The sequence below is a fragment of the Undibacterium sp. Ji42W genome, assembly GCF_049340405.1.
GTDB lineage: Bacteria > Pseudomonadota > Gammaproteobacteria > Burkholderiales > Burkholderiaceae_D > Undibacterium.
The window spans coordinates 568,362-624,626 of sequence record NZ_JBMPOV010000003.1; the positions used below are offsets into that span (position 1 = coordinate 568,362).

General features: G+C 50.9%; 62 protein-coding genes (2 of these 62 running past the window's edge). 26 read left to right on the plus strand and 36 right to left on the minus strand.

Going from position 1 to position 56,265, the window contains the following annotated elements; genetic code table 11:
• The 16 genes from ACO0LG_RS08965 to ACO0LG_RS09040 form a co-directional block, all read right to left on the minus strand.
• Positions 1-32, minus strand: partial view of a hypothetical protein gene (locus ACO0LG_RS08965; protein WP_423025431.1) — the 5' portion only. 748 nt of this gene lie to the left of the window's left edge; 32 of the gene's 780 nt are visible here — the first part of the coding sequence; the start codon lies at positions 30-32; its stop codon lies beyond the left edge, outside the window.
• Between the two features lie 110 nt (positions 33-142).
• The gene (locus tag ACO0LG_RS08970) at positions 143-565 is read right to left on the minus strand and encodes a hypothetical protein (protein WP_423025433.1); all 423 of its coding nucleotides are present in this window, start codon (positions 563-565) and stop codon (positions 143-145) included.
• On the minus strand, positions 562-975 hold the full coding sequence (locus tag ACO0LG_RS08975) for a hypothetical protein (protein WP_423025435.1): 414 nt from the start codon (positions 973-975) through the stop codon (positions 562-564). The genes ACO0LG_RS08970 and ACO0LG_RS08975 overlap by 4 nt, the downstream gene beginning before the upstream one ends.
• Positions 956-2,581 (minus strand): hypothetical protein, encoded by a 1,626-nt coding sequence (locus tag ACO0LG_RS08980; RefSeq protein WP_423025437.1) that lies wholly within the window; start codon positions 2,579-2,581, stop codon positions 956-958. The genes ACO0LG_RS08975 and ACO0LG_RS08980 overlap by 20 nt, the downstream gene beginning before the upstream one ends.
• 302 nt (positions 2,582-2,883) lie before the next feature.
• Complete coding sequence (locus ACO0LG_RS08985; RefSeq protein ID WP_423025439.1) at positions 2,884-3,195, minus strand: hypothetical protein; 312 nt, start codon at positions 3,193-3,195, stop codon at positions 2,884-2,886.
• Complete coding sequence (locus tag ACO0LG_RS08990; RefSeq protein ID WP_423025441.1) at positions 3,192-3,344, minus strand: hypothetical protein; 153 nt, start codon at positions 3,342-3,344, stop codon at positions 3,192-3,194. Before ACO0LG_RS08990 ends, ACO0LG_RS08985 begins: the two co-directional genes overlap by 4 nt.
• Positions 3,345-3,450: 106 nt before the next feature.
• A complete protein-coding gene (gene ssb / locus ACO0LG_RS08995) occupies positions 3,451-3,888 on the minus strand; it encodes a single-stranded DNA-binding protein (protein WP_423025443.1) in 438 nt (145 codons plus the stop codon).
• A gap of 70 nt (positions 3,889-3,958) precedes the next feature.
• Complete coding sequence (locus tag ACO0LG_RS09000; RefSeq protein ID WP_423025445.1) at positions 3,959-4,087, minus strand: hypothetical protein; 129 nt, start codon at positions 4,085-4,087, stop codon at positions 3,959-3,961.
• Positions 4,084-4,398, minus strand: coding sequence for a hypothetical protein (locus ACO0LG_RS09005; protein ID WP_423025447.1), 315 nt, complete (start codon positions 4,396-4,398; stop codon positions 4,084-4,086). Before ACO0LG_RS09005 ends, ACO0LG_RS09000 begins: the two co-directional genes overlap by 4 nt.
• Positions 4,395-4,718, minus strand: coding sequence for a hypothetical protein (locus ACO0LG_RS09010; RefSeq protein ID WP_423025449.1), 324 nt, complete (start codon positions 4,716-4,718; stop codon positions 4,395-4,397). Before ACO0LG_RS09010 ends, ACO0LG_RS09005 begins: the two co-directional genes overlap by 4 nt.
• Before the next feature lie 114 nt (positions 4,719-4,832).
• The gene (locus ACO0LG_RS09015; protein ID WP_423025451.1) at positions 4,833-5,018 is read right to left on the minus strand and encodes a hypothetical protein; all 186 of its coding nucleotides are present in this window, start codon (positions 5,016-5,018) and stop codon (positions 4,833-4,835) included.
• Between the two features lie 274 nt (positions 5,019-5,292).
• On the minus strand, positions 5,293-5,508 hold the full coding sequence (locus ACO0LG_RS09020; protein WP_423025453.1) for a hypothetical protein: 216 nt from the start codon (positions 5,506-5,508) through the stop codon (positions 5,293-5,295).
• A 193-nt stretch (positions 5,509-5,701) separates the two neighbouring features.
• A complete protein-coding gene (locus ACO0LG_RS09025; protein ID WP_423025455.1) occupies positions 5,702-6,457 on the minus strand; it encodes a hypothetical protein in 756 nt (251 codons plus the stop codon).
• A complete protein-coding gene (locus tag ACO0LG_RS09030; RefSeq protein WP_423025457.1) occupies positions 6,445-6,933 on the minus strand; it encodes a hypothetical protein in 489 nt (162 codons plus the stop codon). The genes ACO0LG_RS09025 and ACO0LG_RS09030 overlap by 13 nt, the downstream gene beginning before the upstream one ends.
• 465 nt (positions 6,934-7,398) lie before the next feature.
• Entirely contained in the window at positions 7,399-7,965 is a 567-nt protein-coding gene (locus ACO0LG_RS09035) for a GNAT family N-acetyltransferase (RefSeq protein WP_423025459.1), read from the minus strand.
• 171 nt (positions 7,966-8,136) lie between these two features.
• Positions 8,137-8,829: a S24 family peptidase gene (locus tag ACO0LG_RS09040; RefSeq protein WP_423025461.1), complete on the minus strand. Its 693-nt coding sequence runs from the start codon at positions 8,827-8,829 to the stop codon at positions 8,137-8,139.
• 1,261 nt (positions 8,830-10,090) lie between these two features.
• Between ACO0LG_RS09040 and ACO0LG_RS09045 the strand changes: the two genes are divergently transcribed.
• The 9 genes from ACO0LG_RS09045 to ACO0LG_RS09085 all read left to right on the plus strand — a co-directional run bounded on the left by ACO0LG_RS09045 (position 10,091) and on the right by ACO0LG_RS09085 (position 17,974).
• Entirely contained in the window at positions 10,091-10,945 is an 855-nt protein-coding gene (locus tag ACO0LG_RS09045) for a hypothetical protein (RefSeq protein ID WP_423025463.1), read from the plus strand.
• Entirely contained in the window at positions 10,932-11,891 is a 960-nt protein-coding gene (locus ACO0LG_RS09050) for an ATP-binding protein (protein WP_423025465.1), read from the plus strand. Before ACO0LG_RS09045 ends, ACO0LG_RS09050 begins: the two co-directional genes overlap by 14 nt.
• Before the next feature lie 252 nt (positions 11,892-12,143).
• Positions 12,144-12,569: a hypothetical protein gene (locus ACO0LG_RS09055; RefSeq protein ID WP_423025467.1), complete on the plus strand. Its 426-nt coding sequence runs from the start codon at positions 12,144-12,146 to the stop codon at positions 12,567-12,569.
• 309 nt (positions 12,570-12,878) lie between these two features.
• Positions 12,879-14,426 carry a hypothetical protein gene (locus ACO0LG_RS09060; RefSeq protein ID WP_423025469.1) on the plus strand — a complete coding sequence of 516 codons (1,548 nt, stop codon included), beginning with the start codon at positions 12,879-12,881 and terminating at the stop codon, positions 14,424-14,426.
• 179 nt (positions 14,427-14,605) lie between these two features.
• Complete coding sequence (locus ACO0LG_RS09065) at positions 14,606-15,037, plus strand: hypothetical protein (RefSeq protein WP_423025471.1); 432 nt, start codon at positions 14,606-14,608, stop codon at positions 15,035-15,037.
• 98 nt (positions 15,038-15,135) lie between these two features.
• Positions 15,136-15,567, plus strand: coding sequence for a hypothetical protein (locus ACO0LG_RS09070; protein WP_423025473.1), 432 nt, complete (start codon positions 15,136-15,138; stop codon positions 15,565-15,567).
• A gap of 353 nt (positions 15,568-15,920) precedes the next feature.
• A complete protein-coding gene (locus tag ACO0LG_RS09075) occupies positions 15,921-16,352 on the plus strand; it encodes a hypothetical protein (protein ID WP_423025475.1) in 432 nt (143 codons plus the stop codon).
• 157 nt (positions 16,353-16,509) lie between these two features.
• Positions 16,510-17,016, plus strand: a complete 507-nt coding sequence (locus ACO0LG_RS09080) for a hypothetical protein (protein WP_423025477.1) — start codon at positions 16,510-16,512, stop codon at positions 17,014-17,016.
• 742 nt (positions 17,017-17,758) lie between these two features.
• Positions 17,759-17,974: a hypothetical protein gene (locus tag ACO0LG_RS09085; RefSeq protein ID WP_423025479.1), complete on the plus strand. Its 216-nt coding sequence runs from the start codon at positions 17,759-17,761 to the stop codon at positions 17,972-17,974.
• Positions 17,975-17,990: 16 nt separating this feature from the next.
• Here ACO0LG_RS09085 and ACO0LG_RS09090 read toward each other — a convergent pair whose 3' ends face one another.
• Both ACO0LG_RS09090 and ACO0LG_RS09095 read right to left on the minus strand, forming a co-directional pair.
• Positions 17,991-18,641 carry a DUF6624 domain-containing protein gene (locus ACO0LG_RS09090; protein ID WP_423025481.1) on the minus strand — a complete coding sequence of 217 codons (651 nt, stop codon included), beginning with the start codon at positions 18,639-18,641 and terminating at the stop codon, positions 17,991-17,993.
• Between the two features lie 11 nt (positions 18,642-18,652).
• On the minus strand, positions 18,653-19,165 hold the full coding sequence (locus ACO0LG_RS09095; RefSeq protein ID WP_423025483.1) for a hypothetical protein: 513 nt from the start codon (positions 19,163-19,165) through the stop codon (positions 18,653-18,655).
• 247 nt (positions 19,166-19,412) lie between these two features.
• Between ACO0LG_RS09095 and ACO0LG_RS09100 the strand changes: the two genes are divergently transcribed.
• A complete protein-coding gene (locus ACO0LG_RS09100; RefSeq protein ID WP_423025485.1) occupies positions 19,413-19,676 on the plus strand; it encodes a hypothetical protein in 264 nt (87 codons plus the stop codon).
• 258 nt (positions 19,677-19,934) lie between these two features.
• Here ACO0LG_RS09100 and ACO0LG_RS09105 read toward each other — a convergent pair whose 3' ends face one another.
• Entirely contained in the window at positions 19,935-20,648 is a 714-nt protein-coding gene (locus ACO0LG_RS09105) for a GNAT family N-acetyltransferase (RefSeq protein WP_423025487.1), read from the minus strand.
• A gap of 663 nt (positions 20,649-21,311) precedes the next feature.
• Here ACO0LG_RS09105 and ACO0LG_RS09110 point away from each other — a divergent pair.
• Entirely contained in the window at positions 21,312-21,623 is a 312-nt protein-coding gene (locus ACO0LG_RS09110; protein WP_423025489.1) for a hypothetical protein, read from the plus strand.
• A 129-nt stretch (positions 21,624-21,752) separates the two neighbouring features.
• Complete coding sequence (locus ACO0LG_RS09115; protein ID WP_423025491.1) at positions 21,753-22,049, plus strand: hypothetical protein; 297 nt, start codon at positions 21,753-21,755, stop codon at positions 22,047-22,049.
• A 148-nt stretch (positions 22,050-22,197) separates the two neighbouring features.
• Here the strand turns inward: ACO0LG_RS09115 and ACO0LG_RS09120 are convergent, their stop codons facing one another.
• On the minus strand, positions 22,198-22,737 hold the full coding sequence (locus ACO0LG_RS09120; protein ID WP_423025493.1) for a DUF4399 domain-containing protein: 540 nt from the start codon (positions 22,735-22,737) through the stop codon (positions 22,198-22,200).
• A gap of 451 nt (positions 22,738-23,188) precedes the next feature.
• Between ACO0LG_RS09120 and ACO0LG_RS09125 the strand changes: the two genes are divergently transcribed.
• The 3 genes from ACO0LG_RS09125 to ACO0LG_RS09135 all read left to right on the plus strand — a co-directional run bounded on the left by ACO0LG_RS09125 (position 23,189) and on the right by ACO0LG_RS09135 (position 25,047).
• The gene (locus ACO0LG_RS09125) at positions 23,189-23,791 is read left to right on the plus strand and encodes a hypothetical protein (RefSeq protein WP_423025495.1); all 603 of its coding nucleotides are present in this window, start codon (positions 23,189-23,191) and stop codon (positions 23,789-23,791) included.
• A 104-nt stretch (positions 23,792-23,895) separates the two neighbouring features.
• On the plus strand, positions 23,896-24,435 hold the full coding sequence (locus ACO0LG_RS09130) for a MolR family transcriptional regulator (RefSeq protein WP_423025497.1): 540 nt from the start codon (positions 23,896-23,898) through the stop codon (positions 24,433-24,435).
• Positions 24,436-24,570: 135 nt separating this feature from the next.
• On the plus strand, positions 24,571-25,047 hold the full coding sequence (locus ACO0LG_RS09135; RefSeq protein WP_423025499.1) for a hypothetical protein: 477 nt from the start codon (positions 24,571-24,573) through the stop codon (positions 25,045-25,047).
• A gap of 584 nt (positions 25,048-25,631) precedes the next feature.
• Here ACO0LG_RS09135 and ACO0LG_RS09140 read toward each other — a convergent pair.
• From ACO0LG_RS09140 to ACO0LG_RS09190, 11 genes are all read right to left on the minus strand, one after another.
• Positions 25,632-26,240 carry a PqiC family protein gene (locus tag ACO0LG_RS09140; protein WP_423025501.1) on the minus strand — a complete coding sequence of 203 codons (609 nt, stop codon included), beginning with the start codon at positions 26,238-26,240 and terminating at the stop codon, positions 25,632-25,634.
• Positions 26,237-27,979, minus strand: coding sequence for an intermembrane transport protein PqiB (locus tag ACO0LG_RS09145; RefSeq protein WP_423025503.1), 1,743 nt, complete (start codon positions 27,977-27,979; stop codon positions 26,237-26,239). Before ACO0LG_RS09145 ends, ACO0LG_RS09140 begins: the two co-directional genes overlap by 4 nt.
• Complete coding sequence (locus ACO0LG_RS09150; RefSeq protein WP_423025505.1) at positions 27,972-28,628, minus strand: paraquat-inducible protein A; 657 nt, start codon at positions 28,626-28,628, stop codon at positions 27,972-27,974. The genes ACO0LG_RS09145 and ACO0LG_RS09150 overlap by 8 nt, the downstream gene beginning before the upstream one ends.
• Positions 28,621-29,289, minus strand: a complete 669-nt coding sequence (locus ACO0LG_RS09155) for a paraquat-inducible protein A (protein ID WP_423025507.1) — start codon at positions 29,287-29,289, stop codon at positions 28,621-28,623. Before ACO0LG_RS09155 ends, ACO0LG_RS09150 begins: the two co-directional genes overlap by 8 nt.
• 445 nt (positions 29,290-29,734) lie before the next feature.
• The gene (locus ACO0LG_RS09160; RefSeq protein ID WP_423025509.1) at positions 29,735-30,466 is read right to left on the minus strand and encodes a hypothetical protein; all 732 of its coding nucleotides are present in this window, start codon (positions 30,464-30,466) and stop codon (positions 29,735-29,737) included.
• Positions 30,467-30,619: 153 nt separating this feature from the next.
• The gene (locus ACO0LG_RS09165) at positions 30,620-32,086 is read right to left on the minus strand and encodes an SEL1-like repeat protein (RefSeq protein ID WP_423025511.1); all 1,467 of its coding nucleotides are present in this window, start codon (positions 32,084-32,086) and stop codon (positions 30,620-30,622) included.
• Positions 32,087-32,505: 419 nt separating this feature from the next.
• A complete protein-coding gene (locus ACO0LG_RS09170) occupies positions 32,506-34,791 on the minus strand; it encodes a protease pro-enzyme activation domain-containing protein (protein WP_423025513.1) in 2,286 nt (761 codons plus the stop codon).
• 1,086 nt (positions 34,792-35,877) lie between these two features.
• Positions 35,878-36,477, minus strand: a complete 600-nt coding sequence (locus ACO0LG_RS09175; RefSeq protein WP_423025515.1) for a hypothetical protein — start codon at positions 36,475-36,477, stop codon at positions 35,878-35,880.
• 277 nt (positions 36,478-36,754) lie between these two features.
• Positions 36,755-38,014, minus strand: a complete 1,260-nt coding sequence (locus ACO0LG_RS09180; protein ID WP_423025517.1) for a diguanylate cyclase domain-containing protein — start codon at positions 38,012-38,014, stop codon at positions 36,755-36,757.
• A gap of 166 nt (positions 38,015-38,180) precedes the next feature.
• Positions 38,181-39,326 carry a sensor histidine kinase gene (locus ACO0LG_RS09185; RefSeq protein ID WP_423025519.1) on the minus strand — a complete coding sequence of 382 codons (1,146 nt, stop codon included), beginning with the start codon at positions 39,324-39,326 and terminating at the stop codon, positions 38,181-38,183.
• A gap of 369 nt (positions 39,327-39,695) precedes the next feature.
• On the minus strand, positions 39,696-39,899 hold the full coding sequence (locus ACO0LG_RS09190; RefSeq protein ID WP_423025521.1) for a hypothetical protein: 204 nt from the start codon (positions 39,897-39,899) through the stop codon (positions 39,696-39,698).
• Positions 39,900-40,021: 122 nt separating this feature from the next.
• On the opposite strand from ACO0LG_RS09190, the gene ACO0LG_RS09195 reads away from it, so the two are divergent.
• From ACO0LG_RS09195 to ACO0LG_RS09205, 3 genes are all read left to right on the plus strand, one after another.
• Positions 40,022-40,915, plus strand: coding sequence for a LysR family transcriptional regulator (locus ACO0LG_RS09195; RefSeq protein WP_423025523.1), 894 nt, complete (start codon positions 40,022-40,024; stop codon positions 40,913-40,915).
• 380 nt (positions 40,916-41,295) lie between these two features.
• On the plus strand, positions 41,296-41,958 hold the full coding sequence (locus ACO0LG_RS09200; protein ID WP_423025525.1) for an ester cyclase: 663 nt from the start codon (positions 41,296-41,298) through the stop codon (positions 41,956-41,958).
• A gap of 547 nt (positions 41,959-42,505) precedes the next feature.
• Positions 42,506-43,501 (plus strand): hypothetical protein, encoded by a 996-nt coding sequence (locus tag ACO0LG_RS09205; RefSeq protein WP_423025527.1) that lies wholly within the window; start codon positions 42,506-42,508, stop codon positions 43,499-43,501.
• 522 nt (positions 43,502-44,023) lie between these two features.
• On the opposite strand, the gene ACO0LG_RS09210 is transcribed toward ACO0LG_RS09205, so the two are convergent.
• Entirely contained in the window at positions 44,024-44,929 is a 906-nt protein-coding gene (locus tag ACO0LG_RS09210) for a LysR family transcriptional regulator (RefSeq protein ID WP_423025529.1), read from the minus strand.
• A gap of 125 nt (positions 44,930-45,054) precedes the next feature.
• Between ACO0LG_RS09210 and ACO0LG_RS09215 the strand changes: the two genes are divergently transcribed.
• A complete protein-coding gene (locus ACO0LG_RS09215) occupies positions 45,055-45,672 on the plus strand; it encodes an FMN-dependent NADH-azoreductase (protein WP_423025531.1) in 618 nt (205 codons plus the stop codon).
• Positions 45,673-45,797: 125 nt separating this feature from the next.
• On the opposite strand, the gene ACO0LG_RS09220 is transcribed toward ACO0LG_RS09215, so the two are convergent.
• Positions 45,798-46,724, minus strand: coding sequence for a LysR family transcriptional regulator (locus ACO0LG_RS09220; protein ID WP_423025533.1), 927 nt, complete (start codon positions 46,722-46,724; stop codon positions 45,798-45,800).
• A gap of 122 nt (positions 46,725-46,846) precedes the next feature.
• Here ACO0LG_RS09220 and ACO0LG_RS09225 point away from each other — a divergent pair, with 122 nt between their 5' ends.
• The 3 genes from ACO0LG_RS09225 (at position 46,847) to ACO0LG_RS09235 (ending at position 49,168) form a co-directional block, all read left to right on the plus strand.
• The gene (locus ACO0LG_RS09225) at positions 46,847-47,128 is read left to right on the plus strand and encodes a hypothetical protein (RefSeq protein ID WP_423025535.1); all 282 of its coding nucleotides are present in this window, start codon (positions 46,847-46,849) and stop codon (positions 47,126-47,128) included.
• Positions 47,129-47,195: 67 nt separating this feature from the next.
• Entirely contained in the window at positions 47,196-47,546 is a 351-nt protein-coding gene (locus tag ACO0LG_RS09230; protein ID WP_423025581.1) for a hypothetical protein, read from the plus strand.
• Between the two features lie 458 nt (positions 47,547-48,004).
• Positions 48,005-49,168: a serine hydrolase domain-containing protein gene (locus ACO0LG_RS09235; RefSeq protein ID WP_423025537.1), complete on the plus strand. Its 1,164-nt coding sequence runs from the start codon at positions 48,005-48,007 to the stop codon at positions 49,166-49,168.
• Positions 49,169-49,274: 106 nt separating this feature from the next.
• Here ACO0LG_RS09235 and ACO0LG_RS09240 read toward each other — a convergent pair whose 3' ends face one another.
• On the minus strand, positions 49,275-50,390 hold the full coding sequence (locus ACO0LG_RS09240; RefSeq protein WP_423025539.1) for a metallophosphoesterase family protein: 1,116 nt from the start codon (positions 50,388-50,390) through the stop codon (positions 49,275-49,277).
• 452 nt (positions 50,391-50,842) lie between these two features.
• Here ACO0LG_RS09240 and ACO0LG_RS09245 point away from each other — a divergent pair, with 452 nt between their 5' ends.
• Positions 50,843-52,090 (plus strand): amino acid--tRNA ligase-related protein, encoded by a 1,248-nt coding sequence (locus tag ACO0LG_RS09245; RefSeq protein ID WP_423025541.1) that lies wholly within the window; start codon positions 50,843-50,845, stop codon positions 52,088-52,090.
• A gap of 79 nt (positions 52,091-52,169) precedes the next feature.
• On the opposite strand, the gene ACO0LG_RS09250 is transcribed toward ACO0LG_RS09245, so the two are convergent.
• The gene (locus ACO0LG_RS09250; RefSeq protein ID WP_423025543.1) at positions 52,170-52,709 is read right to left on the minus strand and encodes a hypothetical protein; all 540 of its coding nucleotides are present in this window, start codon (positions 52,707-52,709) and stop codon (positions 52,170-52,172) included.
• A gap of 543 nt (positions 52,710-53,252) precedes the next feature.
• Positions 53,253-53,705, minus strand: a complete 453-nt coding sequence (locus ACO0LG_RS09255; protein WP_423025545.1) for a MarR family winged helix-turn-helix transcriptional regulator — start codon at positions 53,703-53,705, stop codon at positions 53,253-53,255.
• Positions 53,706-53,805: 100 nt separating this feature from the next.
• Between ACO0LG_RS09255 and ACO0LG_RS09260 the strand changes: the two genes are divergently transcribed.
• The 3 genes from ACO0LG_RS09260 to ACO0LG_RS09270 all read left to right on the plus strand — a co-directional run.
• Positions 53,806-54,762 carry a quinone oxidoreductase family protein gene (locus ACO0LG_RS09260; protein WP_423025547.1) on the plus strand — a complete coding sequence of 319 codons (957 nt, stop codon included), beginning with the start codon at positions 53,806-53,808 and terminating at the stop codon, positions 54,760-54,762.
• A gap of 131 nt (positions 54,763-54,893) precedes the next feature.
• A complete protein-coding gene (locus tag ACO0LG_RS09265) occupies positions 54,894-55,307 on the plus strand; it encodes a hypothetical protein (protein ID WP_423025549.1) in 414 nt (137 codons plus the stop codon).
• Positions 55,308-55,739: 432 nt separating this feature from the next.
• On the plus strand, positions 55,740-56,265 hold the 5' portion of the coding sequence (locus tag ACO0LG_RS09270; RefSeq protein ID WP_423025551.1) for an ATP-binding cassette domain-containing protein. 353 nt of this gene lie beyond the right edge of the window; only the first 526 of its 879 coding nucleotides appear in the window; the start codon lies at positions 55,740-55,742; its stop codon lies beyond the right edge, outside the window.

Genomic DNA, 56,265 nt, shown 5'->3' on the forward strand with positions numbered 1-56,265 from the left:
TTGTTCTTGCCAGTGCGGGAATTATTTGCCATATCTTTGATTATCTACACTGGAATATCTGCAGTCGGTCGTCAAATCAATGTCAGCATTCTTGTATATGGAAGTCCCGATGGGGGAAGTTCGCTCAACAAATATGGCCTGTTCAGGGATGTTTGCCTGCTCGTTTTTTTTCATCGCTACATACGCGCTGATAGCCTTCATCATTGATTGCCATTCTATAATAGATCATACTTCGACCATTATTTTCCTGTACAGGAGGCGTGCCAATCCTGCTCAGGGGCACTTTTTTTCCACAAATCTCGATGGTAGTACCATATAACCAGCGGTAAAAATTGGGAACTTGTTCCCCGTTTGTGATGTACCCATTTTGATAGGTATCTCCCGGGATTATTTTTTTGCATTCTGTCGGATTATGGTCGCATATCTCGACTACCTGGGCAGTGGAGTTGACTACAGTGAAGAGAAGATCGAATTTTTGCTCCAAAGCTTGCGCTTCCGGCGTGGTGAGCAGCAGATTACTTGCGGCGGCCAGCAAGATGAATGAGTGTCTTAACGTCGTTTTCAATGCCGATACTCCAAATTCAAAGGGGGCTTTCCTGTAGTCTGCCTGGTATCCCGGCATAATTGCTGAGTGCTTTCTTCAGTGATGCTCATTCTGTAAAAGACAATGTCGCTGTCGTTTTTTTTCGGCACGGGTGTCGTGACCACCCTGCTTAGCGGCACAATTTTTCCACAGATTTTGATGGTCGTGCCATATAACCAATAATAAAAATAGTGAATTTGCTTTCCGTTTGTGATTTGTCCATCTTCATAGGTATCTCCCGCAGCGACAGTTTTGCAATCTGATGAATGAGTGTCGCAAAAATCAATGGTGTGTTTTGTTGAGTTGAGTACTCTGAATTCTAGATCGAACTTTTGCTCCCACGCTTGTGCTTCCGGCGCGATGAATAGCAGCTTACTTGCGGCGGCCAGCAATATGTATAAGTGTCTTAACGTCGTTTTCACTGGCGATACTCCTATTTATATATTGGCCTAGTTTTACTTGTGGATGATCATTGTAGTACTGCATGAGATTGATTTCTCCCGTTGCCGGATACATGGGCGCTTTTTCGTAGGTGTCACCATAGAAAGTTGATGTGCCTTCATGACCCCATGAATAATCTTTGCTGAGTGCATCTGTTAATACAGCATGCCCAAATTCATGTCCCGCAGTTCTCTTGAGTATGGCATCAGCATCTTTACCATAATCTGTGTCGTAATACAATTTTCCTGATCCGGTCGGATACGGATTGCTTGAGCGCTTGCTCAAATCACCATAGATCGTCTTGCTTCCAGGATTGGCCAGGGTGAAAGGCATGCCATCTTTTGATCTTTCAGGCCTGACATTGACTGTCCAGTCTTCTCCATTGAGATTGACTTTCCTGCTCCAGTGGTTTGCTATGCCTTCATCGGCCAGTTTCGCATATTTTTCAAACTCCTGGTCATTGACCTGTTTGTTCAAACCAATAAAGCGACTGAATAAGGATGGCTTTTGATAATCCGTGAGGACCTTGACGTTGATGATTTTATTTTTTTCGTCAATCTCTGCGTTGGAGTAACTGACGGGTCTGTCTCTTCCCTTGAGTATTTGATGCCCATTGTATGGCGTGATCGGATGTGCATTCCCACCAAATGGCAAAGTCCATGAGCCATCTGAATTCTGTACTTCCGGTATAGACGGATCATTACCCGGAATTTGTTCCATAGGATTGCGGAACCGGGAATCCTGTCCTTTGGCGCTAAATCCATTACCCTCTTTTCTCGCAAGAGTATCGGTAAACTGACTTAACAGACCTGTTTTCTTTGCCTGATTTTTCTCACCAGTTGATTGCCCCGAATAAGCACTGGTCTGATAGCCTTGAGTCGCTGGCGACTCAGCAGCGTCGTCAATGCCGCGGTCCGGCGAATCTTCCCATCCCTCGTCGTCTTCTCTGTCAGAGTAGGTATCGCCTTCATTGTCAACTTGCGGGGATTGTTCAGTATCGTCACCTGCATCATCGCCAGCCGCCATGGTACGCAATAGCAAACCCCTGACCGGTGTGGCCGCTTGCATGCCACCCCCACTGCCCTCTAGCGCGGCCAGCTTTTGCTCATAATCCGGGTTTGGCTTTCTGTAAAATTGTAGGCCGGAAAATGGATCTGCGTCTGCGCCAATAGTGCCTGGTAACAAGCGTATATATTTGCCTTTCTCTTCGGGACTTAGCCCTCTGCGAAGATAAGGGAGTAACTCAGACGGTGCCAGATTTTGCATGTCAGAAGGGAACTTGTCCACCAAGTGGTCAATAAACTGTTCATTGTCTTCGCTGCTTGCGGCCCTGTTCGTGGCCCTGTCTATGGCCCCGTCCATTGCAACCGGAAAGTATCTCATGAGATTGTCGAGCTTCGCGCTGCTACGGGGTATGCCAGAAAATGCGGGCAAGCTGCCTGTATCCTCCATGGCTGGCTGAAAACCGGGAGCCCCCAAGTTATTCGATTGCTCGTCGTCTTGTGTATCGATGAGGTAGGGCAGGCCGTCCGGGCCGGTGATGCGTTTCATTGGCATGATGTTCCTGTGGTGACTTTTATTGTTTGGTATTTTTGCTGCATCTTCCAGGCAGGTTTGGGCATGCAGAAGGGGGTGCCGTGCGCACCGCATTTTTTCAGAAATGATTGCAAAGTTAGCGATGAGAAATGCTACGCATGGCGCACCCTACTTGCTGATGCAGCCTGTAGGGTGCGTTGTAACGCACCGCATGCAAGTGTCGATGATGACGATGCATATGGTCCTGAGAACACAGAAATTACATGCCGCGCATGACAACGTGCCCTGCATTCCCGCCTTGAGCAAAGCGCACGAGGTGATCGTCAGGCTTCACCATACAAGGCGATCATCAGCGGATCGGTGCGGCGGATTTTGTCGGCGGTAGGCCTGATCTGGCGGGTGTAGATGGTGGGCGCGGGCTTGCCGCTATGCCAGCCAAACTGCAGCTTGCTGCGGCCACGGTTATTGGGGATGGCGCGTTGTACGACGTGACCAGAAAAGCACAGGTCACCAATCAGCTTGCGCGCATAATTTTCCGACGTGCGCAGCTCGCGCATGATGTCTTCGATGAACAGGAATTTGTCACTCAGGATTTGCGCCACTTGGGCATAGCGTACGGCGATGTCGTTTCTCATATTGTGTCCTTTCGGCGGTTGTTTGGCTTGTTACTTCTTTCCCTGGCAAGGGAGATTGTTGCGGTTTCGCAAAGCATGCTTTGCACTATCCATTTCCAGGCCGCCTGCTGGCAGCGCGTTGAAATGGCGGGGATGGCGATGGTTTCCATTTGATTGACTCATCATCACATTGCACAAGAAACCCATCCTCACCCTGGCCCTCTCCTCGAAGAGAGGGAATTACTACATTATTATCCAGGCGGTTTTTACTGCTGATTAAAACGGCAAATCATCATCCATGTTGTCCCAGGTCTCAGGCGCGCGGGCTGGCTGGCGGGGTTTTGCCGGTGTGCCATCCGTGCCGTCTGCCTGGGCTGCTGATCTGCTGCTGAGCATCTGCATGGTGTCGCCGCGCACTTCGGTGATGGATTTTTCCTGGCCATCCTTGTCTGTGTATTTGCGGGTGCGCAGGCTGCCTTCTACATAGACGGACGCGCCCTTCTTGAGGTGCATGGCGACCGCTTCGGCCAGGCGGCCGAGGAAGCTGATGCGGTGCCACTCTGTGCGTTCCTTGCGTTCACCGGTTGTACGGTCTTTCCAGTTGTCGGTGGTGGCAATGGTGATGTTGCTGACGGCTTCGCCACTGGGGGCGTAGCGGGTTTCAGGGTCGCGGCCCAGGTTGCCGACGAGGATCACTTTATTGACGGATGCCATTCTTGTTATCGCCTTGTGTGAAAAATTTCAAAAATTTCAAAAATTTCAAGAGCTTCAGAAATCTCAAGAATTAATGTTGCAGCGCTGTCTTGCATGCCGCCAGGCGGCTGTAACCGAGGTTGCGTATCATGCGATACACGGCGCACTTGATGCGCACTCGCATATGCAGATGGTTGATGAGAGCATGTGTATCGTTCATGTCGTGGCTTTCTCTAAAGACTGGCAAAGTTCGCGCAAGGCTTGTGCTTCGTGGGCAGCAAACCAGTGATCATCTTGTGGCAGCTTGGCGGCCAGGGCCTTCGCCTTGTCCAGCAGCTCGGGTGCTTTTGCCCAAAGGCGGGCATTGGCAATGGCTTCGTCAGATGGTTGCAGGGCATCCGGGTTGCAGATTTTGCCGCTGGCATCGTAATGCGCCTCGGCCTGCCAGCCATAGGCTATTGCCATGCACTGGCTGCTGCGGGTATCGAACAGGGCATTGCCCACGGCATGTAACTGGCGGCTATGCTTCATTGCACCCTCGCGCCAAAGCCGGTCATGCGTTCTGCTTCTTGCGCCAGCTGGCTCAACTCGCTACGCGCAGTGCCTTGCTCAGGTATTTTTTTTGCGGGCTGTGTATTCATAGATGTATTTATTGATGCATTCGCAGATGCGGTCACTGAGGCATGCAGTCTCGCCGCCGCCCGGCTGGCGGGAGCTGCCTGTTTTTCAGGCTGCTCAAGCTGTTCAGCACCTGGTATTTTGTCTTCTTCATTATTGATGATGCTGAGCACAGCGCAGATGACGATATACGCCAGGGCAGTGACCAGCCAGTCTGTCAGGGATGTTTTCATACTAGTCCTCACAAAATTTTGGGCGAGCGCGTACGCACAGAAAAACGCACTCGTTCTCGTGTTAATCAATGTAGTTTTTGGGTGATACTGTAAGAGTGATGCTCGAGGGTGATGCTAGGTGACACCTGGTGATGCCGGGTGATACTTTGTTGTTGATGCCGTACTGCTGGTACTGTGTTGCTCATGCTGTGCTGCTTTAGCTGGCCATTGCGGCTGACTGTTGATGCCGGAAAAAAACAGGTGACAATGTGATGCGCTGGCCTTGCCCGCCGCGGGTGAACGCGGCAGCAGAAAGTGCAAGGCCAGCGCAGACAAGGTGCCGGACGCTACTCCGGCAAGTGTGAAATGGGCCGCGAACCGATTTCACCAGCGTATTCTTCTTTGCGTGCTATGCGCTCAGATGCAGAGCGCTTCGGTGTTATAGTCAATATCGACATTCAGTGTTGAACTTAGTGTTCAACTCAGTGCCGCACTCGGTGTTGAAACTCAGTGCTGAAACGCAGTGTTGAAACTCAGTAATTAGATTTCAAAACCCAGATTTCATCGTCCAGCTTTCAAGGCACAGTACAGCGATTTATTGCTGCCAGTCCTGCATGACCTTCGCCATCATCCTGCCAAAGTTTTCATACCGCCCCTGGTCCAGCAGGCTGGCCATTTTGTTGCATTGTTCCATGTTGCATTCAGCAAAGGCGTCGATCAGGTTTTGCCCGTTGATCAGCACCGCAGTAGATGCAGTGGCCGGTTGCGCGTAATAGGTTTTGGGTAATCCAAAATAAGTTTGCGTGCTCATGTGTCGCTTTCTTTGTTTGTCTGACCATGAGTAGAACTATACGCTTCTGTATTAATCGAGTCAATACGAAAATGCATTAAAAAGTATGATTTCGTATGGAATTGTTGGTTATATGTAAACGTGGAAAGTGCTGGAATTGGTATAAAGGACGTAAAAAAACCCGCGTTTGCGGGTTTTTTTGAGGCAAAGAAAGCTAATGAACCAAAGATTTGATTAATGGCCCCAGATCGTTGGGACTAAAACTAACAGTTTTACCAGTGTAATAGTTCGCTCGTTCAAACTGTTTCTTACCAACACTAGCCTGACTTTCCGTTACTGCAAGTACAAACCCTCCAGTGTGCTCCATTTGATATTGCATATGTATTAGCTCAGCTTCCAACAGTCGTGTAGCTGACGTCGCGGTAACAATAATAAGAGGAACTTTCGCGCTTATATAATGATCGGCAACCAATCCACCCGCAATTGGTAGGGTAAAATCGGTTTCATATGGGAGCTGCAGTTTAGACGCGGTCTGAGCGACAACATTTTTGACTCGCTCTTTGAAATCATTGCTATGTCTTTCCGTGCGTGAAGTTGCAATGGAAAATAATTGTTGTGCCGCTTCCGCGACTCGAAATATATAGGGTGCTATAAGTCGTTGATCAACTGTATTTGCAGAAATGAGTTGATCTTCGCTGTTATATCTTGCCGGAGAGTACAAACTTAGGTCTGTTGCCCAGCGATCTACGACATCAGATTCGCAATCTCCACCTGCCATGCTCGCATACAAGGCTGCTTCACCATTTTCATCTAATTGAAAACCATTTTGAGTTGGTCTAATTCGAATAACGATTCGATCACCGCTGCCAGGATATTCAATAGGCGTGACAATCCTTTGCACTCCGCTTTTCTCAGAGTGCACCTCAAATAAAGAACAAATCATACTTTTGAGATCGGCTATGAGTTCCATAAGCTATTTTCGTCACCTATTTCAATGCCGCATCTTTTGCAAAAATCAGCAATTAATATTTCGCGGTCTTTTTCTGACCTTGGATCAAGCATTCTCTGGAACTTTAAGTCAAATTCAGGCGCTCCAGGTAGCTGGCGACTAGTATAGTCCAAATCAGTTTTGCAAGGCATCTTCACATGTAAACCCTTATGACTTGGATGTAAATGCATTTCAAAAAGCGGAGATAATTCCCCCGAGCGCAATTTGCACATTAGCCACCCCAGGAATAATGAATCAATGAGTTCGTCACCATCTCGCCAAATAAAGATTACGCAATGCGTATCAGAAACGTCAATCAAATCTGTAGAGTGAAGTCTCATTCCGCCCATTGTCTTAAATGGTTTTGGAAATTTACCCTTTTTCATGGGTTTAAATTGCGGCTGGCTCGCTAAGCGCTTATGAGAATGCTTATGTTCAAGGAGATCACTTGGCTCCATTATTGTTAGTTCTCCAAAACCATGAAATTGCTATTGGATTCTCAGTTTGAAAAATAGAAATCTGAGTCGTAGATACTTAATCACCAATAAATAAATTGTGTCAGATGAATGATCTAAATGCAATTAAAATCATCTTCATATAGTCGGCCCATTAATGTCTCAATAAATCTAACTTATTGTTTCACTACCTACACCGTCAGTCTATCCAGATTCTGCTCATTCGTCGGTACTACGATATGCATAATTTGGCTGGCAGTTTTTACTCTCTCAAAAGCCTGCGACTAGGACACCGTTAAGTGATGCACCGCGCTTCTCAAGCAACATCGCAATCTATGCTGCGCACGGCGCACCCTGCTTGCCTGGTATTGCTTACTGCCGGTAAATTAAATTGTCGCGTGCACTCTTGCCATACGGCGCATCGCAATGTGCCCCGCAATCCGGAAATGACATTCCGTAGCAGCGGCTTCAGCCTGGCCGGTTCGCCGCCTGCCATTCATCGCGCAAGAGGCTAAACATCCAGGTGTCCTTGATCTCGCCCTTCATTTTCCAGCGCTGGCGCAGCAAGCCTTCCTGGGTAAAGCCCAGTTTGCGCAAGAGCTGGGCAGAGGCGGGGTTGCGGGGATCGACTTCTGCCTCGATGCGATTGATGCCCATCTCGCCAAAGGCGTGCGTTAGCAGGGCGCGCAGGGCTTCGGCCATGTAACCGCCACCCCAGTGCGATTGCGCCAGGGCATAGCCCAGCTCGCAGCGTTCACTGTCAGTATCAAAGCGAAACAGCAGGCAAGAACCAATGACCTGGCTGCTTTCTTTATCGACCATCACGCATTGCACGGCGGATGCCTGCGCCGCCATTTCCTTGACGCGCGCATACCAGCTATGGGCAGCGAGGGTGTCTGCCCAGGTGATATACGGTAAAAAGCGGGTGACGGTGTCGTCAGAAAACACCTTGAACAAGTCAGGCAGGTCATCTTCTTGTATGGTGCGCACGATCAGGCGCGGGGTGTGGAGTGCTTGCGAGAGTACAGTTTGCATGAAGCTTGATCATCCAGTCATGGTGGAGAGCAGGGCACATGTCCCTGCAAATCATTGATCATAGCAAATTAACATGATGGTGGGGGGCCGGAGTAGTGTGGGTAGCGTGGGTAGCGTATAGGGCGTTGACTTTGCGTTGACCATATATATAGGCAATCCCCTGCCCTCTGATCAACCACCTTGCCTGTAAACAAAACGCCCGATAATCTTCAACAAGCCCACATTCTCAGGCGTGATGCGCTCATCAGGGTAAGTGCGCTTATCAGGGTTGCGGCTTTCCAGCACCCAGGTACCGTCGATTTCGCGGCGCAATTGCTTGATGCGCAGGCCATCAGGATGCTGGATGGCAAAGATCTTGCCGCTTTGTGGCTCGGTCTTGGTCTGGTCAATGATGACCATGTCGCCATCGACGATAAAGTCAGCCATCGAGCTGCCATCGGCATAGATGGCCGCCAGGTTGTCAGGCTTGACGCCATATTTCTTGAAAAAGCCCAGCTCTTTAATCAGTTGGCCTTTGGGTTCGGCATCTTCATTGTGCGCGCCGCCGCCGCAAGAGCCCTTGGCAGCATAGTAATTAATAGCAGCGATGCTGATCTGTTCATCGTTGGCCGCAGCGGGCTGGCTGCTCTCATGCCCGCGCAAATCCTTGCTGCGCAAGTCAGACAGGCTGACATTAAAGAACTTGGCAATCGGCGCCAACGACGACGTGCGCGGGTCCTTGGTGATGCCTTCGACGATACGGAATATCGTCGCCTGCGGCACCCTGACTTCATCAGGGAACATTTTTTCCAGGGCAGTTGCCAACGAAGTCGGGTTCATGCCCGACTTATCCATAAGGTATTTGATATTAGTTTTAGCGTCCATGACTGCATTATGCGTTATCGCATAAAAAATGCCAAGAACAATACGAAAAAAACTTGGATCACAATACGAAAGTGTATATAATTGAGTTTGTGGGGATAAGCTCGTTTACGTTAATCCGGGATTCATCCGGTAATGAAGCGAGGGCATCAACCCACATATCCTGCAACCTTAAACATACTAGCCGTTCGCCTGCCTTGATCCATTACCGCGCGAATACTGTTTAACATCTACTTACCCGCCGGGATTCCCCGGCCACCATCAGCCGCCTTTTGTTTTGGCGATCCGGCTGATTATTTTTGTCGTTCTGTTTGGCGACCGAGGCCCCTCATGCAAGGGGCATACAAATTTGACGATGAAGACCTCTCAACACAGAGAAAGGAAAGACTGCTTGCAAGCAGTCTTCGTTACGCAGGCGAGGAGCATGCTCCCCTACGCGGGCCGCACGAAATCCCTGCTGCACCACAGCGATATAGAGAAGACCGAGAGAACATTTGATAATGGCGTAACCAGTCGACGGAGGTATTCATGTCGTCGGTTGGGCCGGGGCTCGCTAGGCTACGTTTCATCAGCTCAACACTCGGCTTTAAAGCGACGTATTCGTTTATTAAAGCTTGAGTGTTGGGCTGATACCCCGTAGCCCAACCTACGAATCTGCCCTTTTTTACTGTTTCGGCTTTTCTCTGTGTCCCTCTGTGTCCCTTTGTGTTGAGAGGTCTTCCGGTTCTCTACAACCGCACCATTAATAAAACTACCCAGGCAGCCACACGACAACAACATGACAATACAAAAAGACATCCTGCGTCAGGTGTCCGCACGCGCTCGCCTGTTGGGGCAAGCATGTGGACCAGTTCAAGTTTCCGACCATGCATTAACACAAGCAAAGGCCTGCCTATGCTGAGCCAGTCACCCGCAACAACCGACTGGCAGCATCTGGACAACCGGGTGATTTCACCCACCCACACCATCACACCGCGCCGTTTATGCAAAGGCCCGCGCTGCCGTCAAGGGCGTGGACAGATGCGCTCGATACGGCAGTTTTGCAATGCGCAGAATCAGCCTGTGTATACGTATTGCAAATTATGTCGTGGTGGGTAGTTGGCTTGCGAATGGCTGGCCGACCTGCGCGGGTCGTTCGAAACCCTTGCTACACCCCAAAGAAAATTCAGGAAATAGAAAAAGATTTCCAGCTTGCCTTGAGATGTGATGCTGCTGCACTGGCTTGCGAATCAATGATCACAAAATGATAAAAGGAAAATGAAATATGGCACGTTCAAGAAATATCAAACCAGGTTTTTTTACCAATGACGCGCTGGCTGAATTGCCAGCACTGGGCCGCTTGCTGTTTGCCGGTCTATGGACCATCGTTGACAGGGAGGGGCGCGTAGAAGATCGCATAAAAAAAATCAAGGCCGAGGTTCTACCCTATGATGATTGCGATATTGATGCATTGCTTGAAGCGCTGCATGAACGTGGTTTCATCCAGCGTTATACCGTAGATGGGAATCGGTATATTCAAGTCTGCAAATGGAATGTGCACCAGAACCCGCACTTCAAAGAAAATGAAAGTTTTATTCCATCCCCGGTTGAATCCTGGATAAGTACAGGGCCTGGCACTGACAAGGCCGAAAATATAACCAGAACTGGCCCGGCTGATTCCCTTAACCTGATTCCTGATTCCCTTGACTTGATTCCTGATTCCCTCACCCCTGACATGGCTGCGCCTTGTCACGAGAGCGACGACAAAAAAATACCATCTGCCAAAGCAAAAAAACTGGCCAGGGCTGACGAAGATACTGCGCAATTCGAAGCAGCCTGGAAAGTCTATCCACGGCGCCCAGGTGCCAGTAAAAAAGAAGCCTGGCAAGCCTGGCTGGCAAGACGGCGTCAAGGCGTCGATGCGATGCTCATGCTCGAAGGTGTCAAACGCTATGCCGCTTACATTGCCGCTTCCGGGGAGGCACCCAAGTTCATCAAGCATGCTGCGACTTTCTTTGGCCCTAACGAACATTACAAAGCCGACTGGAGTGCGCCCGCCAGACTGGCATCAAAATCTCATGAAAAAGACCTTGCCAACACCAACTACGCTCAGGGAATAGCCCAGGATGGCTCATTCTGACAACAGCAGTTTTATCCACGTCGGCGGCATAGTGGACTTTAACCGTGAAAACAGAAGTGAAAGACGCTTGCCAGGCGAACAGGTCAAGGCAAGGCCTGAGCCAGTGAGCGCAGCAATCGTGAACTATCGCGAGCATTTGCAACGCAGCCATGATCGTTGCGCAAGCGGTAGGCACTCTGCTCGCAACGGCTACAGTCCTCTAGTACTTGGCAGCGATCAAAGGCATTGCCAGCAACATGGCGACTACACCGCCTACTCGCATAAGCCCGGTATCTGGTCTGTCTGTGAAAAATGTTTGCAAGCCAGCGACGCTCAGCAACGCCGGGCCAGCATGCAGCAACAGCGGCAAGTGCAACAAGCTGCGCTGTGGCAAAAACGCCTGGGCCGCGCCGCCATACCGGCACGCTTTGCAGAACGCAACCTGCAAAATTATCGCCCTACCTGTGCCGCCGCAGAACAGGCATTGCGCACTTGCCAGGCTTATGCGCAAGAGTTCGATGCCGTCTTGAAGACAGGCCGCAGCCTGATCTTTTGCGGCAGCGTCGGCACCGGCAAAACCCATCTGGCGGTGGGTATTGCCAGGCACATCATGGATGCAGGCAAACAGGCCGTGATGAGTTCCGTTTTAAAAGCAGTACGCCGCATCAAGGAAAGCTACCGCCGCGACAGCCCTCACACCGAGGCGGAACTGATACAGGAATTTGTAGAACCAGATTTGCTGATACTCGACGAAGTCGGCGTCCAGTTTGGCAGCGAGACAGAAAAAATGCTGTTGTTCGACATCATCAACGGCCGCTACGAAGTTATGAAACCCAGCATCCTCATCAGCAACCTGGGGCTCGCAGAACTCGAACACTATATCGGCACCCGCGCCATGGACAGGCTACGCGAAGGTGGCGGCAAGGCCGTGGTGTTTGATTGGGAATCGTACCGGCGGGTGGTTTGATATAAATCGTCAAAACCACTCAACACAGAGTCACGGAGGCACAGAGGGACACAGAGAAAAGCAAAGCATTTGAGAAACGGAATTGTTGGCAAGGATGTAGGTTGGGCCTGGCCTGGATCAATTACGTTCTCGGCCCTTCTCGGTGCCCCTCTATGGCTCCTCTGTGTCTCTGTGTTGAGAGGCCCTAAGGTTTTAAAGTTTAAAAAATACGCAAGCAACACCTCTACAGCCCATGCACAACAAGGAGCAAGCATGAACGCACGTCAGAATTTTGCACACACAGTCACCAACAACAATGACCCACAAAAGGAACAAAAAGACCTGCTGACCTATTGGCTCGACCAATGGGCCATGTGGATGAACAACAACCACGCAGAAATCGCCCGTGACACCGGCATCGGTGGTGGCATCATCGGCAAGAATGCCCTCAGCAATTATTGTGTTGCCAGCGACGATTGCCATGCCGTCTGGGATTTGGAAAGAGAGAAAAAAGTCAAAGAGATTGACTGCCTCATCAACGACCTCCGCCTCGAACAACCCTGGACCTACTGGGCCATCTGCAAACACCTGGGCCTGATGAATTTCTGGAAATACCCCAAGCTCGACCCGCAAGAAGCGTTTATCAACGCTCTGGACGAATTGCAATACCTGGTCGAAGAACGCAAGCTGGTTTTGTAAACCCTGCACAATAATCCACGCGCACTTTACTGACTTATATCCAGTAGGGTGCGCCGTGCGCATTACATCACATCACCCGCATCACCCGCATCACCCGCATCACCCGCATCACCCGCATCACCCGCATCACTCGCACCACCCGTACCATTTCCGGTCATTTTTTTCAAATATCCAAATCAACACAGGGACGCACAGCGCACCTTGCACTGGGCAATTGCCGTAGTGCAGGGTGCATCGCCATGCGCAACAACAATGCCACAACAAGGCAACAAGCCTGCATCGTCATTCAAAAACACATAAGGAACAACCATGCCTAACATCAGCAGCACACGCGGCCGCGACGGCCTGTACTACCGCATTCCCGACTTTGACGAGCTTGACGGGTATGATGGTTTCGATCCACGAGCTTATAACCAGAATCTTGCAGACGATCTGCAATTGTCAGACCTGGGGCCCAACATTCCCCGCTTGAAGCCCAATACCATCGTCAGTAGAGGTGGCAGTGATGAAGACCGCTACAGCCAGCCGTTTTCTGCTGATATGAGCAGCCGCTTCTCGCCAGCTGATATGGACATCAGGCGATCTGCCGCAGATGACCACTTCTATGGCGGCAGTCCACAAATCTACACACCGGTGCAGGATTTATTCTCTCGTGCCACGCCAGGACAAAGCGACCCAGGCAATATGTATGATTCCTTGCCCGGGATCATCGCGAAACAAGGGCCGCCAAGTTTTACAGACCGTGACACCGGGGCCATGAGCTGGGCAACACCTTACGACAAGCCTGAGACGACACCGTTGCCAGAAGATGTCACTATTTTTGGGCCAGGTGCGGGTAAAGAAAAAGTTTTCACAAAATGGTCACCGCCACCGCCGGGCTATTACTACTGGCAAGATTTGACCGATGAAATGCCGCAATTGAGAAAGTTCGAAACTCCCGATCAATCAAGGATGCCAGATTCTTTACGAATGCTACATGCCGGGCGGCCGAATGAACGCATGGAACTGGACAGGACCGACTATGCGGCACAGTTGAGGGTAAAGAACAATCTCGAACTCGCTTTGCTTGGCCCTATTTTTAACGCACCCGGCTTTTATACCCGCCTGTTTGGCGGAAATGAAGAACAAGTTGAATCTGCAAATCAACTGGGTGCCATAGGGTTGGACTTTGCTGGCGCCAGGGCCGGGGCACCTCAAAGAAGTGCTAATTATATTAGCCAGCGACCATGGAGAGACAGCTTTGTTCCCCCGTCTCGCAGAGCGACGTTTATTGATGAATACCCGGGTTTCTACGGCAGGGCGAATGCAATCCGTGATGGCATGCAGCCTGAAAGCAGCACCATGTCAGAAGCCGGGCTTAAGGAACAGCGCACTTTTTCAAAAGCTGATTTACCAGCTGACTGGAGGAACCAGCTTGATAAAATCACGATATTTCCCAACCAGACGAATGCTGAATTTTTAGCACAACTGGCGGCAAAAGAAGCGCGGGACATCACGGAAGAAGGAATGGCAGCTGCCCATATTGACAGGGTAGGTAAAGTGAGGCTTGGATATAGCAAGAATCCTCGAAAAGACTTAAAGGTTCCTTCAATAGAAAATGCTTTTGTGCAAAACCTGATCAATGAAAATAATTTAAATCCGGAAACTGCAGGATATCCCGGTACCTGTGCAGAACCCCAGATTTTTTCACAGATTTTGAATAATAATGAACAACCATCGGGCTTCATGGGGGCAGCACAGATACGTGACCCGAACGGCAATATCAGAGCCGCTTGCCGGAATTGTGGTGCAGTCAATCGATATTTCGGGGCTGGTTATCGAGATGGGGATTTGGGAGTTGTACCTCCTCAAAAATAGGAATGCACCGCATCGTCAATTTGCAACTATTTTTTAATTTTCTCATTAGTGTTGACGCGCACAGGGCCTTGTGTGCGTCAACGCTTTGAAACAATATATGAAGTAGAATATTTGTATTAAAGAGCCTGACCTGAAGAAGTATATAGATTGCGCAATGATAGATTATTCTGGAGAAACAAATGAACGAACAAAATCAAGTACCGCAAGCGAAAGAACCGGAATGGATCAATCATCCTCTTGTTGGTCAGTACATGTACCGTGCTAAGCATAATGACTGGGTTGCAAAGGCACCTGTACATGGGGTTGATTATTCAGTCTCGTTAAATGCAATGGGAATCGAACCCACTCAAGCGCAAATGGACACATTTGCAGAATTGATTGTACGGTTGCCCGAAATCATTAGCGCATCCAATTTGCCTGATGCACCCACGGATGAATGGAGAAAAAAACACCCCGAATATCGCTTGCTTAATGCAAAATTTCAGTATTTGTCTATCCGTGAAGACGGCAATTTTCTTATTTATCTCCATGCTTTTCCTGAAGATGAGTGGTCTCCAAGCATCGAGACATCGCCAGATTTCACCGTGATTGAAGCTGAGTGGATCGTATAAGAAAAAATCTGGTGTATACCGAATCTGGTTCAAGGGGGCAGGAATTGAGAGCAGCCTGCGTAGATACAATTAGCGTACACGATATCAGGAAAAATCACATGTCAAGTCAAACAAATTTCATCCACCCATCCTGGGTATCTGAATGGATTCCCCATCCCTTAGTCGGACACTTCAGGCGAAGGTCTTTGGGGGATTGGAAAGCTCACACCACCGTGCATGGTATTGACTATCCAATCTGGATCACTGCTCACGGGAACGAACCCACCAAAGCGCAAATGGACAGGTTTGCAGAGTTGGTAGAAAGGCTTCCTGAAATCATTACTTCATCCAATTTGCCAGATGCGCCAACTCAAGAGTGGCGCAACAAGCACCCTGATTACCGGTTACTTAACGCGCAAATACTTTCCTTGATTTTGTACGAAGACGGCAGTTTTTTTGTGAGGCTTATTGCCTTCCCAGAAGATGACTGGGGTCCTGGATTTGATGTCTCTCCTGATTTCAAAGTCACATTGGCGGAATGGGGCGTGTGATACAGGAAATGTCAGCATCCTAATGCAGGCTTTCATTAAACCGAGCAGCCCACAGCGCATCGTGTAAAAAAATCATATATCAGGGCAGCTTGCCGACATTGCGGTTCGGTAAATCGCTATTTCGGGGCTGGTTACAGGGATGTAGATGTGGGAGTGCTTCCTCCGCAAAAATAGGAATACCTTGCATCGTCAATTCGCAACTATTCTTTAATTTTTTCATCAGTGTTGACGTACACAGGACGTTGTGTGCGTCTACGCTTTGAAACAATATATCAAGTAGAATATTTGTATCGGAGAACCTGGCCTGAAGAAGTAAATAGATTGTGCAATGATAGATTATTCTGGAGAAATAAATGAACGAACAAAATCAAGTGCCACAAGCCAAAGAAATGGAATGGATCAATCATCCTCTTGTTGGTCAATACAGATACCGCGTTGAGCAAAACAGTTGGATTGCAGAAGCACCTGTGCATGGGATTGATTACTCTGTCTCGTTAAATGCAAAGGGAACCGAACCCGTTCAAGCGCAAATGGACATATTTGCAGAGTTGATTGCACGGTTGCCCGAAATCATTAGCTCATCCAATTTGCCTGATGCACCCACGGATGAATGGAGGAAAAAACACCCCGAATATCGCTTGCTTAATGCAAAAGTTGAGTATTTGTCAATCCGTAAAGACGGCAATTTTCTTATTTATCTTGATGCTTTTCCTGAAGATGACTGGGGTCCAAGCATCGAGACATCGCCAGACTTCACCGTGATTGAAGCTGATTGGATCGTATAAGAAAAAAAATTTGGTGTTAATTTGGTGTTATACCGGATCTGGTTCAAGGGAGCAGGAATTGAGAGTAGCCCGCGTAGATACAATTTAGAATGCCAATTTAAAAAACTGACAAATAGCAATAGAGGAAGCCCCGCATTTCACTGGCAAGGAGAAATAAATGAACGAAGATAATTCAGAATCACAGGACACTAAACCAGGCTGGACAGATCACCCGCTGGTTGGTCAGTACAGGTACCGCGCCAAACACAATGACTGGGTTGCAGAAGCAAAAGTACATGGGATAGATTATCCTGTTTCGATAAATGCAAAGGGAACCGAACCCGTCCAAGCGCAAATGGACACATTTGCAGAATTGATTGTACGGTTGCCCGAAATCATTAACTCATCCAATTTGCTTGATGCGCCAACGGATGAATGGAGGAAAAAACACCCCGAATATCGCTTGCTTAATGCAAAAATTAGCTATTTGTCAATCCGTAAAGACGGCAATTTTCTTATTTATCTTGATGCTTTTCCTGAAGATGACTGGGTCTCCATGTTTGATATCTCTCCTGACTTCAAAGTCACATTAGCTCAACGGGGGGGGGTGAGCTGGAAAATGCGAACACCTGCACTTTCAAATCGCGCATGTTCCCGTAGGGGTGGTTTTAGCCGCAAATGCTGATCATACTTATTTTTCACGCCCGAAGCCGCTCCTGCGGATAGCAGTTTCCTTGGCGTCGGGCGCATTGCAATGCGCAGTATGTGATCGCCGCATTCTCTCGAAAAACATCTTTGCCGTATTCAAAGTGCATATGCGGCGCAATACATTGCGCCCTACATCACGGCAATGTACAAAAAATAGGATATGCCAAAAACTGCGTCATGTGGTCAGTAGCGTGCGCACCATATTTCACCATTATTTTGCAGGCATTCACATCAAAAAAACCGGTGCGTCTGGCGCACGCCGGTCAACAAACATCGCTGTATCAAGCTCTTGCCGTACATGAGAAGATCAACATAATGGGAGCAAAGAGCCTGTCTGCGACGTAGGAAAAAAGTGTAGCGTGATCGTACGCATGGCTATCGTCGACCTCATGATAAAAAAACATGTTGCACGTATTTGCGCTACACTGATTGCTACGGCAAAATGAATGCAGTCAGAAAGGGATATTGATGAAATCTCAAAAAAAGGCAGGTCTTCTTCTTGACAGTATCATTGCTGCGGAAGGTGAAAATATATGACAACGGGAATGGGTCTTGAACTCGCTGATGCGACAATAAACCGGACTATCGCCTGTGCCTGGTCGCAGCTGGTGGGGGCTCTGGAGATTACACTTTACAATTTTGGGTATCCAAAAAATGATCGTTAGCAAGTAATCAAGATCAACGGAAATAAAGGATACTGGATCGCACAGTGGCCTGAAATGAACTATCCAGTCAAAAAGCTTTTTTCAATCAATGGCAGCAAGATTGAATATGACATCACATTTGAAAATGCACAGGATTTGTCACGCTACGGCATGCATGAACATGCTTTTCTCAAAAAAACCAATGCTTCCTGGTCAGGTTTAACTACTGTACCGGGAATATGTTCATTTATGTCCAATCTGGTGGTGACAAGGCCATCCTCTTCAATTTGAACGCAACTGGCTGCGGTCAGCGTCTGCCGCACATCTTTGCTTCGTAGGTCTTGATGTCTGGTGTCAAACCTACGTCCTGCCGATAGCTATCGACTTTCCCGGCATCTTCCAGTTGATAGACGCCACAGCCATCGCTATTGTTGACGATCTGGGTGCCATATTTTTGAGGCTTCCCATGCAGCATGTTGATGCGGTCATACATCAGTGCGTAGTTGTGGCCCGTGCTCTTGCCCGCATGGTAATCGGCCTCAACATGTATCAGCGCAAATTCCATGAGTGGCCAGTCAGTCACTGCATGCTGGGCGATGAAAAAAGCGCCCTCGCTTGCCTTTGCCCCTACTTTGTCCACCGAGGGCCAGCCTATGGCCTTGATGATTTCCTTGAGTCTGGCCAGGTTGTTTTTATCCGTCTCTAGCAGATTGTCGATGGTCCTGGGGTCATCCCTGTCAAAATTCTTCCTGGCATCCTGGTCTTTTTTGGACATCGCAATGAGTTCCTCGCTATACACGCTGGCGTCTTCAAGCGCTAAGGCCAGTGAAGGTAGTGCACAAAGCAGCAGTGCCAGGCCAGCCATCCTGCGCAAGGCCCGTTGCATGCCAGATAGCCTCAAAAAAGTAAATCCATGCATGGCATTCTTGCTCCGGTTGTTGGACAATGCTTTACTCATGTAGCCGCAGCCTAGTCTTTTTTCTTTATCGTCGTCAGGTCATAGCCTAGCTCATTCAGAACAGTACATTTTAATTTGCCGCTTTGATACAAGGCCAGCATGTCATTTTGTATGTTCAACTCCTGCACAGTTTTTTGACTCACGCAAAAACCATCGTAAGCGAAATCCCACCATACAGTTTGCAATTTCCCTTCCTGATCCTGGCGCGCGAGCACGTAAAAATCACGCTTGGGCCAGTAAGATTCCATAGGCATGTGCCAGGCTGTCAGCAAGGCCGGCCCACGGGTATTGCTGACATGGCCAATGAGGTTTTCTTGCAGCATGAAGTCGACCCAGAAATAACTGGTAAAGTCCACGGTGTTGGGTTTGCGCGACCTTGGATAAGGCGGTCCCTCACGAATGTCATAAATAGCCGCTTTGAATAGCACCACAGGGGTAGGTGCAATGCTGCTGCAAGCGGCAAGACACGCGAGCATCAGGCCGGATGACAGGTGTCTGGACCAGGTTTTGAGAGAACTTTTCATATAGCTATGTTACCTAAGAGTATTGTGCTTGCAATATCTTTTACAGGATCGTAACCTAACTTAGCCGTAACGAGAGGTGCATTACAATGGGCGAACGTGCTTGTCGCATGCCGTGGCGAATAAATATTGATGTGTGCGGTGCATGCAATGCACACTACCTGATGTTCGCTAAAAAACGGCATGCAATTGATGATGATTATTTCTGTATAAGCCGGACAGCAAACATACTTGTCCCAAAAAGAAACGAATGAACAAGACAGATGATGAAACCAGATTTCAAGATGGCGATAAAGTGACCTGCCTTGAATGTGGCCAGCTTTTCGCAGTGTTTTCGGAAGATAGCCCCGATGGTATTGTGCCTGGGCCTGAAGAGCTCTTGTTAGCCAAAGCAGTTCCTGTTGCGCATGTAGGATGGTTTTGTGGACAGCAATGTGGACATGCTTTTGAGCGCAAAATTGGATGTACCTTCCAGCGCGACCTTGAAGGTAAGAGTAATTATTACGGGGTCTAGCACCATCGTGCAGGTACCATGATATAAGCGTGAGGTGTGGCGCAATATCTAGAACCCTGAGCAACCTGCATCACGTCATTTTGCAAAAATAGGATATGCCAAGAACGATATCATGCCGCCAGTAGGGTGCGCCATGCGCACCGCTTCACGCGCAAAATTCTGCCATCATCCAATTCAACGCATCTAATTCAAAACCTGGTGCGCACATCGCACATTTGTGTTTGCACAGTGCCGTTTGTCCCGTCACCTGCGATGGTTTCAGGATGGCATCTGGATAACGGCGGTGCTATACAGTGAATGCAATTCCCAGCCCAGGCTGGCATACAGTGCCCGGCCCTGGGGAGTTGCTACCAGTGCGCCGCCGTGGATGCCGCACTCTCCCGCGATGGTCTCCAGTTGCTTCATGAGCACACGCCCCAGGCCGCGTCGCTGGTGTGCCGCCTGCGTTTCTATGCTGTCATAAATGGCAAGCCCATCGACCAGCACGATACGTCCGGACGCGGCCACTTCATCCTCTGTCGTCAGCACCCGCACCACTGAGATTGACTGTGCCAGCGCGATATCGAGTTTATATCCCGCTGGTAAATCCGGCGCTTCTGGCATGCTGGCTGCCAGCGTCATCATGTAACCGGGGCGCTGTATGCTCCAGTGGGCAGGCAGTATGGCCTGTAGTGCGGCAGCGGACGTGCAGGTTTTCAAGAAAATCCAGGGTTCGCTGATGCTGTGCGCCAGGTCTGCGATGTCTGGCAGCAAGCCAGGGAAGACATAACGTGCTTTTTGCTCAGGCCAGCCTACATCAACACGCCAGCCACCGTGTGCAGCGACAGGCTGGGCGATGTCTCGCGCCAGCGCCCAACCCTTGAGCCAGCGCCCGACCAGCTCAGGGTTTGCCTGTAGCGAGGCTGCATGGACATCCTCTGGATAACTCAGATACTGATCGCCTTGGTGTTGTGCATCGAGGTGTGTGCTCATTGATTTTTCCCTGAGTATGGGTTGTTTATTATACCCAGCTCGCATTGCTCATGTTTGTTTTCAGGCTTGTGGACCTTGCTGTCAAATCCATCAGGCCATCCCATGCGCACCGTTTCCTGCTCCATATTTTAGATGTATCCAATTCAAAAACCGGTGCGAACGGCGCACCCTACCGGGCGCCGACCATACATCAGGATTAACACCGTAACGCAGGGCGCAATGTATTGCGCCGTTTGTCAAGCTCGTGCATGGCAAACATAGTTGACCTGGAAATGCGGCGATCACATGCGGCGCATTGCAATGCTCCCGCAGTTGATAGCAAACCAGTAGGGTGCGTCTTGACGCAGCGTTTTTCTACGCTTTCCTGAACATTGAAGAGATGGTGCGTCAAGACGCACCCTACAAAAAACGACGCCATGCAGCTAGCAGGCGTCGTCTTTTTATGTTCCTACGCGCGTAACGCATGGACATGGCTATCGGTTGACAGGGGATATGCCGTTTAGAACAACAACACTAAGCTCCCTGTTGTGTGGTTTTTTGCGTCAACGCAATGTAGCCGGGCGGCGTTTTTGGCTTACGTAGCAACACTACGAGATAGAAAACGAAACGCAGAACGAAGTACAGAACTTAACAAGCAACCCAAAACATAAAGAGGGAAATATCATGAACAAACTGATCACCGCCATCATCGCTTCCACAGTTGTTATGGGTAGCGCCTTTGCACAGACACCAGCCTCTGCATCTGCTACCGCTGCTCCCAAACCAGCAACAGCCGCCGCCGCAGCGAGTGTAGCCAAATCTGCACCAGCCGCGAAAGTGGTAGCAGCGTCTTCCAGCGCCAGCGCCAGTGCAGCAATGCCAGCAGCCTCCACACCAGAAGCCAAGCCAGCCAAACATGAAAAACATGTCAAGCATGGTAAAAAAGAAGTGAAAGCAGCAGGCGCATCTGCAGCAGCCAGCGCAGCATCGAAATAAGTTTTTGCGCGTCTTCAACCTGGCAGCATGTGCTGCCAGTTAAAACAGACAAACGCAAAAAAGCAGCGAACGCAAAAAAAGCAACGAACCGAACAAGTACATCGCTCACATAATTGAAGGACTATCACCATGAACAAGCTCATTACCGCCCTGATCGCTTCCACAGTATTGATGGGCAGCGCATTCGCTACCACACCCACTGTACCTGCCAAGGCAGCTTCTGCCCCAGTGGCGGTCGCATCGGCATCAGCCGCTACAGTGGCCAGCACGCCAGCGCCGGCACCAGAAGTAAAAGCGGAAGCCAAGCCAGCGACTGAGAAAAAAGTGAAGCATGTGAAGCATGCCAAGAAGGACAAAACGGACAAGAAAGCGGACGATGACAAGGCAGCTGCACCAGCAGCATCCACCCCGGCAGCATCGAAGTAAGCCGCTAAGACTGCACCCGGGTGGGCTGTCAAAGCCACGAGGGTCGCAATTAAAAAAATCGACGTGCCCCCGGTGTGGAGTGCACGTCGATTTTTTTGTGGTTTCGCCACCGGCAAAATAGCCATGTAGCATCGTTGCCAGTAGGTATTTACCCCTTGCTCGCCAGCACCTCAATATTGACTTCTTTGCTCGCGATGTAATACGGTACATGCTGGTGATTGGCGAACATCAGGCGCAGCTTGTGTTTGCCAGGTGGCAGATTCAATACGGTCTCAGTCTCGCCCTTGCCAAAATGCTTGTAATGCTGGTGCTGAAATTCTTCTGCCGTATCAAACGGGATTGGTTTTTTAATGTCCTGTGGCAAATCCAGGTCAATCAAAATATGATGATGGCCCGTGCCATCGATGTTACCTGCCTGTACAGGCGCGACACCCATGCCTGAGACCGAGAACGCCACCCTGAAGGGCGAGCGCACCTTGTCACCATCCCGCAGATTCAGAAAATACAAGGCCTTGTCGCCAACAGGAAAAGGCAAGGTACGCTCGACCGCATTGCTGCTGCAGACGGTCGTATCCGGCGCATTGACCGCTGGCCCAGGTTTGGCCTTGTCCGCAGAAAATGTCAGGCAGGGCAGGGCCAGCAAGGCAATCGCATAAGGCGCATAGTTCTTTTTGAGCTGAATTTTCATCTGCTTGTCTCTGGTGAATGGATATCGCTGAATAATGTACCTCATTATAGGAATTTGCAGCGCCATTGCAATGTTTTTAAAAGGTAGGCATCTGCTCTGGAGTGATGCACCCGATAGCTGAGCCTGCCGCGTCACGTAGTGGGTGGTTGCGAAGAGAAGTAAACCGGGAGCCAGTCAAGGGATGGAAAAGTTCTTCATATAGCCCCGATTCTTATGGCAGGAGAGGCGATTGGTGCAGCGCGGGCGGGTGCAAAACTGTATCTTGCCGACAAATAAAATGATCTGGCACATAGGCAAAGCAATCAATGGCTTGCTCATACTCCTCTCGCAGATTGACTATGCTCTATGTCTCCGTGACAGTCACTGGAAATTTATTTCAGAGTGAGTTGCTTTGATATAATCAGGCCTTTTTACTACCTTGGCCGACGAGGCGCAAGGTTAAAAGGACTCTATGCGTCATATTTCTTCTTCTTTCTCGCTTGCCATAGCAGGCAAATACATTGTTGCATTCACGGTAGCATGTATTTTGTCTGCTTGCGTGACCTTGCGCCCTGTGCTCCCTCGCGGTGAGAGGCCCGACACAAACACAGGATATGTCGCGGGAGTGTTTCAAATTCAGGGCAAAGACGATTTTGCTTTTGGTATTACTAATGTCAACGGTGGTGAAGAACTCATTTTCCCATTTGCTAACCCAGCCGGTCCTCAATTAGATAAAAAATCAGGTAGAGAGGTGCCAGACAGGGTCACCATGATACAGCTTCCCCCTGGTCGGTATCGTCTAACCAGTTGGGTGGCGTATGGACCCGGGACAAAGCAGCAAACGGCCAGGAAGAATCTGCCAGCAGACAACCAAAATCGTGAATTCGTCGTGACAGCGGGACGAGTAAGTTTTTTGGGTAAATTCACCGCCACATATTGGTTCGGTGGTCTTTCTAAAAATTTCCATATCATCCCTCAGCGAATTACAGAGAATGAATTGGCAAGTATGTTGAAGGTGGCATACCCTTTCTTTTCCATGGATATTATCGATCCAAGGCCAGGTTCATTGCAGTGATCCATACGGAGATCACGCAAAGTGGCTAGCAACGAAAGGTGGCCGTTGGCAGGTGCGATTCATGGAGCGTTATCGCTCCATCAAAAAGAAGCGAAGGTAAAGAGATGAACACAATTTACTACGTTGACGATGAAGAAGAAGGCCCCGCACGCGAGACGAGTCACCCAACATTCGTGGCCCTTGTCTCAGAAGATTTTTACTACGATTGCACGGACGACTTCAGCCCCTTTGGCAGTGACGACGGCTACGATACCCTGGCTGGCCTTGAAGAATGGTATCGTGATCATGGTAAAAAGAAACCAGTAGTGTCAGAGTTTTTAGAAGAGTTGTTGGACGACTGGGATTTTGGTTTGCCGGAAAACCTGATACGCGCAGAAGTGCAGGTAATCACTGAATGGCTGGATGAAGACAACATGCATGAGACTTACCTTCACTCAGAATGTCGCGCAAGAGTTGCCACTGCATTCGGGCAGTTAAAAATTGCCGGACAGGTAGATGCCGACATTCTCGACGAAGCACTGGCAGCACTACGTTGCCAGCTATGGCTCAATAAACGCGCCCGCATCCATTACCCGCAATGGCAATATGCAGACCAGGAACTGTCGCGGCTGACGCAAATGCAAAGTGTGTTGAAACAGCTTTGAGGTTTTTAAAGCTGGACGAATTGAAGAGATGCGGCAGGAGTACATTTTTGTTGCATCTGATAAATCCAAAATACCATAGCAATTAACCCCGCGAAAAATTTCCACTATTATTCCGCTAATATTCCACTATTATCTATGGCTGTGACTATATTACCCTGCAGTTCGCTGTTGTCCTGCTGCCTGTTGGCGGCTACCATTTCCCTTTCCAACGGGGCGATAGCAAAAGCCCGCGAACATGCACTGAACCTGTCCCTGATCAATCTTGTTGCCACGCCTGAGCGCTATCACGGCAAGCTGGTGAACGTCACAGGTTATATTTTCGTCGGCCCGGAAAAGATGGTCGTTTGCCCTTACCCTGTCGAAGTGTCCAGCAAGGACTGCGTCTGGATCAATATCGATTCTGGCCCCACTGCCAGTGATGCTGATCAGGAGAGAATCTTCAAGAAGCTGGCAGCGCTTGAAAAATTCAATAAAAAAACTGCGACCATCATCGCCAGATTTAATAAGAACCATCAAGGCCAATTCGGCGGCTGGTCTGGTGAGCTGACAAAGATAATTGATATTTATGACGACAGAGATCAGTCAGCGCGGGAAATCAATGTATGGAAATAAGTGTACGGAAATAAGCGGGATACTGCATGTCTGGTGCATATTGTGGTGTCGCATGCGCATTAAGAATGCATGTTTTAAGCAAGCGCCTGCTCAATGCAAGTAGGCTAACCGGTGTGCGCAGGTATCATGCGGCGCATTGCAATGCGCCCTACGTGACGGATATTTTCAACAGTTAAAATAACTTATCCCGTGCGCAAGTTGATCAGCTTTAAATCGTCATGCCAGACTTGATCTGGCATCCAGCGGCGTGCGTTGCGTACTTTTATCTGCATTCAAAGTGGCGTTCTGCAAATACCTCTTGCGAGGAAGGAAGAAAAATCACACCAACATTCACCGGCACTGGATGCCGGATCAAGTCCGGCATGACGGGTTTGCGGGTAATAGCATGTCAGCCATCACTACCTGATGAGATTGAAAGTCATCACGATGTTAATGAACTATTTTCAGCGCAGAGCGATTCTCCGCCGAGAAAATATTTTGCGATATTCAGATTTTCGTGAGGTTGTGATTGTTTTAGTGCACATCATGCGTACGATTAGGCTGCGCTAATCGTATCTACGTGGTTACGTGGTGACGGGTTTGCGTTACTTGCGCACGCCAGTGACACTCACCCCAACTTGCTCGGCTAACTGCCGCGCCGCCTCAGACATCGCCGGTGCCACGGTTTCATAAGCTGCGCCATCCAACCGTACGGTAAACACTTTGTGTTCGCGCTTGAGCAGTTTGCGGCCTTGGTCCAGCACGACCCAGCTTGCTTCGAGGGTCAGTTGCTCGCCGCTTTGGATGAGTAGCTGGTCCACTTGTATTTTGACGTGGTAGCGGGGCAGGCTGTTGCCTGGGGTGGTGGCGATGCCTGCGTTGATGCCGGTGTCGGAGGAGAGCCAGGCGTCGGGCAGGTTTTTGCGCAGGTGGGCGGTGAGGGCGCTGGTCAGTTGTTCATCGAGCGGGGCCAGCCAGCGTTGTTCGTCTGAGATGAGGGATTCTGTGGCAGATTTTTGGATGACGAGTTGCTGGCGGTTGACTGCCTCTGGCAGTTTGACGGTGGCGACGACGAGTTCATACTGTGCCTCTGCCTGGCTGGTGCTGGCCAGCGGGTAGTCTAGTCTGTACAGGTGTTCTACTGGTGGCGTGGCGCAGGCGGCCAGCAAAAGGGTAAGCAGAGAAATCGTCAGGACGTGTGTGCTTCGTATCATGGTTTTACCTTTCGTTTGCCAAAGACCAGGGCGTCTGGATGGCGCTCCAGCAGGTCGGCCAGGTTGGCGACGGCGCGGGCGGATTTGGCGACTTGCTTGAGGGATTCGCGCATGTCTTGTTGCAGCGGCGCGTCTTCTGCCAGCAGGGCGTTGGCACTGTTGAGGGTGCCGCGTGCCTCTTTGAGGGTGGAGGTCAGCTCGGGCGTGACTTCAACATCGAGGCGGCGCACGAGTTTTTCTGTGCTGGCGAGCGTGCTGTTGAGTTTGTTCAGGGCTTGCACCAGTTCGTCGGATATTTTGTCGAAAGGCAGTTTGTCTATCTTCTTGGCGATGCGGCCCACGGTGTCTTGTATTTCACCCAGGCCGCCACCGACGGTGGGCAGCACGGGGTAGTCGCTGCGCCAGTCCATTTTTGCGGGGGGCGCATCGGGGAAAAAGTCGAGGGCGATATATAACTGGCCTGTCAGCAGGTTGCCGCTGCGCAGTTGGCCGCGCATGCCACGGGCGATGAGGTGGTCGAGCAAGGATCTTTCTTTCGCTTCAGTGTCATCATCAGGCAGGCGGGCACCTGAGCGCACGCGGGATTTGAGGCGGTCTGGGTAGAGGCTGACTTCGACAGGGAAACGCGGCAGGCGGCCATTCTCGGTAAATTCCACACCCAGGGATTTGACTTCACCGATGACGATGCCGCGCAAATCAACAGGTGCACCTTTGGACAAGCCACGCATGGTTTCAGGGAAGTACATGAGGACATTGCGCACCTTGGTGTCTGGTGCACGCATGGCATGTTCGCGGTCTTCAAACAGGGGAAAGACCGAACCTTCGAACGCGGGTTTGCCACCTGGCAGGGCATCGTCATGTTCCTGGAAGGCAAGGCCGCCTTCGATCAATGATGTCAATGATTCTGTGGTGACGCGCAAGCCATTGGCATCAAGCTGCATATCGACGCCGCTGGCATGCCAGAAGCGGGTGTCTTCAGTCACATACTGGTCATACGGCGCATCGATGAAGACGCGGATGGTAACGCCCTTGCCATCGCGGTCAAGCTGGAACTTGGTGACGTGGCCAGCATTGATATGGCGAAAGAAGATGGGCGAGCCATAATTGACGGAGCCGGTCTGCGCACCATGCAAGACAAATTCACGCCCCGGTGTATCGCGGTTGATCAGGGGGGGTTCTTCCAGCCCGGTAAATTCATTGGTGGTGTCGGCGGCATTGCCAACATCAACGCTGATGTAATTGCCGGATAAAAGGGTGGAGAGGCCGGAGACCGAGCCACCAGAAATGCGTGGCTTGACGATGAAGAAGCGGGTGTCGGTCGCCAGAATGTCTGAGGCGCTTTTGATCAGTTGCGCAGTGACCAGCACGCGCTTGCGGTCTGGTGACAGAGCGATGGCTTTGACATGACCGACATCCACATCCTTATAACGCAGCTTGGTCTTGCCAGCTTCCAGCCCCTCGGCTGATTTAAAGGTGATAGTGATGACTGGCCCCTGGCTGGTGATGCTTTGTACCACCAGCCAGATGCCGATGAGGGCTGCGATGATGGGCACGGCCCAGACAAAAGAGGGCAGGCGTCGCTGTGGCTTGACCTTGACGACGGGGACCATGGCATCGACTGCCTCCACAGTATCGACAGGCGTGGCTGCGGTACCCGCGTCCGCGGTGGCTGAGGCGACAGTGTCGTTAGCCTTGTTTGCATCAGGCGTGCCGGGATTTTCTGAAGTTGGATCACTCATGCGTCTTTGCTACCCAGATTAAACGTGAATCAAAGCTTTGTGCCGACAACATCGTCAACACCACCACAGCACCAAAAGCCAGCGCGCCACCGCCGGGGTGTATCGCCGCCAGTGACTGAAACTGCACCAGTGCCACCAGCACTGTCACAACATAGATGTCCAGCATCGACCAGCGCCCTACCGCTTCTATCATGCGGAATAACTGGGTGCGTTGCAAAGGGTTCCAGGCAGATTTTTTCCAGCAGGTGTAGAGCAGCAGGCTGATGGAAAACAGCTTGAGCAAGGGTACGACGATGCTGGCAAAGAAGACCAGTAGCGCCAGTGGCCACGAACCTGTATACAGCAACACCAGCACCCCGCTCATGATGGTGTCATTCTGCGTACCAAAAATGGTATTGGTTTGCATGACGGGCAAGAGATTGGCGGGGATGTAGAGTATCATCGCCGCCACCAGATAGGCCAGTGATTTGACCAGGCTGTCTTTATCACGCAAATGCAGCGATGCACCGCACACCGGGCAATGGGTAGCGGCATCATCATTACTGCAACACAGGGTTTCGCAGATGTCGCAAGTGATGAGTCCTGCTGCGGCACCCGTCTGGCCGGCCAGGTTGGTCGCGGGGATATGGCGGTATTCGTGCTTAGCCATGCGGCACCCCGGCAGGGAGAGATTTGCTGCCTTGCTTGTAGTCTGCCCCATGCGCCCACAGCCAGACATTGCGCGGCGTGAGCACCGACGTCAGCGCTGCCGTAAAAAAGATCAGCGATGCGCATGACCACAAGGCGGGACCAATGACAATATCGGCCATGTGTTGCAGCTTGACCAGTGACACCAGCAAGCCCAGCATGAAAATCTCTATCATGCTCCAGGGGCGCAGGGTCTGTAACAGCCGCAAAGGCGCACCGAGTGCCCGCCTGGCATCACCAAACTTGAGCACACATAATAAAAAGATGGCCACCGATATCTGCATGGCAGGGGCCAATATGGTCGTGATCATCACCAGCAGCGACAGGATGTGCATGCCGTCATCCCACATCGCCAGCGCTGCGCGCAACAGAGTGGTGTCGCGCGTGACTTGCTGTACTTTGAGTGACAGCAGCGGGAAGCTGTTGAGCAGCAATAACAGGATTGCCGAGGTGATCGCCAGCGCCAGCGCCATGTCAATGCTGGCACTGCCATTACGGTACAAGATAGCCCGGCAACGCGGGCAACTCGCCGCCTCACCCGTGGCGACCGGCACATCCGCACAGACCAGGTCGCATTCATGGCAGACAATAAATTGATGGGCAGGCTTGATGGCGGGCTTCACGTTATGGTGCAGGGTCAGGTAGATATCAGGAAAACAAGGCAAAACCGACAGTATATGAGTGTAATCAATTTTGGAGATTAATCATAGAATAACGGCGGTGGCAGCCATTTATTGTGATGTTGCCTGGGTTTCAGGAGCTAAAGCGGGGATTGTCGCGTGTAAGTACCTTGTTTCCCTGTGTGGAGATCAAGCGTACCGAGGGGTAGGGCGCATTGTCATGTGCCGCATGAGGTGCTTGCATGCCGTGGGAAGAGGCCTGTGCCGTACACGATGAATGTTGCGCATTGGTAGAGGGCGCCGTGCGCACCATCGTATTTATTTACATTGCCGTCACGGTGCGCATGGCGCACCCTACAAACTGCGGGTCATTTGATGGCAGCGGATTTTCTTTGTGCTTCTTGTGTGGTCTATCGTTTGGCAAGCCCGCCGAAAAAATATGGTAATTTCATTTCTGCGCTATACCGCAATCCGCAAGCAAAGCCATGACTTCATCAAACTTCGCTCTGGCCTGCGCATTCTGCGTGGCGTCGCTACTATCGTACTGATGATAAAAAACCGGGTCGCCGATTTTTTTTCTGACCCAATCCATATCCAGACTGCTGTGATTGTTGAGTCTGAGCCTGAGACAGATACTGACGGAGTCCAGATAAGTATCGTCATCCGCCAGTTCTTTATCCGCCTGATGCCAGGTTACCGAGGCGTACATATGTTCAAAAGGCACGGTCACTACGCGGTTTTTTTCTGATGCAAACCGATAGACTTCTTCTGCCACCAGCAGTTTCTGGTTGCCATCGAGATGCAGGGTTTTGGTGGCGGCATACTGCTTCCTGGTCATGTAATCACGCACCGGGGTTTGCCTGCGCAGTGACAGCCAGACGCCAGTGGCGTAGGCCAGCGCGACAGCGTACATATTGACCGACGAATTGGGGATGTCGATGACATTGCGCAGCACCTGAGCAAGGATGACAAAGGCGGGATACAGTATCAGGCTCCATAGCAGTGGCCCCCAGAAAAACAGGCCGACCAGCACAGACCACAGCGAAACATCGCGGATGACAATCTTGAGCATCGTTAATTTGCTCTTTTTCCTCAGCGCGTACAGCAATTCACCTTCGTTGATGCCATAGCCACCACCGCGTTCGTATTCCGTTTCTATGGCCAGATTGGTGTTGCGCATTCATCTCCTTTGTTGGGTGTAGCTGAGCTCTGTAGTTGCCGGATGCGTTATAACGCACCGCATTTTGTGTATAAGCCATGGTGTTACAACGCACCTTGCAAGCCGCTTGATACGCCATTTTAAGAGCTCTTGCGCAGATGGATATTGGCCTGTTCACTTCTGCGCGCTGCCGGGTTTCCAGACGCTGACGTCATCATGGATCTTGCTGACTTGCTCGGGAGACAATTTCTTCTCTAACAGTGTTATATAGTGCTGCGCTCCTGGTTGTCCGCGGGTGTTAGCCAGCAAAAACCAGAAATAGGCGTTTTCTTCGTCCATGACCACACCATCGCCTTTGAAGTATGTTGCCCCCACTGCCAGTTGAGCCAGAGCATGTCCTTGCTCGGCAGCCTTGCGGAACCAGTGCGCAGCCTGTTGCATATTTCTGGGCGTTCCTCTGCCATTGGCGTACATCGTACCGAGGCTGGCCTGGGATTCAACCTGCCCCTGTCCGGCAGCTTTGAGAAACCAGCCTAGCGCCTGCCGCTCGTCTTTGGGTACACCCCATCCATTCACGTACATCAGACCCAGGTTGGTTTGTGCGGTCGCATAGCCTTGCTCTGCCGCCTTGCGGTACCAATTGACGGCTTGACGGTCATCTTTGGCAACACCTTTGCCTTCGTTGTACATCAGCCCCAGATTGGATTGCGCGGCGGCATATCCTTGCTCTGCCGCCTTGCGATACCATAGAACCGCTTGCGTCTCGTCCTTGGTCGCGCCTTCTACATTGGCATAGATCAATCCAAGGTTGTATTGTGAAGGGGCATGCCCTTGTTCTGCTGCCTTGCGATACCAGCTCATCGCCAGTTGCCAGTCTTGCGGCAAACCTGTGCCTGTTTCATACTTCCAGCCAAGATTATGCTGAGCACTGGTATTACCTTGTTCGGCAGCCTTTCGACTCCAGTATTGGGCTTGCTCAGTCTCTTTTTGCACGCCTGTACCCTGGTCATATAACAACGAAAGATTGTGCTGGGCTTCAGCATTACCTTGCTCGGCTGCCTTGCGAAGCCAGTTGACGGCTTGTTCAACGTCCCTGGGAACACCACGGCCGTTATAATAGATCGTTCCCAGCTTGAACTGGGATTTGGCATATCCCTGCTGTGCCGACTCGCGATACCAGATCAGTGCTTGCTGCATGTCCTTGGGCAGGCCAGCGCCAATTTCATACCTCATGCCAAGGACATTCTGGCCTGCCGCGTAGCCCTGTTCTGCTGCCTTGCGGCTCCAATAGATGGCTTGCTGTTCATCCTTGGGGCCAGCGATTCCCAGTTCATACACGATCGCCAGATTGTGTTGGGAAGGCGCATATCCCAACTCTGCTGACTTGCGGTACCAATAAACTGCTTGCTCAACATCCCTGGGTACAACCTCGCCCTTGTGGTAAAGCACTCCCAGATTGTATTGCGCAATGGCGTCGCCTTGCTCTGCCAGCTTTTTATATAAGATTACTGCCGTAGCATAGTCTTTTCGGTGAAGCGCGGTATACGCCTCGTCAAGTGTCTGTGCCTGCGCCACAGGGGGGACATTCAAGACGACGGTCAGCAGCAGCGTGGCCAGGCCGCATTTCTTGTAGGAATTCATCGGTAATACATCCGGTATATTGAGGTAAACAGCGGCACATGATATACGCTTGCCAACGCAGTGTCATCACAACTCAGTGACTGCCGCCAGTGATGCAGCGTCATGCGCACTGCGTAATCGCCTTCATCTCCCTTACAATAACAAACGGTTGAGGACATGACCGTGACGAAGTGCATATTGCAATCAGCCCTGCGACTATCCATTTTCTGCGATGCAGGATGTGAATGAAGTTTTTCTCTGTACTGACTTTGCATCTCTGTGGTGAGCGGTCTTGAAGTAACACAAACACCCAAATACCCAAACACCCAAACACCCAAACACACAAACACACAAACACAAAAAATTAAGGCCCCAGGTGTTACCCCGGGGCCTTAATGCCGCTACTTTTAAATCAATATCAGGACATGCTCAACACAGCATTAATCCGTCGCCAGCAAAGTCACACCGCTGATTGCGCTGTAGGCTTTGATCAGCACATAGTAAGTGCCTGCTGCAGGTGAGTTGACGGTGATGCTTTCATTGGTGCTCGCACCGTCAGATTTTTGCAGGTAGGACGATGTCGTCGGTGCAGAACCCAGTTTGACATACAAGTCAGCATCGCCAGAGCCACCGCTGGTTTTGAATGTCACGGATGGGCGGCCAGCAGGTACCACGAAGGTGTAGACCGATGATGCGCCAGATGCCAGGCTGATGCCTGTCACTGGTACGCCATTGTTCAACACATTACCGGGTGTGCCGGTCTGGTAGCTGGCTACCAGGCTGATGCCATTGGATGCAGTGTAACCATTCAACAAGACATAATATGTACCTGCTGTAGGTGACGCCACAGTAACGGTTTCAGTGCTGGTAGAGCCATCTGATTTTTGCAGGTAGGTTGTGGTCGTTGGAGCAGAACCCACTTGTACATACAGATCAGCATCGCCTGAACCGCCCGTTGTTTTGAACGTCAGGTTAGTCGCACCGGATGGTACCGCAAAGGTGTACACCAGGTTGCCACCAGTAGCTACGTTGATGCCGGTGATCGGTACATCCTTGACCAGGACATTTGGTGGTGGTGGTGTCGAGCCCATGGCGTTTGCAAAGTTGGCCATGTTCAGGCTACCGTAACCACTGGCATAATCCCAGCCTGCCTTGGCGGTATAACCACCATTGCTGCCGGACGTGATGTCGTGGAACATGCCTGGCGTGCTGGCTGCTTTTTGATAGATCGCAGCAGCAGGGAAAGGCAAACTGTTATTGTTCATCGACTGTACACGCGCCCAAAAGCCGGTGAAGATAGGTGCTGCCAGGCTGGTGCCACCGATCTGCTGGTTGGAACCATTGACAATCACCAAAGCGCCACTGGCAGGGTCAGCATTGAACGAGATATCTGGCGTGCCGCGTTTGGTTGCAGAACCCAAAACGCCGGAACTGATTTGCCAGCTAGGTGCTGCTTCTGTCAGGGATGGCCCGCCACCAGCGCCACCGTTTGCGCTTTGCTGGCAACTGGCTGCCGTAGTACATGCCCACACTGTTTCAGATACCCAGGTGCTACCGGACGTATTGAGCAAAGTACCGCCCACCGAGATCACATAAGGTGATACCGATGGATAGCTTTGCGATGTACCAGGGCCACCGCATTCGTAGGCGCCAGAGTCACCGGATGAGACCGAGAAAGTCTGGCCTTGTGCCACCGCAGTCTGGAAGATTTGATCATTACTGGATTGGATACCAGAATTGACCGCATCGTTTTCACACTCGCCCAAAGACACATTGATGACCTTGGCCACGTTGTCACTGACAGCGCGGTTATAGGCGGCAGTGATGTCGGCGTCGTTCAAGGTATTGGCCGTGTACAGCACCATTTTCTTGATCGTGCCACCAGCAGTTGCCAATGCATCTTGCGTGTCCATGTTCCATTCACCAACACCGGCAGTGTCAGAGCTTGCCGAACCTATCGTGACCGTCTGCACATTCACCGTAGGATAGCCGGCACGGCTGGTGAAGGTATTCAAGTCTTTGATTGTTTGCGTCATGCTGCCTTGCGTGATGATGCCGATAGTGGCATTCACTGCGCTTGGTAATCCGCTGGCGTTATAGATGCTGGAAAACTCGGTAGGATTGTGTCCCGTGCTGGCCAGCGTGTTGGCGTTCGGCCTGACCAGGTGCGTGCGATAGGTATGCAAGTTTTGCAGACCATGTACTGCCAGCACCGTGTCCGACAACGATTGCGGTATCTGGGCATCTGTCGTATTGACATGCACAGTGCGGCCATCCACGTTATAGGTTTGCAGCTCGGTATTGAAGGCTGTCTTCACCGTTGCGGCCGCGCCGTCTGCTGTGACCAGCATGCGGTTATCCGACACCGAGATGTTGACGAAACCGCTGTTCTTCAAATGATCCACCACTGCCTGCACCTGTGCTGCTGTCGGTGCATAGCGCGACATGAATTCTGCGGTGGAAATCGTCTTGGCATTTTTACCATTCAGGATGCCCGTGGTCAGGGTATCGAGTTCAGCTTTATTGCGCAGTTTAAGTGCGACCACTACTTGCGTAGGCGAACCCGCCTGCATCAATGTGGGTGCTGACTTTGCAGTCACGGTCGCTGGCACTCTGGTGGCCTTGGTTGCTGTCGGCGCCCATTGTTCTGCTGCCTGGGCTGTGTCGAACAGCATGGCCAAAGCCATGGAGACACCTGCTAGTTTTAGATTACAACTGATACGCATTACTTCTCTCCTTGTTTTTTTGATACGAAGTATGTGACCGATGCTTGTTGGCGGCGCCGGTCCAGCTAAATACTCATCCCCATTCTTCCCAAAACAGGGATGGATGCACAGACAAAAACGGTGTATCCGCACCGCTCTCACCCTACATCCAGAGACCACCAGGCTGGCTGCGCGAAGCCCGCCCTTCGTCCCATATTGCCATGCAGTTAACTGATCAGTTTTCCCTGCATAACAATTCTTGCAGGCAATAGTAAGACCACTTGCACACGGAAAGCACTGCGCAAGAAGGTATTCACTGCCGAATTTTTTTTGGCACTGGAAATTTTCAATACCAGTTTGCCATTTTGTAACAGAGGCAGATTATTGACATTCTTTAACAATATGTCAAAAGCAATAAGTGTTTATGTATAGACAAATTTTTTTTATCATTTACCTTGAATTTTATGAAAACTTATTTTCATAGAGGAAAAGATATACTTTCATTACTGAAAGGGAATGATTGGGTAGTAGAAAGTGGTTGCGAAATCGCAACAGAAGCGTCGCAAAAAATGCATATCCGTACCAATTTTCTGTGCCGGTTTGCGCATTTTTGGGGGCCGTTTATGTAAAAAAAACAGGCAAAAATCAGTGTTGTGATACAGGTTTTTTTGCAATTGGCTTATGCGTGAATCACATTGCCGGGAGGAGGGTGGGAATTAGAATTTATGCTCTAGATTTTTTTGGGGGGGGTATGGTTGTTGATGTCATGTGCAACGCAATACGGTAGCGATGTTGAAAAAAAGGCGTGTGGACAAGTGACCGTACGTGCTTTTTTTTGTGTACTGTTTCTGGTGCTGGTGCGCCTCCCGCGCAGGTGCGATCAGGGTAGCGTATTCGTACGCATGTCATGCAGGTGGTAATGCAGCCATGGCAAAAAATGGCGTTCTCATCGTTGAGAAGAGTGGCGATTTAATGTCATGAAAATGGCGACATGGCATGCTTGCGATTTGTACGATTACGATTACAATTACGCTGTGCTTGTCGTATCGACGAGTTACGAACTGTAATCAGATCAATTGGCTCTTTTGATTGGGGTGCATTAAAGTTCTAGTCTGCCATGGACAAAATTGCCCCCGCGGTGGTGGCGACGTTTGCTGCTTGTGGAAGTGCCGACAATAATGCTCTCAATGCGAAACGTTTGGGCTTAGCCGTTGCAAATTGCGCTTCTGCCACTTCAATAAGTTCCATTGCTTCGAGTTTTTCATTGGCGTTAATTGGAGACTCTTCAACCGACCTTCTCAGTTCTGCGAATTTATTACTGACATCAGATCGTTTGTAAGCTCTGCTGAGGCAATTGTCTAACGAATGATTATTTACACTCATATCGTTACCAATGAATTGAAAATTACTATTAATCTTACTTACCGCAGACCGGGCCTCAAGCACATTCAATTTTTTAACCTTGAGACGATATCCTGCGGGAATAGCTGCCAATTCCTCTTGATATCCAGGGTCAAGTACTTCAAATGTTTCTTCGTCACCGTTGGATGTGGTATTGACGATTAAGTCACCAGTGTCGATCAATGATATTGTTTGCATTATCTGGATAAGATCAGTTGAGACTGACGCTGGAATATCACTTATGCAGCTTCCGTCAATTTTTTTAAGTACCGAAACCCTATCTCGAAATAGACCGTTTACATTCATAATTTCCCCGCTCTGTTTAAATTCGCCTACATGCAAAAGTAGGCCATTTCACGTCGAATATTTTGCTGTCCATCTTGGCGTTCATCCATCGCCATTACTATAGTCAACCTACCTGGCTAAGTAATCATAGGCTTGCGCACCAGGTATAGAACGGAATTGTGCTGAATGCCTAATAATTGCCCCCGCTCCGCTCATTTATCTGCAAGTTGGTACCAGACTTCAATGATGACATTGAATGCATGGGTGTCAGTCGCAGGTGGAATACGTCGTCAACTTCCTATATTGAATGTGGCTTCATGTCGCTGTGGAAGAATGCGTAATTATTCCTGCCTGCACTTTTCGCGCAGTACATGGCAGTGTCAGCGTTTTTTATCAGTGTCTCTGCATCTTGTCCATCGCCTGGATACAGGCTTATCCCTATGCTCGCTTGCGCATATAAGTCTTTTTGATCATGTTGAAAAGGCTGCAGGAGCGCCAACTGTATTTTTTCTGCGATATGCGCCGCATCTTCTGCATATTTACCGCCGACTAGAAGTATGACAAATTCATCGCCGCCATATCGGCTGACGGTATCAGAACCCCTGACGCAATCAGACAAGCGTTGAGCGACAGATTGCAGCAATACATCGCCACTGGCATGTCCAAGTGAATCATTTGTATGCTTGAAATTGTCAAGATCCAGAAACAACAATGCCAGTCGTGTACCATTCCTCTTGGCTAAATGTATTGCTTGCGCGATGCGGTCATTCAACAGTATGCGGTTCGGCAAATTAGTGAGCGCATCATGCTGTGCCATATGAGCCAATTTGTCGGTCGCCGCCTGAGCTACGCTGACATCATGAAACACAATGACTGCCCCAGCAAGTTTGCCATCGCAGTCATGTATTGGAGAGGTAGAATCTTCGATGTGAACTTCGCTACCGTCTTTTCGGATTAAGAGCGTATTTACGGGTAAGTCTACTATCGCGTTTCTTTTCAAAACAAGTTCTACCGTGCTGTCTTCAACTTGCCTGGTTATACCGTTAATGACTTTAAAAATTCTTTCTACCTGGTGCCCGGTTGCGTCTACTTTCGCCCATCCAGTAAGCGCTTCGGCAGCGACGTTAAGATAATCGATTTCGCCGTTAATATTGGTGCATATGATCGCTTCGCCAATCGAATTCAATACGATTTCAGCACGGGCTTGTTCTTCGTTGAGTTGTTTTTCGACATTCTTGCGCAAAATAATATTTCGCAATGATTGCGGAACCAGACTACTGACAAAATAACCCTTGGATAGGTATCCTTGCGCACCTAGCTGAACGGCTTCCAGAGAATCAGCTTCTTCTTCGTCGGCACTCAGGGTCATGATTGGTGTCCCGGAAAATTCGGCAAACAAGGCCTTGAATGTGTCAACTCCCTTGCTGTCAGCAAGTGTCAAGTCCACCAGGATCAAATCAATGTCACCTTTTTGCAATCGTGACAAGCCCGCATCAAGCCGGCTAAGACATTCAGTCAGAAATGGACCATCCTTGGAATGAAGAAGTGCATCCTCCAAGATCTTTGCATCGTCAGAATTACTTGTAAGGATAAGAATTCGATATATCATAATGCCTGCTTTTCTAACCAGAAAATTGGGTTACGGTAAGAAGGACATGCGAGGTGAACTAAATGTTGTATCGACCTTGCCATTCCTTTGCACAACAAGCTTGCCTTCAAGTTACTTATTCACCAGGCTGAACTGATCGACGAGGCAAATCAATGGTGAACATGCAGCCTTCTCCAAGTTTGCTTTGTACCGTCAGCAAGCCACCATTTGCTTCGACACTACGTCTCGCAATGGAAAGCCCGAGACCCAGGCCACTTTTGTTGGTGCCGCTTTGAGTGAATGGCAGGAACATGTCCCGCGCCGCTTCCTCACTCAGACCTGGCCCACTGTCCTTGACATGGATACGGATTCGCTCAGCATCAGCATCAACGCTGAGTGTAACGGCGCCATCTTTTCCGCTAAATTTAAAGGCATTTTGCAGGAGATTTCCCAACGCTGAAAAGAGCAAGTCTTTATCTGCATCAATCATCAGTATTGAAGGGGTTTGCTCAATATGGAAGCTACAATTGAGTATTTCAGCTTCGAGAGAAGCGGAGTATTTCACCTCGCCGATAAAATTGGCAAGACTGAAGACGGAGCGGTGCAGGGGCATGCCAGGTCCGATACGAACTTCTGCAAGCGAGCGATCAATCAAGCGCTGAAGTCCTACCAGGCTACGGTCCAGAACGCCACCAGTAGAACCGGTTAAACCGACATTGCCCGATTTGATGGCTGTGAGCGCAAGCATCGCTGTGTTTAAGTGATTACGCAATTCATGCGCAAAAAAACCCAGCCGCTCATTCGTTTCCAACGCCTGCTCATCAGCAATCACAAAGTCACGTTGTTCGCTAAACGCTGTAACAGCGTCAGCGATTCCATTATCCAGGCACCGGTTAAGGGTACGAAACTCACTGATCTCAAATTTCTGGTTAAGATCAATCGACAGGTCTGACACAGCCTGGCAGAGGTCACCATAATTATGGACGACCTCATTGATCGAATAGCCCAGCGTCAATAGGTCGGCACCATGCATTGCGGCAGATACACCCAGCTCGGCGTGACGGCCAGGATCACCGGACGATGGGCCTGAAACGGCCATGGCTTGCGCTATGGCACCTTGACTTTCAGCCTGGAGTGTGCGGATGAGTTGATCAAGGAACAAGGGAATCCCTTGTTCCAGTTGCCGTTTGTTTGGCGGCGATCTTTGGGGGCGCGCAGAAACTTTGTCGCGACATCGTCGCTCAAGCTCGGCCCGGTTAGCGATTAAAAAATCGTGCATCATGGAAAATCCTCGTAAGGTTTCCCATCCCTGTCAATTGAAGGGCTTGCGGCAACGTTGCCGGTCTTGGGATTTACGCCCCAGTAGTCGGCGCGTTTTCTCACATTAGGTTATTTTCATTATGTTGACTGTGCGATACCACACTTATGTATATTTTTTGATTCCTTGCTTTTTTTTGAAGTTATTGTATTTATTGCTATTATTTAGATGCGCAATTTCAATATTGTTTCAGTCGCCGGTACGATTTGCGCAGCGCCATTGTGCGCAGGTGATGCAGGTATAACTACCGCCAGCTCAAAAATCAGCATGTGGATGCGCTATGGCGCACTGCTACCAGGCAGGAGTCCGTAACTTGCAACGCAAGCCGCCTTCCTATGTCTGGTTGGTCAGCATGAGATATACCCGCAATTTCTGCAAATAAGTGTCCAGCACTGGCTTGACTGGTACCTTCAACCAGAATTCAAGTACAAGCACGGCCAGGCCAAATGCGGATATTGCCAGTTGTCGGGGTCGCAAGGCGAATGCGCATTCTGCGTGACTGGAGAATAGCTGAGCTAGATGGGTGGTGATATTCATGGTATTGGCTCTTTCATCAATGCGACAGTAGTTGTTACTGCAAGAGATGGCAGTCTGCGGTATTGCAAGCTAAATGAAAATTGCCTAGAATCGCATGGTCGCTATAAATAAATGTATATGCCATGAACACAGAGCCGAACTGGGAGTGGTACCGTACTTTCTTGATGGTCATCGACACCGGGTCTTTGTCGGCTGCGGGACGGGCGATGGGGATGACGCAACCTACTGTTGGCCGCCACATCGACAGCCTGGAGAAGGCGCTGGAGTTGAAGCTGTTCACGCGCACGTTTGACGGCTTCGCGCCGACCGAAGCGGCACTTGAGCTCAGGCCCTATGCAGCCGACGTTGCCGCCACTGCTGCGGCATTGCGCAGAGTCGCCAGCAGCCATGGATCAGGTGTGCGCGGCACCGTGCGGGTCACTGCCAGTGAAGTCACTTGTGTGGAAGTGCTGCCGCCTATCCTGACGGCACTGCGGCGACAACACCCTGAGTTGATGATAGAACTGGTGCTGTCGAACCGTGTGGATGATCTTTTGCATAGAGAGGCAGACATCGCCGTGCGTATGGTCAACCCAGACCAGGACGCCTTGATTGCCAAGCGTGCAGGTGCAATTGAAATTGGTTTTTTTGCCCATCGAGGCTACCTGGCTGATTTTGGTGTGCCAAAATCGATGGATGAGTTGTCGCGCCATGCCATCATCGGCTTTGATCAGGAAAATGCTTTCTTGCGTAAATTGAAGTCCAGGTTCCCCACACTTGATCCCTCAACATTTGCTTTGCGCACCGACAGCGATCTGGCGCAACTGGCGGCTATCCGTGCAGGCTATGGCATAGGGGTTTGCCACTCTGTGCTGGCTGCCAGGGACAAAGAACTGGTTCGGGTGTTGAAATCACAGTTCTCGGTTAACCTGGATATATGGATAGCCATGCACGAAGATCTGCGTGAAAGCCCACGTTGTGCAGTGACATTTGCTGCGCTCACGGCGGGTTTGAAGGACTACGTCAAGAGGCAATAGTTGACGTGCTTTTTTGCTGGAAGATATAAAACCAGATGCATGACCCGGCATTGCTTTAGCGCAAGGCGGGTAAGGCCGCCATAGAAATAGCTGGTCGCCGCAATAGCCTGTATTGCACTAGCCATCCTCATTCATCTCCATTCTGTCTGTTTGATAGACAGTGCATGGCTATGCATTAATGCATAGCTGCTAGTCGGTTTTACGTAATTTCTTTTACCTGGGCATTCGCCCATACTTCTTCTATCGCAATACGACTGCACAGCGGCAATATCTCACCAGGGAATTTGCCAATGCGAGCAGAAGTAGGTCAACAGACCAGCGATGACTGACGCAATCACCTACTAATTTTTTAATGCAATGAACTTATTTCAGGAGCTTTCATGAACTCAACTCGCAACTTATCTGGCAATTCAGCTGGCAACTCAGCTGGCAACTTATTTGGCAACTCAGCTAAAACCTCATCTGGAAAATATTCCCGTAGCACCATACAGATGGTCGCTGTAATCGCATTGCTGGGCACCAGCCTGAGTGCGGCTTTTGGCGCGACTGCGGAGGCAGCAACATCTACCCCCGCTGCAATCACGCCAACGCACCAAACCCGAGTGACCAGGCCACATCAGGTACTTACTACACAATGGATATCCTTGTGGAATGGCGATCTTGATCTGGCCAAATCCATCATCGCGCCTGACTTTGCTTTGCACGCCACCTTGCTGGATGGCCGCCCGGACACCGCGATCAGTGGTCCCGCAGGGCTTGCAGCCTGGATCGCACAAAGCCACGCGCTTTTCAACAACCTGCGCTTCACAGTGCAAGTCGGGCCCATTGTCGATGGCGACTTTGCAGTGCTGCGCTGGGAGGCGACTGGCAATTACGGCGGTGGCATACCCGGCACAGGCGCAGCAGCAGGGACACCGCTGAAATTCACAGGTACCGACATCCTCCGTATCGAAAACGGGAAAGTGAAAGACTATTGGCTGCATGCCGATACAGCGAGCCTGTTGACGCAGTTAAAGTTTGGGCAAACACCGGCCGCGAATTAAAGCTGTCGACCGTAGGACAGCAGGTAGGATTAGGTACCATTAGCGCAGCGTCATCGTACGCAAGTAGTGCATGTTGCTACCGCCAGCCACCCTTGCCTTATTAGGCAGTCTGCAAGGTATGTTCTGGCGTCGGAATATGCCGTTTTTTGGATGTCGCTGATTGGGTGATGAAGCTAGCCAATGCTGAGGCATGTGTATGTTTTTGCTGTACTAAACGTCGCTACGGGCTGCAATAAAATAGCGACTGTTGAAAAATTGGATGAATAATCAGAGTCGAGTAAAATTCTGTATTTCTATGGAAATTAGGTTAAATATATCTAATTACTGGTGGTAAAGTGAATTATATTTATTATATTGTAGCTTCTATATTGTTAAAAAATACAGAGGGCTGCAAAATTCAGATAGCATCACCGCCGAAGAATCTGCATGTTGTTAGAGATCATTCCCATTGATGAAATGAGTTCCAAGTGTGCCTGGGTCATCTTTTAGCAACAGGCCACGCTTTAAGCCAAGCCAGCAGTCTGTTACCTTTTCCCATCGAAATACTATGCGCCTTATCCTGAAATTATTCCTCTCACTTTCCCTCGCCTGTTCATTCGTTTCTTCCGCCCACAGTGCGGCAAACATCCCTAAGGCCAGTCTGCCAGTGCAGCGAGCCAGCTTTGACTATCACAGTGCGTTTTTAATGAACCTGCATCATTTTCTGCTGGATGTTTCGGTGGGAAAAAAATCATTGCAAGACCTGCCCTGGGATAACAAACCAAGCGAGGCAGAATTCGCTTTGTTGAAAGAGGCAATTGATTTTTATCAGGCTGATTACGCTAAACGCGACTTGCTCTTTGATGCGACCATGCAAACGATCAAGCGTGGCTTGAGCGTTGATGATCAGCGCCGTGATGCCAGCGGCCTGGCTATTCCAGCGCCGCTCATTGCTGTGTTGAACCGGCTTGCTCCTGTGTATGCCCGCTGCATTTGGGCATCGCAGAATAAAAGTAACCTGGACTGGATCAGCCAGACCAGACAACTGGATGCCACATATGGCAAGGAAATACAGGTGCGCATAGAGAAGTATCTGGCCCACGCTTTTCCAGTCGCACCAATACGTAGTGATATCGTCGTGCTGACGGGCACAAGGCAGGGCGCCTATACCGATGAACAGATCATCATGCCCAGTGGCCGGCCAGATTATCAGGGTCTCGCGGCGCTGGAAATGCTTTATCACGAGGCATCGCATATCGCTGTGACTGATACCTTGGTTGCAGCCATCAACGACAGGATGAAGGTCACACATCGTCATGGCGAATCTGACTTATGGCATGTGCTGCAATTTTACACAGTAGGAAAAATTACCCAGGATGTCCTCAAGCAGAGTGCTAATCTTGACTACCAACCCTACGCATTGAAGAACGGCCTGTATCAAAAAGCATGGCCAGAATATCTTGATTTGATTGATCAGGTCTGGGTTCCTTACCTGGATGATGAACTCAAATTTCAGCAGGCGATTGAGCAGGCAGTGAATCAAATGCCGGGAGAAAAAAAATAGCGAGGCAGTTGAGATCAAAGTGTGTGCGATGACGCTTCACAATAAAAATCTGACGTTCATCCTGGAGTAGGATGTCATCTACTTATCTGCATGATCCCGCGTCTGCATTGCAATGATTAGTGCTTGTCAAGGATCACCACTGACAAGCACATTGCTGCATCAGGTGCGTGATTACACACCGCTGACTACGTATGCATTGAGATTGCGTGATCTTTACTCAGAAACGATGCGTAGTAACGCATTTTATCGGTCATGGGTGGTGGGGAGATCAGTGTGGAATTTGCCACTTGCTCGTGCGAAAATCCTGTAAATGACGATTCTGCTCAGATGCTCTTGACAATTCAAATGAAAAAAGGCGTAGCTGACAGTCAATCAGCCTGTTTTTTTTTGCTGTGGAATGGCTGTGCGCCATATTGTTTGTAGTTCCATTTGCATTGCTCAGAACATCAACATAGAAAATCTGATCATTAGACAGCCAGTGGGTTGCAAAAATGATGCGATTGCAACTCATATTCGCTAGCATCAAGACTGCAAACGACTCTTAAGATCATCCAGTAACCAGCGCCCCGCAGGACCTGGCGTGCGGCTGCGTTTATGGGCGGCGTAAATGGTCAGGCCTTCCTTGGGTGTGGGGTCGTTTTCGATTTGGAGGGCAACCAGGTCGCCGCTTGCGATGAGGCCAGCGACCAGGTGCCGGGGCATGCGGCACCAGCCAAAACCGCCTAGCAGGAAATCGAGGCGGCGGCCAAGATCGACAAAGCGCCATAGCCTGGCACTGGCTACGCCATAGTTTTCGCTTTCAGGTGCTACCGGGTCGGACAGCACCAGTTGTACATGGGGCTCAAGATCGGCCTGCGTCGCCGGGCAGCCCTGTGTTGCCAGTGATGCAAGCGGATGACTGGCGGCGACAACCGCCTGCATATCTATACGCAGCAAAGGGTAAGCGGCAATGTCTTCTGGCACGGCGGGTAACAGCAGGCAGATTCCAATCGCAGCAGCATCGCTGCGCAAGCGCCTGAGCGAGCCGCCCAGGCCCTCGGTCGAAAAGCTGAGGGGCAGGTGAGGGTAGGTCTTACTCAGCATCGACAAGCTGGCTATCAGCGGTGCGCTTGGTACCAGCGGGTCTATCGCGATGACCAGCTCTGGCTCCAGCCCTGCGCGTGTGCCCGCAGCCACTGCCTCGAAGCGGGCAGCGCTGACCAAGACATGGCGCGCCTGTTCTACCAGCACACGCCCGGCTTCTGTCATGCTGGGTTTGTGGCCGCTGCGGTCAAACAGCGCCACGCCTTGCACATCTTCCAGCGTCGCTATCGTCTGGCTGATGGCGGACTGCACGCGGCCCAGCTTGCGGCCAGCGGCAGAGAAGCTACCAGTGTCGGCGATAGTGACAAGCACGCGCAGTTGATCCAGCGTCAGGCTACCTATCAAGATTTTTCTCCCACCAAAATGATATGTGTTCCCCATCACCAATTGTGATCGACTTTATCATAATTTAATCTCTATCGCAGAAGATGAGGTGGCGATATATTGAGTTTTTTTCAAGGAGATATCACATGACACAACTCTTGATCGTCGAAACCAGCCCACGCGGCGAACAATCTGTCTCACGCCATTTGACGCGCCGCTTTGTACACGAATGGCAAACAACGCATACAGATGGCAAAGTCGTCGAGCGAGACCTGATGCAGACCGGCTTGCAGTTCACCAACGCCGCCTGGTTGCAAGCCTACTTCACACCACCCGCCCAGCATACTGCTGCCATGGCCGATGCATTGAGTTTGTCCGACCAACTGGTCGCAGAAGTGCTGGCAGCAGACCATATCGTCATCGCCACTCCTGTGTATAACTACAATGTGCCCGCATTGCTCAAGGCATGGATAGACCAAATCGTGCGCAAGGGCTTGACCCTGGGTTTGGATGGCCGTGGCCTGGTGAGTGGGAAAAAGGCGACGGTGCTGATCGCATCAGGCGGCGTGTATACCGAGGGCTCGCCGATACGTGAACGCGACATCGCCACACAATACCTGCGCCTCATCCTTGGCGTTATTGGTATCACTGACGTGACTTTCATTGCTGGTGGCGGAGCCAAGAGGGTTGACCTGGGGGAGGAGACGATGGAAGGCTTTGTCGATAAGCTGAGGCAGGATATCAGGCAGGCGGCGAGTGCGTAGGAGATCAACAAGTAGGGTGCGATACAACTCTCCTTGCTCGCTGAATGCGGATTGCCTGGCTATGCAAAGCAGTGATAGCCAGGATGTCATGACGTGCATCGATGCATCTTGTTTTCAGGATGCGTTCACCGCTTTGTGCCGGAGTGCAGGCCGGCGACGGTTCCTGGAGCGACCTTGCAAAGATGCTTGGCGAAGTCGAGCAAGTGAGGTGGCTTGGTGCCGGCGCGCGACCAGGTTGCTTCGAAACTGATCGTGAGTTCGCGGCCAGATTTATCGGTGATTGGAAATGATGCGCTCCCGCTCACTGTCACTTTCGATTTTGGCAGTATCGCCGAACCGATACCCAATGCGGCCCACTCTTCAAGCACCTTGTAACTCATGGCTTCGCCTGAGTATTCCTGGAGCTTGCGACGCTGGCTGCGAAACATGGCACGGGTCGCACGCGACAAACCGCAGGCGTCAGGCACCATGACATAGGTTTCATTCGCAATGTCTTTGAGTTGCACAGAGTGCCGCGGCGTGTCGCCCTGCCACATTGTGCCACGGGGGATGAAAATGAGCGATTCTTCATAAAGGAAGGTGGAGTCCCACGGTCCTTTGTGAACATGTGCGACGCCGAAAACAAAATCCAGGAGCCCTTTATCAAGCATGCGGTAAAGGTCAGTCATGTTCATCTCGCGTAGCACAACGTCAATGTCTAGATTGCGTAGCCGGAACGGCTCTATCATCAATCCCAAGAGATTTGCACTGATGAGTGGCGACGTGCCGATGCGGATCAGACGTTTGCCTGGATTGTGGAACATGCGGGTCTGATGAACCAGACTGGTCTGCGCGCCCAGCACCTCATTGATATAAGGTAAGACGTGCACACCAAAGGGTGTCAGCGCGACCTTGCGGGTCGTGCGCACAAATAAACGTTCGCCCAACTCGCTTTCCAGTTGAGCGATGCCATTCGATAACGTTGGCTGGGTGACGCAGCATTCCTGCGCCGCGGCGGTGAACGACCCCGTGGAAGCGATGGCACTGGCAAAGCGAAGTTGGCTGAGATTCATCTTCTATTTATAGCACATATGAATGAATTGCATGTGAAAAGACAATTTCCGAATAAGTCGGCGTATGCGTAATCTTCATACATGTCAGCAACCTGCTGGCAAAAACCTCAAGGAAAATGAAGATGATCTATCTACAAATTGGTCTGGCTGTCGCTGCGGAGGACCGCCCGGCGGCTGCTGCAATTTACACACAGTTCAAAGCGGCATTCCTGACACAGGCAAAGGGCGCACTGTCCAAGGATCTGCTGATCCGGGATGAAGACGTACAGGTCCTGCACGGCTTCGATACGATCGAGAACACTCATGCCTACCTCGCCAGCCCGCTCTTTAACGACGACGTGGTCACCGCGCTGAAACCGCTATTGCAAAGCACACCCGATGTACGTGTTTACACGGCAGCCTGATCCACTAAAGCACTGTTCCAGCTTCATTTTACCAGGAGAACTCATGACGAATAAATTCCAGCGCACGATGACCAGATCCTTATCTGCCGTGTTCTTTACGTCGGCCCTTATCTTGCCGGGCCTGGCATTTGCAGAGAAGGCCTACCTTGAGATCACGCTCAAGGTCGATCCTCAAGATCGGGCCGCTGCCGGAGCGATCTATTCCAAATTCAAGAAATCATTCCTCAGCAAGATTCCGGGCGCAAAGTCGAAGGAACTGCTGATCCGTGACGAAGACGTCCAGGTGCTGCACGGATTTGCCACTCGCAAGCAGGCAGAGACGTACCTCAGTAGCAATCTCTTCACGAAGGATGTTGTGGTCCAGCTCAAGCCCTTGCTCAAGGCCGACCCAGAAGTCCGGATTTATTCGGCTGATTGACGCGTGCCGGAAATGCAGTGGAGTACAGCGCATCCGGGCGCATATGCTCCCCTGTCTGTTCCGGCGACGCTGCCTATCTGTGGATACAGACTTTGCAAGCAACTTCATCAAAGCATATGACAACTTCAAGGCTCTGGGAGGGCTCCGCAAAGTTCTTGATCCCGCTGGCGCATCAATTCTCAACATCGCCTGACAATTTCTATGGAACCAAGAGGGGCGTTAGTGGGGGCATTAGTGCCCAAAAAAGTAGGGGGGATTGTCTGTTGCTGATTATCTTTCTGCTGATTGTGCCCGGGCTGAACCTGTGAGCACAGATCCCATGTAGCGCGAACGAGTGACGTAAAAAGAAGAGTGCTGCTGTTCACTTTATTTGCACACCCATGTAAAATCGATAACACCGCCAACAGCGGTCAACAAATTTTATCTGCCTCTTATCCATGTGCCTGAAAAGGAAACGAATGCGCACCAGCGATGCACTACTCGCGATATTGAGTTTGTTCCTGACATCCCTTACAACTGCGCAAGCCAGTGCCACAACCAAGGCTGCGATACCGGATAAAAACACAGAGTTGCCGCCTGCTGCTGAAGCGGCAATGAATGACAAGTTGCAAACCATGTTTAACACAGCCTGCAACAAGGATGAATTCTCTGGTGTTTATCTGGTCGCAAAAGCTGGCAAGATCATCAGCGAGGCCGCATGTGGCGAAGCCAGCAAGCGTTACCATGTGGCGAACACGATAGAAACGAGGTTCAATGTTGCCTCGGTTGGCAAGATGTTTACAGCGGTGGGCATAGGCCAGCTCGCAGAGGCGGGGCGTTTGTCGTATGCTGACCCTGTCAGCAAATATGTGGATGCCAGTTGGTTGTCACCTGAAGTGGCAAAGAAAATCACCATAGGGCAGTTGCTGTCGCACACATCGGGCCTGGGCGATCTTTTCAACAGCAAGTTTCTCAACGGCCCGTATATGCAGATGGTCGCGCTGCGTCACCTGGATGACTACAAGCCATTTACACGGGATGCGACACTGGAGTTTGCACCCGGCAGCAATTATTTGTACAGCAATATGGGTACGCTTTTACTCGGCGTCATCATCGAAAAAGTCTCGGGACAAAATTATTATGACTATGTACGCCAGCATGTGTTTCTGGCGGCAGGCATGCATAGTACCGACAGCTATGTCAGGGATGAGGGAACAGAAAACCTTGCTACCGGTTATCTGGGCAAGCAAGCCGCGACAGCAGGCAGGAAAGAAAATACTGTCCTGATACCATTGCGTGGCGGGCCGTATGGCCTGGGCTATTCGACCACGCATGATTTGCTGCGCTTTGCCGATGCACTGCACGCAGGCAAGCTGCTCAAGCCAGCAACGCGCCAGTTGTTCTGGCAAGACCAGACCGCAGGCCGTGCAGACAAGGGCAGCTATGGATACTGCTTTGAGTTAAGCGCGGGCAAGCTGGGCAAAGTCGTGGGCCACAGCGGGCAGTTCACCGGGGTGTACAGCAAGCTCGATATGTATCTCGACGCTGGCTATACCGTGGTCGTGTTGTCGAATTATGAGCCAGGTCAGCAACCGCTGGCGGGGCGTATTGCGGCTGTGCTGGAGAGTATGTCAGGACAGTAGGGGGCGTCTTGACGCACCACATCGTCAATCACCGTAACGGTTCAAAGCAAAACGGTGCGTCAAGACGCACCCTACTTGCCATGACATGTGTGACCGCGCTACTGGCTCAAAAATAAATGGACTTCAGTTTTTGCGTTTTGCCATAGTGCTCATCAAAACCATACACATCCAGATGCACCTTGCCGCTGGCATGCACTTTAACGATGGCCCAGGCATACATGCGGTCTTGCGGCTTGCTGGTGTCGTTCGCCTTGGCCGAGAATGGCGAACCGCCTGAGCCTACCGTCACTTGCCATGCCTTGCCACCTGTGGCCAGTGTCGGCTGCCAGGCATGGTAAATATGCTGGTGCCCGCAAAAATAAGCGGCCTGATACTTCTCGACGACATCCCAGAAATCTTTCAGGTTATCAGGGTAAATATCGAGCCCATCGAGGTTCACATCTGCTTTATAGAAATAGGTATAGGCGGGTTTGTGGCCGAATACAAAATAGTGTTTGGCGCCGCGCTCTTTGGCTTGCTTGAAATCTTCTGCCAGCCAGTGCGCAGGTGCATGGCCGTCATTGCCGACCGGGTCGGTATTGATGACTGCAAAATGACTGTCGGCAAAGTCGAAAGAAAAACTCAGTTGCGACTGGCTTGTCTGGATATTGTCCGGGCCACCTACTGCGGGGGCATTGTCGACCTGGAACGCGGCAAGCTCTTTGCCAACGATGTTTTTCCAGCGCTCAGTATCTACGATCAAATCCCCCATGTTTTCACGCCAGATGTTTTCATTGGCGAGGCTGGCGGCCTTCTGGGTCTTGCCTGCGCTGTCTTTGCTGCGCTCCTGTACTTCGTGGTTGCCGGGCACGGGCACCACATAGGTGCCTGTCTCCATCATGTTGGCTACCATGCCGCGCCAGTAGGCATATTGGCGGTTGAACGTGGCCTTGTCCGTCGTGTATCCCATGACCATGTCGCCGTTAAAAAACAGGGCATTGGGTTGCTGCACCTGTATCTCGCGCAATATGCGTGTCACGGCCCTGGTATTTTGCAGCCAGATCTGGTCTTGCCTGTTCAAATGCGGCCCTGGTTCGGCACGCGAATCACCCACTGTCGCAAACGACACCAGCACCGGGTCTGGCTTGGCCGCAAGCACGCTTTGTTGAACGAACAGGCTGGAGATAACAAAAGCAAGATTGGCTAGCAGCTGATGAGTTTGCGTGGCTGGTCTGATCGACATGGGGTGTCCGGCGAAGTAAATATGCCGAGTATAGGGGAGCTATGTGACAGGAATAAAACAGCGATAAGAGCGCATTCAGTGCTATTGACAAGCAGGATAGTCTTGATATAGGCTTGTGTCTCAACGCCTTGCAATGCCTTGCGATACCATGCAGGCACCTATTCATTTTTTGACAGCAATCATGCAAATTACTTCGTATCCACCCATAGCAAGTACGCCGGAGCCACGCGGCCTGCGTAGTTTCGCCTGTGGCTGCGAGGTTTTGTCGCTTGTTGCCCGTTTTAATAATAATGATTCCAACTCGAAACCGGGCTGGGGTCGTTTCGTTGTATCAGATTAGTATTTGATCAAATAGCGAAAACCACGATTCAAAAAAGCCCGGAGATTCCGGGTTTTTTCATTTCCGGAATCCGAAGGCGGCAGTTAATCAACCCGCAATCAAGGAGAAGGACATGTTTACATTCGAGGACATCGCAGTACAGGCAGGTAAAAAAGTAAGAGTAGAAGGTTTTGTGGCGACCACCCGTATGCAGAGCAAAATGGCGTTTGTCATTTTGCAGTCGGGCGCGAGCAAGGTGCAGGTCGTGGCGTCTGGCGCGGCGCGTGAACAGGCGAAGGCCTTGATGCAGCAGGCGTATGCGGCGGTCGAAGGCAGCGTTGTTGCATCGGCGCAGGCACCTGGCGGCTTTGAGATACAGGCAGAGTCGGTGGAGCTGGTGTCACCGACGATACAGTGGCCGATATCCAGCGATAGCGAAATCGGGGTCAAGCTGGCATGGCCTGCTGCACGCTTTCGCGAGCGTAAAGAGGCACTGGCACTGATAGTGCAAAGCGAAATCGAGATGGAAATGACCAGCTATCTGAGGCGGCTGGGTTTCATTGGCATTCATTCACCCAAGCTCATGGGCGCACCATCTGAATCAGGATCAGAAGTGTTTGAAGTGAAGTATTTTGGTGAGCGGGCTTATCTGGCCCAGTCACCGCAGATCTACAAGCAAATTGCCATCATGGCAGGCTTGGGAAAGATTTATGAAGTTGGGCCTGTGTTCAGGGCAGAGCCCAGTTTTTCTTCACGGCACGCGACGGAGTTTATCTCTTTTGACGTTGAACTCGAAGGTGTCAAAACCGAAACCGAGATCATAGAACTTGAATGTGCAATGATCATTGCTGCCTTGCAGCAGGTGATCATCAGAATGGGCCCGGAGCTGGCCTTGCACTACCCCAAAGCAACGGTGCCTGCCGCCTGTCATGTCCTCGAATTTGCCCAAGCGCAGGCCTTGCTTGGCGTATCCGGCGACGAATCACTGAGCGCCGAAGAAGAACGACAACTCGGTGCGATGATGCAAGAGCAAGGCCATGAACTGGTGGCGCTGACCCGCGTACCGTGGAAGCAAAGGCCGTTCTACCATATGCGCGAAGGCGAGAGCCTGACACGGAGTTTTGAGTTGCTGTATCGCGGCGTAGAAATTACCACGGGTGCGATACGCGAACACCGGTACGATGTCCTGATGGCGCAACTCGCCGAGAAAGGCTTGACAGGCAAGGGCCTGGAATTCTATCTCGAGTCATTCAAACTGGCAGCACCACCACACGGCGGCTTTGGCCTGGGCCTCGCACGTTTGACTGCCTTATTCCTGGGTTTGCCCGGGATTAAAGAGGCGACGTTTATTCATAGAGGGCCAGGACGCTTGTCGCCTTGAGCATGAATCGTTCTCAGATATTCAAGGTGCTAAAAGAAACGCAGATGGAAGGTGCAGAGTAGCGCACCTGCATCCTGGTTTAAAACTTCGTTTCCCATTGCGCATTGCCGCTTCTGTTGGTCGCGCCATAAATGGTACGTGCAACTGCACATAGTGCCATGGCTTGTACCATCAACAGATACCATCCTGCTTCGCCGGCGGCAACGGCGTCCTGGGTATGGCTATTGAGGCGCATGGCGTGCTTGACCCTGGTCACATAGAGGCAAATAAATTCCATGAATGAAGCGGGTGACGGATGGGCGACCTTGCCCATGAAGTAGAACGATAGATAAATACCCAAGAAAATCTGCAAGACGAACGCCACGGCAACCAGCAGCAAAAAGGCAAAGTCAATGCGGCTGGCTGGAAACTTGACATGGTTTGCGACCAGGTAAAACCCGCTCAGGGCACAAAACCCCATGAGGATGGCCCCTATGGGCAGGAACACCAGATAAGAAAATGAAAAAAGATTCAGGCCAGTGCCACGCCAGATGATGGTGTTGATCGTGCTCACCAGCAGTGAACTGATCAGGCAACATGCCCAGGCGAGGGGTCTTGCGTATGGGGAGATAGATGTCACTGGCTGGCCTGGATGCGGGTAGGGTACTGGATTCGTATTTATTCTGCGGCACGATAAAATTTTGCGCGATATTAGCTTGATGCTAAAGTGGCGTCAAGGATGTGCGTTTGTACGAGCAGATTGGATGTGACTGATATTCAATCTGCAAAATGATTGGCCATTTCAGGAGTACGGATTTTACGCAGATGGATCCCAGCCTGCGCTGGGATGACGTTAATACGGTCAAGTGAGTATTCCAATTTTTGTGATTTCAATCAGCTTCAGCTTTCTCGTCGCCGCTGTTTAATTCAGCCGCAATTTTAAAGTCGTCATTCCAGCGCAGGCTGGAATCCACCGGGCTGGCGCGCCAGTGACGTTTGTCGCAATGATATATCGCTGCTATTGCCGTATCCTTCCGCAGTAGGGTGCGCCGTGCGCACCGTTTTTTAAATCCGGCGATTTGAAAATACAAACGGTACGCACGGCGCACCCTACTGGTTCATCAGATGCAGCGGCAATTGCATCTGGCGTTCATCCACAAGCATCATCAGCGCCATTGCAACGTCACAAAGTCCCCACCCAGGCCAGCGCATCATCCGCAAAATGTCGCAGCAAGCGCGCCAGTTCGCGCACGTCTTCTTTTTTCCAGTCGCTCAGCATTTTTTCTATGATCTTTTGCCGCGCACTGTCGAGCGCATCTGTCATGACGCGACCCTGTTCGGTGATGATGGCGGCCTTGACGCGGCCATCTTGCGGGCTGGGGCAGCGGCTGACCAGGCCCAGGCTTTCAAGCTTGGCGATCTGGCGGCTGACGGTGCTGTGGTCGCGCCCGACCAGTTCTGCCAGCTCGACGATGCCTATCGGCCCCAGGCGTTCTATGCGTACCAGCAAGGGGAAGAGGGCGCGGTCCAGATCAATGCCCGCTGCCGCAATGAGGGCGGCATCCGGCTGCGGACGGTTCAGCACACCGGTGATATCCATCAGGGCACCGCGCAGTTCGCCAATTTCTTTCTTCATGTTGTAGTCCTTGCGTATATTAATATATGTGTATAATGCACGGATATTCAGTGCATCCAATGTGAGCAAGCCTGAATAATTTCAGCAAAGGATAGCAGATATGAAAGCAGCAATCGTAGTAGAAGCAGGCAAGCCACCCGTCTATGGTGATTTCAAGGAACCGGTCGCAGGCGAGGGGGAGGTGCTTGTCAGGGTGGTGGCAGCAGCACTCAGCCCTGTGGTCAAAAGCCGCGCCTCGGGCAGGCATTATAGTTCCGCAGGCAGCTTGCCATTTGTGGTGGGCATTGATGGCGTAGGTTGTCTGGAAGATGGCAGCCGCGTCTATTTTGCCCTGCCGCAAGCGCCCTTTGGCAGCATGGCAGAAAAGACCGTAGTCAGGGCTGCGCAATGCATCGTCTTGCCAGATGCGCTTGATGATATCAAGGCGGCAGCCATTGCCAACCCCGGCATGTCCGCCTGGGCCGCGATGCAGGAGAGGGCAGAGCTGGTGGCAGGCGAAACCGTGTTGATCAACGGCGCAACTGGCACGGCAGGCCGCCTGGCAGTGCAGATTGCAAAGTACCTGGGTGCGAAGAAGGTCATTGCCACAGGCCGCAACAAACAGACGCTGGAAGCACTGCACGCCATGGGCGCAGACGTGGTGATCGCTCTTGGCGACGATCAACAAGCCATGGAAAAAATCTTCAAACAGCAATTTGCACAAGGGGTTGATGTGGTCGTCGATTACCTGTGGGGGCAGAGTGCAGAGCTGCTGCTCATCGCCGCTGCCAAGGCAGGCAAAGAGGCCGTACCCATGCGCTTTGTACAGGTGGGTTCGGTCAGTGGCGAAGACATCAATTTGCCGAGCGCGGTATTGCGCTCATCGGCTATCGTGCTCATGGGTAGCGGTATAGGCAGCATCCCGCCCAAGCGCTTGTTCACATCGATAGGCGAAGTCTTGCATGCTGCCGTGCCCGGCGGGTTTGACATCGCAGTAGAGGCGGCACCCTTGTCTGCGGTGGCAGAAAACTGGGGCAAGGATGCCAACATGCCGAGGCTGGTGTTTACTGTGGATTGAAGCTTTGCCGAAAGCTGTGCCTGTACTAGCATGCGCCAGCTTGCAGTAGTTTGCAATGATCTGCTTGAACAAGCGCATTGCTTTCCGTATCTTTGTTGTCTGTATCAATGACACCAGCTATGGATACCAGCATGGAAATCAGTTTCACAAAATACCAGGCACTCGGTAATGCCTATCTGGTTGTTGATGCATCCGCTCCTGGCATAGGCAGTGACGGTCTGCTGTTTGGCCACGGTTACCCGGACGATGCCGACTTTGGTTGGTGCATCATCAACCCGGATGGCAGCAATGTGCAATTCTTGCGCATGCTTGATCGCCAGAACATATCACTGGAAATATGGGAACGTGGCGCAGGTTACACCCGTGCATCCGGCAGCAGCAGTTGCGCCGCCGCTGCCGTGGCGCACAGGCTGGGGTTGGTTGATGCGAACCTGACGGTGCACATGCGGGGTGGTGACATCACGATGGCCATCTCGCCTGATTTTGAAGTGGCGATGACCGTGCCTGTGCTGGTGGTGTGCCGTGGTGAGGTGGTGAGGTGGTGAGGTGGTGAGGTGGTGGTAAGGGATAGGTTTTTGTAGGGGGCGCCGTGCGCACCGGATCCACTTTTGCTACATGTTGTGTGTAAAGACGGTGCGCATGACACACCCTACCGCTGTTAGATAGCTTCCTTCCATTTGCCGCAATTGCCCTGGCCTAGCCGTAACCTGAGGCGCATTGCAATGCGCTGCATGAGATCGTCGCATTCACATGAAAATATTTCTACTTCAGATGCAGCAAACATGTGGCTGCATTAGGTCTTCGATGATTCCATCTACAGCCAAAAACTTCCCATTGTTTTCAAAATAGTAATACAATCCTGCCTTCGATACGCAAAATTTTATCGGCAAGGATGGCTGTGCCCATCTCATTGTCATGCTGCCAGTCACATACATGCAATACACCATGCCGCACGTAAAAACGTTTTAAGGACATTGATGATCAACGTCACGCAACTACAATTTGATTATGGCAAGAAGCGCGTCTATGACGACTTTTCACTGACGCTGGACAAGCCCGGCGTATATGGCCTGTTTGGCCGCAATGGCAGTGGCAAATCGACGCTGCTCAAAATTCTGTCGGGTTTGCTGTTCCCTCACGGCGGGCAAGTGGCGGTGCTGGGTTACAGGCCCGCAGCGCGTCTGCCGACTTTTCTGGAACAGGTGTATGTCGTGCCGGAAGAATTTCATCTGCCCGATATCAACTTGTCGGTTTTGTATAAAACCCATGCGCCGTTTTATCCGCAATTTTCTGGCAGTGACTTTTTAAAGTATGCCGAGATTTTTGAAATCCCCCGCGACAAGGGTTTTGCTGCCATGAGCCTGGGGCAAAAAAAGAAGGCTGTCATTGCCTTTGCTCTGGCAACACACACGCCCCTGCTGCTGATGGATGAACCTACCAATGGCCTCGACATCGTCGGGCGTTCACAATTCAAGACTATCCTGGGCGGCAAGGAGCATGCCA

Coding starts and splice junctions, on each gene's coding strand:
- ACO0LG_RS09085 (WP_423025479.1), top strand. CDS start 17,759: ATGAACTATCCAGTCAAAAAGCTTTTTTCAATCAATGGCAGCAAGATT.
- ACO0LG_RS08980 (WP_423025437.1), bottom strand. CDS start 2,581: ATGCCAATGAAACGCATCACCGGCCCGGACGGCCTGCCCTACCTCATC.
- ACO0LG_RS09040 (WP_423025461.1), bottom strand. CDS start 8,829: ATGGACGCTAAAACTAATATCAAATACCTTATGGATAAGTCGGGCATG.
- ACO0LG_RS09065 (WP_423025471.1), top strand. CDS start 14,606: ATGAACGAACAAAATCAAGTACCGCAAGCGAAAGAACCGGAATGGATC.
- ACO0LG_RS09005 (WP_423025447.1), bottom strand. CDS start 4,398: ATGAAGCATAGCCGCCAGTTACATGCCGTGGGCAATGCCCTGTTCGAT.
- ACO0LG_RS09100 (WP_423025485.1), top strand. CDS start 19,413: ATGAACAAGACAGATGATGAAACCAGATTTCAAGATGGCGATAAAGTG.
- ACO0LG_RS09125 (WP_423025495.1), top strand. CDS start 23,189: ATGCGTCATATTTCTTCTTCTTTCTCGCTTGCCATAGCAGGCAAATAC.
- ACO0LG_RS09020 (WP_423025453.1), bottom strand. CDS start 5,508: ATGAGCACGCAAACTTATTTTGGATTACCCAAAACCTATTACGCGCAA.
- ACO0LG_RS08990 (WP_423025441.1), bottom strand. CDS start 3,344: ATGGAAACCATCGCCATCCCCGCCATTTCAACGCGCTGCCAGCAGGCG.
- ACO0LG_RS09195 (WP_423025523.1), top strand. CDS start 40,022: ATGAACACAGAGCCGAACTGGGAGTGGTACCGTACTTTCTTGATGGTC.
- ACO0LG_RS09080 (WP_423025477.1), top strand. CDS start 16,510: ATGAACGAAGATAATTCAGAATCACAGGACACTAAACCAGGCTGGACA.
- ACO0LG_RS09075 (WP_423025475.1), top strand. CDS start 15,921: ATGAACGAACAAAATCAAGTGCCACAAGCCAAAGAAATGGAATGGATC.
- ACO0LG_RS09115 (WP_423025491.1), top strand. CDS start 21,753: ATGAACAAGCTCATTACCGCCCTGATCGCTTCCACAGTATTGATGGGC.
- ACO0LG_RS09245 (WP_423025541.1), top strand. CDS start 50,843: ATGTTTACATTCGAGGACATCGCAGTACAGGCAGGTAAAAAAGTAAGA.
- ACO0LG_RS09050 (WP_423025465.1), top strand. CDS start 10,932: ATGGCTCATTCTGACAACAGCAGTTTTATCCACGTCGGCGGCATAGTG.
- ACO0LG_RS09035 (WP_423025459.1), bottom strand. CDS start 7,965: ATGCAAACTGTACTCTCGCAAGCACTCCACACCCCGCGCCTGATCGTG.
- ACO0LG_RS09255 (WP_423025545.1), bottom strand. CDS start 53,705: ATGAAGAAAGAAATTGGCGAACTGCGCGGTGCCCTGATGGATATCACC.
- ACO0LG_RS09225 (WP_423025535.1), top strand. CDS start 46,847: ATGATCTATCTACAAATTGGTCTGGCTGTCGCTGCGGAGGACCGCCCG.
- ACO0LG_RS09030 (WP_423025457.1), bottom strand. CDS start 6,933: ATGGAGCCAAGTGATCTCCTTGAACATAAGCATTCTCATAAGCGCTTA.
- ACO0LG_RS09205 (WP_423025527.1), top strand. CDS start 42,506: ATGCGCCTTATCCTGAAATTATTCCTCTCACTTTCCCTCGCCTGTTCA.
- ACO0LG_RS09130 (WP_423025497.1), top strand. CDS start 23,896: ATGAACACAATTTACTACGTTGACGATGAAGAAGAAGGCCCCGCACGC.
- ACO0LG_RS09215 (WP_423025531.1), top strand. CDS start 45,055: ATGACACAACTCTTGATCGTCGAAACCAGCCCACGCGGCGAACAATCT.
- ACO0LG_RS09190 (WP_423025521.1), bottom strand. CDS start 39,899: ATGAATATCACCACCCATCTAGCTCAGCTATTCTCCAGTCACGCAGAA.
- ACO0LG_RS09150 (WP_423025505.1), bottom strand. CDS start 28,628: ATGGCTAAGCACGAATACCGCCATATCCCCGCGACCAACCTGGCCGGC.
- ACO0LG_RS09230 (WP_423025581.1), top strand. CDS start 47,196: ATGACCAGATCCTTATCTGCCGTGTTCTTTACGTCGGCCCTTATCTTG.
- ACO0LG_RS09160 (WP_423025509.1), bottom strand. CDS start 30,466: ATGCGCAACACCAATCTGGCCATAGAAACGGAATACGAACGCGGTGGT.
- ACO0LG_RS09240 (WP_423025539.1), bottom strand. CDS start 50,390: ATGTCGATCAGACCAGCCACGCAAACTCATCAGCTGCTAGCCAATCTT.
- ACO0LG_RS09145 (WP_423025503.1), bottom strand. CDS start 27,979: ATGAGTGATCCAACTTCAGAAAATCCCGGCACGCCTGATGCAAACAAG.
- ssb (WP_423025443.1), bottom strand. CDS start 3,888: ATGGCATCCGTCAATAAAGTGATCCTCGTCGGCAACCTGGGCCGCGAC.
- ACO0LG_RS09095 (WP_423025483.1), bottom strand. CDS start 19,165: ATGAAAAGTTCTCTCAAAACCTGGTCCAGACACCTGTCATCCGGCCTG.
- ACO0LG_RS09105 (WP_423025487.1), bottom strand. CDS start 20,648: ATGAGCACACACCTCGATGCACAACACCAAGGCGATCAGTATCTGAGT.
- ACO0LG_RS09185 (WP_423025519.1), bottom strand. CDS start 39,326: ATGATGCACGATTTTTTAATCGCTAACCGGGCCGAGCTTGAGCGACGA.
- ACO0LG_RS09220 (WP_423025533.1), bottom strand. CDS start 46,724: ATGAATCTCAGCCAACTTCGCTTTGCCAGTGCCATCGCTTCCACGGGG.
- ACO0LG_RS09175 (WP_423025515.1), bottom strand. CDS start 36,477: ATGAATGTAAACGGTCTATTTCGAGATAGGGTTTCGGTACTTAAAAAA.
- ACO0LG_RS09135 (WP_423025499.1), top strand. CDS start 24,571: ATGGCTGTGACTATATTACCCTGCAGTTCGCTGTTGTCCTGCTGCCTG.
- ACO0LG_RS09170 (WP_423025513.1), bottom strand. CDS start 34,791: ATGCGTATCAGTTGTAATCTAAAACTAGCAGGTGTCTCCATGGCTTTG.
- ACO0LG_RS09055 (WP_423025467.1), top strand. CDS start 12,144: ATGAACGCACGTCAGAATTTTGCACACACAGTCACCAACAACAATGAC.
- ACO0LG_RS09110 (WP_423025489.1), top strand. CDS start 21,312: ATGAACAAACTGATCACCGCCATCATCGCTTCCACAGTTGTTATGGGT.
- ACO0LG_RS09045 (WP_423025463.1), top strand. CDS start 10,091: ATGGCACGTTCAAGAAATATCAAACCAGGTTTTTTTACCAATGACGCG.
- ACO0LG_RS09260 (WP_423025547.1), top strand. CDS start 53,806: ATGAAAGCAGCAATCGTAGTAGAAGCAGGCAAGCCACCCGTCTATGGT.
- ACO0LG_RS09235 (WP_423025537.1), top strand. CDS start 48,005: ATGCGCACCAGCGATGCACTACTCGCGATATTGAGTTTGTTCCTGACA.
- ACO0LG_RS09090 (WP_423025481.1), bottom strand. CDS start 18,641: ATGAGTAAAGCATTGTCCAACAACCGGAGCAAGAATGCCATGCATGGA.
- ACO0LG_RS09140 (WP_423025501.1), bottom strand. CDS start 26,240: ATGATACGAAGCACACACGTCCTGACGATTTCTCTGCTTACCCTTTTG.
- ACO0LG_RS09025 (WP_423025455.1), bottom strand. CDS start 6,457: ATGGAACTCATAGCCGATCTCAAAAGTATGATTTGTTCTTTATTTGAG.
- ACO0LG_RS09070 (WP_423025473.1), top strand. CDS start 15,136: ATGTCAAGTCAAACAAATTTCATCCACCCATCCTGGGTATCTGAATGG.
- ACO0LG_RS09000 (WP_423025445.1), bottom strand. CDS start 4,087: ATGAACGATACACATGCTCTCATCAACCATCTGCATATGCGAGTGCGC.
- ACO0LG_RS09165 (WP_423025511.1), bottom strand. CDS start 32,086: ATGAATTCCTACAAGAAATGCGGCCTGGCCACGCTGCTGCTGACCGTC.
- ACO0LG_RS09120 (WP_423025493.1), bottom strand. CDS start 22,737: ATGAAAATTCAGCTCAAAAAGAACTATGCGCCTTATGCGATTGCCTTG.
- ACO0LG_RS09200 (WP_423025525.1), top strand. CDS start 41,296: ATGAACTCAACTCGCAACTTATCTGGCAATTCAGCTGGCAACTCAGCT.
- ACO0LG_RS08985 (WP_423025439.1), bottom strand. CDS start 3,195: ATGAGAAACGACATCGCCGTACGCTATGCCCAAGTGGCGCAAATCCTG.
- ACO0LG_RS09010 (WP_423025449.1), bottom strand. CDS start 4,718: ATGAAAACATCCCTGACAGACTGGCTGGTCACTGCCCTGGCGTATATC.
- ACO0LG_RS09060 (WP_423025469.1), top strand. CDS start 12,879: ATGCCTAACATCAGCAGCACACGCGGCCGCGACGGCCTGTACTACCGC.
- ACO0LG_RS09265 (WP_423025549.1), top strand. CDS start 54,894: ATGGAAATCAGTTTCACAAAATACCAGGCACTCGGTAATGCCTATCTG.